The organism is Nocardia sp. NPDC003482, assembly GCF_053588115.1.
Window position 1 is genome coordinate 111,197 of record NZ_JBSFPI010000019.1, and the last position, 56,263, is coordinate 167,459.

The 56,263-nt window shown below is 70.7% G+C and carries 52 protein-coding genes, 1 tRNA gene and 1 riboswitch (2 of these 54 cut by a window edge); of the genes, 23 read left to right on the forward strand and 30 right to left on the reverse strand.

From position 1 onward, the window contains the following. A protein-coding gene (locus tag ACWDSJ_RS27390; RefSeq protein ID WP_450035223.1) for a serine/threonine-protein kinase crosses the window boundary here: on the reverse strand, window positions 1-2,255 show its 5' portion. It extends 181 nt beyond the left edge of the window; 2,255 of the gene's 2,436 nt are visible here — the first part of the coding sequence; it begins with the start codon at window positions 2,253-2,255; its stop codon lies off the left edge, out of view. Window positions 2,256-2,538: 283 nt separating this feature from the next. On the opposite strand from ACWDSJ_RS27390, the gene ACWDSJ_RS27395 reads away from it, so the two are divergent. Further along, the gene (locus tag ACWDSJ_RS27395) at window positions 2,539-3,888 is read left to right on the forward strand and encodes an amidase (RefSeq protein WP_450035225.1); all 1,350 of its coding nucleotides are present in this window, start codon (window positions 2,539-2,541) and stop codon (window positions 3,886-3,888) included. Window positions 3,889-3,944: 56 nt separating this feature from the next. Here the strand turns inward: ACWDSJ_RS27395 and ACWDSJ_RS27400 are convergent, their stop codons facing one another. The 5 genes from ACWDSJ_RS27400 to dacB all read right to left on the reverse strand — a co-directional run bounded on the left by ACWDSJ_RS27400 (window position 3,945) and on the right by dacB (window position 9,198). Continuing rightward, window positions 3,945-4,820, reverse strand: a complete 876-nt coding sequence (locus tag ACWDSJ_RS27400) for a LysR family transcriptional regulator (protein WP_387368138.1) — start codon at window positions 4,818-4,820, stop codon at window positions 3,945-3,947. Window positions 4,821-5,182: 362 nt separating this feature from the next. Then, window positions 5,183-5,740 (reverse strand): hypoxanthine phosphoribosyltransferase, encoded by a 558-nt coding sequence (gene hpt, locus ACWDSJ_RS27405; RefSeq protein WP_387368135.1) that lies wholly within the window; start codon window positions 5,738-5,740, stop codon window positions 5,183-5,185. Between the two features lie 16 nt (window positions 5,741-5,756). Further along, window positions 5,757-6,725 (reverse strand): tRNA lysidine(34) synthetase TilS, encoded by a 969-nt coding sequence (tilS, locus tag ACWDSJ_RS27410; RefSeq protein ID WP_450035227.1) that lies wholly within the window; start codon window positions 6,723-6,725, stop codon window positions 5,757-5,759. Next, complete coding sequence (locus ACWDSJ_RS27415; RefSeq protein ID WP_387368129.1) at window positions 6,726-7,799, reverse strand: zinc-dependent metalloprotease; 1,074 nt, start codon at window positions 7,797-7,799, stop codon at window positions 6,726-6,728. It abuts the gene before it with no gap. A 13-nt stretch (window positions 7,800-7,812) separates the two neighbouring features. Next, window positions 7,813-9,198, reverse strand: a complete 1,386-nt coding sequence (gene dacB, locus ACWDSJ_RS27420) for a D-alanyl-D-alanine carboxypeptidase/D-alanyl-D-alanine endopeptidase (protein ID WP_450035229.1) — start codon at window positions 9,196-9,198, stop codon at window positions 7,813-7,815. 141 nt (window positions 9,199-9,339) lie between these two features. On the opposite strand from dacB, the gene ppa reads away from it, so the two are divergent. Then, entirely contained in the window at window positions 9,340-9,831 is a 492-nt protein-coding gene (ppa, locus tag ACWDSJ_RS27425) for an inorganic diphosphatase (protein WP_450035231.1), read from the forward strand. 237 nt (window positions 9,832-10,068) lie between these two features. Here the strand turns inward: ppa and ACWDSJ_RS27430 are convergent, their stop codons facing one another. Both ACWDSJ_RS27430 and ACWDSJ_RS27435 read right to left on the reverse strand, forming a co-directional pair. Then, a complete protein-coding gene (locus ACWDSJ_RS27430; protein WP_450035232.1) occupies window positions 10,069-13,068 on the reverse strand; it encodes an AfsR/SARP family transcriptional regulator in 3,000 nt (999 codons plus the stop codon). A 20-nt stretch (window positions 13,069-13,088) separates the two neighbouring features. After that, the gene (locus ACWDSJ_RS27435; protein ID WP_450035234.1) at window positions 13,089-13,910 is read right to left on the reverse strand and encodes a crotonase/enoyl-CoA hydratase family protein; all 822 of its coding nucleotides are present in this window, start codon (window positions 13,908-13,910) and stop codon (window positions 13,089-13,091) included. 122 nt (window positions 13,911-14,032) lie between these two features. Here ACWDSJ_RS27435 and ACWDSJ_RS27440 point away from each other — a divergent pair, with 122 nt between their 5' ends. From ACWDSJ_RS27440 to ACWDSJ_RS27450, 3 genes are all read left to right on the forward strand, one after another. Then, window positions 14,033-14,374, forward strand: a complete 342-nt coding sequence (locus ACWDSJ_RS27440; protein ID WP_450035236.1) for a 2-oxo-4-hydroxy-4-carboxy-5-ureidoimidazoline decarboxylase — start codon at window positions 14,033-14,035, stop codon at window positions 14,372-14,374. Window positions 14,375-14,418: 44 nt separating this feature from the next. Next, a complete protein-coding gene (locus ACWDSJ_RS27445; RefSeq protein WP_387368112.1) occupies window positions 14,419-14,892 on the forward strand; it encodes a YbaK/EbsC family protein in 474 nt (157 codons plus the stop codon). A gap of 87 nt (window positions 14,893-14,979) precedes the next feature. Continuing rightward, a complete protein-coding gene (locus tag ACWDSJ_RS27450) occupies window positions 14,980-15,444 on the forward strand; it encodes a flavin reductase family protein (protein WP_450035297.1) in 465 nt (154 codons plus the stop codon). A 1-nt stretch (window position 15,445) separates the two neighbouring features. Here the strand turns inward: ACWDSJ_RS27450 and ACWDSJ_RS27455 are convergent, their stop codons facing one another. Further along, window positions 15,446-15,970: a LysE family translocator gene (locus tag ACWDSJ_RS27455; protein ID WP_450035237.1), complete on the reverse strand. Its 525-nt coding sequence runs from the start codon at window positions 15,968-15,970 to the stop codon at window positions 15,446-15,448. Window positions 15,971-16,020: 50 nt separating this feature from the next. Next, window positions 16,021-16,134: riboswitch (SAM riboswitch) on the forward strand. A gap of 48 nt (window positions 16,135-16,182) precedes the next feature. Here ACWDSJ_RS27455 and ACWDSJ_RS27460 point away from each other — a divergent pair. After that, window positions 16,183-17,496 (forward strand): aminotransferase class V-fold PLP-dependent enzyme, encoded by a 1,314-nt coding sequence (locus ACWDSJ_RS27460; RefSeq protein ID WP_450035238.1) that lies wholly within the window; start codon window positions 16,183-16,185, stop codon window positions 17,494-17,496. On the opposite strand, the gene ACWDSJ_RS27465 is transcribed toward ACWDSJ_RS27460, so the two are convergent. The 3 genes from ACWDSJ_RS27465 to ACWDSJ_RS27475 are packed head-to-tail and all read right to left on the reverse strand — an operon-like array spanning window position 17,493 to window position 18,810. Next, the gene (locus tag ACWDSJ_RS27465; RefSeq protein ID WP_387368104.1) at window positions 17,493-17,681 is read right to left on the reverse strand and encodes a hypothetical protein; all 189 of its coding nucleotides are present in this window, start codon (window positions 17,679-17,681) and stop codon (window positions 17,493-17,495) included. The genes ACWDSJ_RS27460 and ACWDSJ_RS27465 overlap by 4 nt on opposite strands. A 28-nt stretch (window positions 17,682-17,709) precedes the next feature. Continuing rightward, window positions 17,710-18,162 carry a DUF2752 domain-containing protein gene (locus ACWDSJ_RS27470; protein ID WP_450035239.1) on the reverse strand — a complete coding sequence of 151 codons (453 nt, stop codon included), beginning with the start codon at window positions 18,160-18,162 and terminating at the stop codon, window positions 17,710-17,712. 27 nt (window positions 18,163-18,189) lie between these two features. Beyond that, window positions 18,190-18,810 carry a TetR/AcrR family transcriptional regulator gene (locus ACWDSJ_RS27475; protein ID WP_387368098.1) on the reverse strand — a complete coding sequence of 207 codons (621 nt, stop codon included), beginning with the start codon at window positions 18,808-18,810 and terminating at the stop codon, window positions 18,190-18,192. Window positions 18,811-18,932: 122 nt separating this feature from the next. On the opposite strand from ACWDSJ_RS27475, the gene ACWDSJ_RS27480 reads away from it, so the two are divergent. The 10 genes from ACWDSJ_RS27480 to ACWDSJ_RS27525 all read left to right on the forward strand — a co-directional run bounded on the left by ACWDSJ_RS27480 (window position 18,933) and on the right by ACWDSJ_RS27525 (window position 28,791). Beyond that, a complete protein-coding gene (locus ACWDSJ_RS27480; RefSeq protein WP_450035240.1) occupies window positions 18,933-19,721 on the forward strand; it encodes an SDR family oxidoreductase in 789 nt (262 codons plus the stop codon). Between the two features lie 10 nt (window positions 19,722-19,731). After that, entirely contained in the window at window positions 19,732-20,796 is a 1,065-nt protein-coding gene (locus ACWDSJ_RS27485) for an NAD(P)H-dependent amine dehydrogenase family protein (protein ID WP_450035241.1), read from the forward strand. Between the two features lie 305 nt (window positions 20,797-21,101). Then, window positions 21,102-21,647 (forward strand): MSMEG_0572/Sll0783 family nitrogen starvation response protein, encoded by a 546-nt coding sequence (locus tag ACWDSJ_RS27490; protein ID WP_450035243.1) that lies wholly within the window; start codon window positions 21,102-21,104, stop codon window positions 21,645-21,647. Between the two features lie 9 nt (window positions 21,648-21,656). Continuing rightward, window positions 21,657-22,715: an MSMEG_0568 family radical SAM protein gene (locus ACWDSJ_RS27495; RefSeq protein WP_450035245.1), complete on the forward strand. Its 1,059-nt coding sequence runs from the start codon at window positions 21,657-21,659 to the stop codon at window positions 22,713-22,715. A 1-nt stretch (window position 22,716) separates the two neighbouring features. Continuing rightward, window positions 22,717-24,141 (forward strand): MSMEG_0567/sll0787 family protein, encoded by a 1,425-nt coding sequence (locus ACWDSJ_RS27500; protein WP_450035247.1) that lies wholly within the window; start codon window positions 22,717-22,719, stop codon window positions 24,139-24,141. Then, window positions 24,138-25,061 carry a carbon-nitrogen hydrolase family protein gene (locus tag ACWDSJ_RS27505; protein WP_450035249.1) on the forward strand — a complete coding sequence of 308 codons (924 nt, stop codon included), beginning with the start codon at window positions 24,138-24,140 and terminating at the stop codon, window positions 25,059-25,061. Before ACWDSJ_RS27500 ends, ACWDSJ_RS27505 begins: the two co-directional genes overlap by 4 nt. Next, a complete protein-coding gene (locus ACWDSJ_RS27510; protein ID WP_450035251.1) occupies window positions 25,054-26,304 on the forward strand; it encodes an MSMEG_0569 family flavin-dependent oxidoreductase in 1,251 nt (416 codons plus the stop codon). The genes ACWDSJ_RS27505 and ACWDSJ_RS27510 overlap by 8 nt, the downstream gene beginning before the upstream one ends. A 1-nt stretch (window position 26,305) precedes the next feature. Further along, window positions 26,306-27,145 (forward strand): carbon-nitrogen hydrolase family protein, encoded by an 840-nt coding sequence (locus ACWDSJ_RS27515; protein WP_387368075.1) that lies wholly within the window; start codon window positions 26,306-26,308, stop codon window positions 27,143-27,145. Next, a complete protein-coding gene (locus tag ACWDSJ_RS27520; RefSeq protein WP_450035253.1) occupies window positions 27,145-28,230 on the forward strand; it encodes an MSMEG_0565 family glycosyltransferase in 1,086 nt (361 codons plus the stop codon). Before ACWDSJ_RS27515 ends, ACWDSJ_RS27520 begins: the two co-directional genes overlap by 1 nt. An 81-nt stretch (window positions 28,231-28,311) precedes the next feature. Further along, complete coding sequence (locus tag ACWDSJ_RS27525) at window positions 28,312-28,791, forward strand: hypothetical protein (RefSeq protein WP_450035254.1); 480 nt, start codon at window positions 28,312-28,314, stop codon at window positions 28,789-28,791. A 390-nt stretch (window positions 28,792-29,181) separates the two neighbouring features. Here ACWDSJ_RS27525 and ACWDSJ_RS27530 read toward each other — a convergent pair. The 5 genes from ACWDSJ_RS27530 to ACWDSJ_RS27550 all read right to left on the reverse strand — a co-directional run bounded on the left by ACWDSJ_RS27530 (window position 29,182) and on the right by ACWDSJ_RS27550 (window position 34,477). Next, window positions 29,182-29,257, reverse strand: a tRNA-Thr gene (locus ACWDSJ_RS27530). A gap of 59 nt (window positions 29,258-29,316) precedes the next feature. Next, complete coding sequence (locus tag ACWDSJ_RS27535) at window positions 29,317-30,528, reverse strand: DNA polymerase III subunit delta' (protein ID WP_450035255.1); 1,212 nt, start codon at window positions 30,526-30,528, stop codon at window positions 29,317-29,319. Window positions 30,529-30,548: 20 nt separating this feature from the next. Next, a complete protein-coding gene (locus ACWDSJ_RS27540) occupies window positions 30,549-31,064 on the reverse strand; it encodes a mycothiol transferase (RefSeq protein WP_450035256.1) in 516 nt (171 codons plus the stop codon). Window positions 31,065-31,149: 85 nt separating this feature from the next. Further along, window positions 31,150-33,960, reverse strand: coding sequence for a type I DNA topoisomerase (gene topA / locus ACWDSJ_RS27545; protein ID WP_450035299.1), 2,811 nt, complete (start codon window positions 33,958-33,960; stop codon window positions 31,150-31,152). Between the two features lie 310 nt (window positions 33,961-34,270). Then, on the reverse strand, window positions 34,271-34,477 hold the full coding sequence (locus tag ACWDSJ_RS27550) for a cold-shock protein (protein ID WP_062506310.1): 207 nt from the start codon (window positions 34,475-34,477) through the stop codon (window positions 34,271-34,273). A gap of 435 nt (window positions 34,478-34,912) precedes the next feature. Here ACWDSJ_RS27550 and ACWDSJ_RS27555 point away from each other — a divergent pair, with 435 nt between their 5' ends. Further along, window positions 34,913-37,306: a DEAD/DEAH box helicase gene (locus ACWDSJ_RS27555; protein WP_450035258.1), complete on the forward strand. Its 2,394-nt coding sequence runs from the start codon at window positions 34,913-34,915 to the stop codon at window positions 37,304-37,306. Between the two features lie 337 nt (window positions 37,307-37,643). Here ACWDSJ_RS27555 and ACWDSJ_RS27560 read toward each other — a convergent pair whose 3' ends face one another. The 8 genes from ACWDSJ_RS27560 to ssd form a co-directional block, all read right to left on the reverse strand. Further along, window positions 37,644-38,024: an Rv3654c family TadE-like protein gene (locus tag ACWDSJ_RS27560; RefSeq protein WP_450035260.1), complete on the reverse strand. Its 381-nt coding sequence runs from the start codon at window positions 38,022-38,024 to the stop codon at window positions 37,644-37,646. Further along, a complete protein-coding gene (locus ACWDSJ_RS27565) occupies window positions 38,021-38,365 on the reverse strand; it encodes a TadE family type IV pilus minor pilin (protein WP_450035300.1) in 345 nt (114 codons plus the stop codon). The genes ACWDSJ_RS27560 and ACWDSJ_RS27565 overlap by 4 nt, the downstream gene beginning before the upstream one ends. Further along, a complete protein-coding gene (locus ACWDSJ_RS27570) occupies window positions 38,362-38,574 on the reverse strand; it encodes a DUF4244 domain-containing protein (RefSeq protein ID WP_387359137.1) in 213 nt (70 codons plus the stop codon). The genes ACWDSJ_RS27565 and ACWDSJ_RS27570 overlap by 4 nt, the downstream gene beginning before the upstream one ends. A 57-nt stretch (window positions 38,575-38,631) precedes the next feature. Beyond that, on the reverse strand, window positions 38,632-39,228 hold the full coding sequence (locus ACWDSJ_RS27575) for a type II secretion system F family protein (protein ID WP_450035262.1): 597 nt from the start codon (window positions 39,226-39,228) through the stop codon (window positions 38,632-38,634). 241 nt (window positions 39,229-39,469) lie between these two features. Further along, window positions 39,470-40,261 (reverse strand): type II secretion system F family protein, encoded by a 792-nt coding sequence (locus tag ACWDSJ_RS27580; protein ID WP_450035264.1) that lies wholly within the window; start codon window positions 40,259-40,261, stop codon window positions 39,470-39,472. Window positions 40,262-40,328: 67 nt separating this feature from the next. Continuing rightward, window positions 40,329-41,516 (reverse strand): TadA family conjugal transfer-associated ATPase, encoded by a 1,188-nt coding sequence (locus ACWDSJ_RS27585; protein WP_450035266.1) that lies wholly within the window; start codon window positions 41,514-41,516, stop codon window positions 40,329-40,331. A 157-nt stretch (window positions 41,517-41,673) separates the two neighbouring features. After that, on the reverse strand, window positions 41,674-42,228 hold the full coding sequence (locus ACWDSJ_RS27590; protein ID WP_450035267.1) for a hypothetical protein: 555 nt from the start codon (window positions 42,226-42,228) through the stop codon (window positions 41,674-41,676). Further along, window positions 42,225-43,310: a septum site-determining protein Ssd gene (gene ssd, locus ACWDSJ_RS27595; protein ID WP_450035269.1), complete on the reverse strand. Its 1,086-nt coding sequence runs from the start codon at window positions 43,308-43,310 to the stop codon at window positions 42,225-42,227. Before ssd ends, ACWDSJ_RS27590 begins: the two co-directional genes overlap by 4 nt. A 276-nt stretch (window positions 43,311-43,586) precedes the next feature. Here ssd and ACWDSJ_RS27600 point away from each other — a divergent pair, with 276 nt between their 5' ends. Further along, window positions 43,587-44,390: an HAD family hydrolase gene (locus ACWDSJ_RS27600; RefSeq protein ID WP_450035270.1), complete on the forward strand. Its 804-nt coding sequence runs from the start codon at window positions 43,587-43,589 to the stop codon at window positions 44,388-44,390. A 425-nt stretch (window positions 44,391-44,815) separates the two neighbouring features. On the opposite strand, the gene ACWDSJ_RS27605 is transcribed toward ACWDSJ_RS27600, so the two are convergent. The 5 genes from ACWDSJ_RS27605 to ACWDSJ_RS27625 all read right to left on the reverse strand — a co-directional run bounded on the left by ACWDSJ_RS27605 (window position 44,816) and on the right by ACWDSJ_RS27625 (window position 50,901). Continuing rightward, window positions 44,816-45,559: an oxidoreductase gene (locus ACWDSJ_RS27605; protein WP_450035271.1), complete on the reverse strand. Its 744-nt coding sequence runs from the start codon at window positions 45,557-45,559 to the stop codon at window positions 44,816-44,818. Window positions 45,560-45,713: 154 nt separating this feature from the next. Then, a complete protein-coding gene (locus ACWDSJ_RS27610) occupies window positions 45,714-47,405 on the reverse strand; it encodes a dipeptide ABC transporter ATP-binding protein (RefSeq protein ID WP_450035273.1) in 1,692 nt (563 codons plus the stop codon). 5 nt (window positions 47,406-47,410) lie between these two features. After that, window positions 47,411-48,364: an ABC transporter permease gene (locus ACWDSJ_RS27615; protein WP_450035275.1), complete on the reverse strand. Its 954-nt coding sequence runs from the start codon at window positions 48,362-48,364 to the stop codon at window positions 47,411-47,413. Further along, window positions 48,357-49,283 carry an ABC transporter permease gene (locus tag ACWDSJ_RS27620; RefSeq protein ID WP_387359117.1) on the reverse strand — a complete coding sequence of 309 codons (927 nt, stop codon included), beginning with the start codon at window positions 49,281-49,283 and terminating at the stop codon, window positions 48,357-48,359. The genes ACWDSJ_RS27615 and ACWDSJ_RS27620 overlap by 8 nt, the downstream gene beginning before the upstream one ends. A 25-nt stretch (window positions 49,284-49,308) precedes the next feature. Continuing rightward, window positions 49,309-50,901 (reverse strand): peptide ABC transporter substrate-binding protein, encoded by a 1,593-nt coding sequence (locus tag ACWDSJ_RS27625; protein ID WP_450035276.1) that lies wholly within the window; start codon window positions 50,899-50,901, stop codon window positions 49,309-49,311. Between the two features lie 331 nt (window positions 50,902-51,232). On the opposite strand from ACWDSJ_RS27625, the gene acs reads away from it, so the two are divergent. The 5 genes from acs to ACWDSJ_RS27650 form a co-directional block, all read left to right on the forward strand. Then, complete coding sequence (gene acs / locus ACWDSJ_RS27630; protein WP_450035278.1) at window positions 51,233-53,185, forward strand: acetate--CoA ligase; 1,953 nt, start codon at window positions 51,233-51,235, stop codon at window positions 53,183-53,185. Between the two features lie 75 nt (window positions 53,186-53,260). Then, entirely contained in the window at window positions 53,261-54,469 is a 1,209-nt protein-coding gene (nhaA, locus tag ACWDSJ_RS27635; RefSeq protein ID WP_450035280.1) for a Na+/H+ antiporter NhaA, read from the forward strand. Window positions 54,470-54,507: 38 nt separating this feature from the next. Beyond that, entirely contained in the window at window positions 54,508-54,978 is a 471-nt protein-coding gene (locus ACWDSJ_RS27640) for a phage holin family protein (RefSeq protein WP_387359230.1), read from the forward strand. A 22-nt stretch (window positions 54,979-55,000) separates the two neighbouring features. Then, window positions 55,001-55,951: an alpha/beta fold hydrolase gene (locus ACWDSJ_RS27645; RefSeq protein ID WP_450035282.1), complete on the forward strand. Its 951-nt coding sequence runs from the start codon at window positions 55,001-55,003 to the stop codon at window positions 55,949-55,951. Window positions 55,952-56,013: 62 nt separating this feature from the next. Next, window positions 56,014-56,263, forward strand: partial view of a carboxymuconolactone decarboxylase family protein gene (locus ACWDSJ_RS27650; protein WP_387359107.1) — the 5' portion only. Its footprint extends 161 nt past the window's final position; 250 of the gene's 411 nt are visible here — the first part of the coding sequence; its start codon is at window positions 56,014-56,016; its stop codon lies off the right edge, out of view.

Here is a 56,263-nt window from a genome sequence, read left to right on the forward strand (position 1 = left end):
GCGGGCAGCAGCGTCACCCCCGCGACCCCGAGCAGCGGCACCGAGGCGGCCACCGCCAGATACGTGGTGCACCGCCGGTCCAGCCGCCGCAGATGTTCGGCGTCGGCGGCCCCGATCTCGCCCTGCCGCAGGAAGATCGGATAGATGCTGCGCATCATGTAGAAGGTCACCAGGAAGAACGGATACGCCACCGCCATCGCCCCGCACACCAGCAGCGACCACAGGAAATGCACCAGGATCCGCGTCGTCACCTCCCCGTTCACCACCTGCAGGATGATCGGGAACAACACCGCCGCCACGCCCCACAGCGAGAACGCCACCAGCACAGCGCGATCCCCGAGCAGCAGCGCGTCCGAGCGTGCCCGCGCCAGCGTCCGCGAATCGTAGGTCCGCCCCTTGCGCAGCCCGCGGTGCACGACGAGCAGCGTGCGCGACAGATACACCAGCAGCGCCACCCCGGCCGGGAAGAACACCCCGTTGATGAGGGCGGTCACGATCAGGAACGTGTGCTGCGCCGGTTCGCTGAGCCGGTCGATGATCAGCGACCGGTTGTGCTGGATGTTGAACAGCGAGGCGACGATGTTCGGGAAGCCGATGGCCAGCACCACCACCGGAATCAGCCACCGCCGCAACCGAAGTCGCCAACTGCGCGGCGGCGGATCGACCAGATCGCGGGCCCGCTCGTCCAGGCACAGCTCCAGCTGCTGGGCCAGTTCCGCGCCGTCGGTCCAGCGCTTGGCGCGGTCGGGTTCGAGGCAGGTCAGCAGCACCCGCCGCAGCGCGGCCGGGCAGTCGTCGGGCACCCGGGCCAGCGCGGCCTCGTCCACCCCGGCCCGGCGCTGGGCCAGCATCTGCCGCAGCGTCGTGGTGTCGCCGTGTTCGGAAGCGGTGAGATCGTCGAAAGGCTTTGCGCCCGTGAGCAATTCCCACAGCACCACGCCGAGGGAGTAGATGTCGGAGCGGGTGTCGAGATCCCCCGGGGTGCGCCGGTAGCCGGGGTGGCAGGCCTCGAGCTGTTCGGGGGACATGTACGACAGCGACCCGCCGAAGTACGCGACGGGGCTGGTGCCCTCCAGATTGCGGCTGAAGCTGATGTTGAAGTCGGCCAGTTTCGGCACGGCCTCGGCGGTCAGCAGCACGTTGGCGGGTTTGACGTCGCGATGCAGCACGCCCTGGCCGTCGGCGTAGCACAGCGCCTCGGCCAGGCGGCGGCCCAGCCAGGCCACGGTCTCCGGCCAGCTCAGCGCGGCGAGTTCGGCGCGCACGCTGGAATCGGTCGGGCGGATCTCGCCCTTCTCCTCCATCGCCGCGTCGACCGCGTCGAGCAGCAGCTGCCCGCTGCGCTGCTCGGGCGGGGTGGCCCGCACCCAGCGCAGCACGCCGAGCAGGGTGCCGCCGGGCAGGAACTGCATGTACAGCAGCCGCAGGCGGCGCGAGCCGAGATCCACCCCGGAGTCGAGGATGGGATCGTCGAGCAGCCGCTGATCGAATACGCGCACGATGTAGTCGTGGTCGAGCTGGGCCAGCGTCTGCGGTTCGGTGCCGCGGTCGGCGGAGATCTTCACCGCCACCAGCCGTTGCAGCGCCCGCTGCCGGGCCAGGAACACCCGCGCGAACGCCCCGCTGCCGAGCCCGGTGAGCAGGTCGAAATCATCGATGCGCTGCCCGACCCGGATGCTGTCCAGGCCGTCGGACTCGGCCTGGGTCAGATCGGTCGTGGTGCGGGTGGCGTCGCCGAGGAAGGTCGCGGTCCCGGACGCGGCCGTCGCCGTGCCGGGCGCGGCGGCGGTCGCCGTGGCCGTGGCCTCGGGCAGGGCGCGGCGGGTGCTCTGATCCTCGTCGTCGGCGTTGAGCATCTCCCGCAACTGGGCCGCCTGCTCGGGGAACTCCCGCAGGCAGTCGCGCGGATCCACCCGCTCGCCGCTGTGCCGCCGGATGACGAACTCCTCGTAGACCAGCCCCGCCGGCACGCGGTCGACCGCGAGTTCGGGGAACTCGGCGCAGTACTCGCGCAGCCGCTTGCGCGCCGGCCCGGCGGTCGCGGCCGAGCGCCGCAGCCAGCGATGCCGCAGATCGATCCGGATCAGCTCGATCAACGCGTCGAGCCGCAGCGTCTGCGCGTCCGGCAGGAAGTCCGCGATCTCCGGGGGCCGCCCGTCGGACTCCCACGCGGCGGCGAAGGCGGCCACGGCGCCGAATTCCATACCGGCCGTGCGTCGCCCGTAGCCACTGGCGGAGTCGGAACTGTAGCTCATATCGCACCTAACGATTCCGGGCCGCGCCCGGCTCACCGGAGGCCCCGAACAAAGGATCCCGACGACCGATATCGGCACTGGTCGGCCGGAGGCCCGGCGAATAGAATCCGCCACACCCCGAGACCATCATTCCCGAGCACTGCCGGAAATGATAATTTGCGCGTCGATACCGAAACACCCGATTCGACCACGACGCGACGGGGGCACGAGTATGCAGCACGAGGGCACCGCGTTAGCGGCCGCGACATCGACCGCCGCCACCGGAGCCGCTCAGGAGGTACCGGTGGACACGCCGGAGCCCAGGACCGCCACGGCCATCGCCGCCGCCGTGCGCGACGGCACGCTCGACCCCGAGGACATCGTCGAAGCCACGCTGGAACGCATCCGCCTCGGCGATCCGCGCGTCAACGCCTTCAGCCGGGTGCGCGCCGACGCCGCCCGCGCCGAGAGCCGGGCCCTGGCCGAACGCCCCGATCTCGACGCGCTGCCGCTGGCGGGCGTGCCGATCGTGGTCAAGAGCAATATCGACGTGGCGGGCGAGGTGACCCGCGCGGGATCCGCGGCGGGGAGCGAGCAGCCCGCCGAATCGGACCATCCGGTGGTGAGCCGGTTGCGCGCGGCGGGCGCGATCGTGGTCGGGGTGACCGAGATGTGCGAGTTCGGCCTGTGGGGCGTGACCGACACCCCCGAGCGAATCACGCGCTCCCCCTGGGACATTCGGTACAGCGCGGGCGGATCGTCCGGCGGTTCGGGGGCGGCCGTCGGCGCGGGTCTGGTGCCCGTCGCGCACGGCAACGACGGCCTGGGCTCGGTGCGCATCCCGGCGGCCTGCTGCGGGGTGTTCGGGGTGAAGCCGGGGCGCGGGCTGGTGCCCGCGGAGGTCGGCGTCGATTCGTGGGGCGGGATGACCGAGAACGGCGTACTCGCCACGACCGTCGCCGACGCGGCGCTGGTGCTCTCGGTGCTCGCCGACCGCCCGGCGCTCGCCGAACTCGAACCGCCCGCCCAGCTGCGCGTCGCGCTGGCCGTGGCCGCGCCCTCACCCCTGCTGATGGTCGACAAGCAGTGGGCCGAGGCCGCCCGCACGGCCGCCGAACTGGCCGCGGCGGCCGGGCACGTGGTCGCCTCGGCGACGCTGCCCTACTCCGGCGGGGTCGGCGCGGTCGCGCTGCGCTGGCCCGCGAACGCCGCGCGCGAGGCCGCCGCACTACCCCATCCGGAACGACTACAGCGGCGCACCCGCACCCATGTGGCCCTCGGCCGCGCGGTGTTGCGCGCCGGACTGGTCCGGCCCGGACAGGTCGACCGCATCGAGGCCCGGCTGCTGGACTTCTTCGAGAACCACGACGTCGTGATCACCCCGACCCTGGCCGGTCCGCCGCCGCCCGCCAAGGCGTGGCACACCCGCCGCTGGCTGCCGAATGTGTTGGCCAACATGCGTTTCGCGCCGTTCACCCCGCTGTGGAACCTGGTCGGCTGGCCCGCGGTGAGCGTCCCGATGGGCCTGCACGGGCGCACCGGGACACCGGTGGCCGCGCAGTTGGCCGGGCCGCCGGGCAGCGAGTCCACGCTGCTGCGACTGGCGGCCCAACTGGAATCGGCCCGGCCCTGGCGGCGCGTCGCCCCGGAGTGATTCGCGGCGCGGCCGCCACCTCGAGCGGCCCGCGGCCGGAGGCGCCGGGTGGCGAATCAGTCCTGCGGCGTACCGAATCCGCCCGCCATGACCCGATTGGCGAAATCGAGGATGGTCGGCCGATCGTCGTCCGCGCGCCACGCCACCGCCAATTCGCAAGCGGCCAAACCGCTCACGGGCCGGGCGGTGAGGCCGGGCCAGCGGTACATCGGCACATTGCTCTCCGCGAGCAGGCACACCCCGAGGCCCAGGCTCACGGCCTCGAGCCGCTCCTCGGCCGTCGCGGCCTCGCCGCCGATCTTGGGCTGCCGTCCGTTGCGGCCGTCGTTGCCGAGCCAGAAGTCGCGCGCCGCACCGGCTTCCGAGGGCATGGCGACGAAGGGCTCGTCGATGAGGTCCGCGAACTCGATGGTCTCCCGGTCGGCGAGCGCGTGATTCTCCGGCAGCAGCACCCAGCGCGGCTCGGTGCGCAGCACCTGCCAGCGGTAGCGCCCGACGTCGGGCACGGGTAACCACATCAACGCGAGATCGGCCTGCCGCCCGGCCAATCCGCTGGACGGATCCGTCCACGAGGCCGAGTGCAGGGCCAGCCGGTGCCCGCTGGCGCTCTCCAGATCCGCGATCAGGCCGCGCCCGATCGAACTCTGGATGCCGACGCGCAGCACCTCCCCGGCCTCCTGCAGGGCCACATTCGTGACCTCCCACAGTTCGAGAATCTTGCGGGCGCCCTCGAGCAGTTCCTTACCGGCCACGGTGAGCGCGACACTGCGCTGATTGCGGTCGAACAGCACCACATCGAGCTGCCGCTCGAGCTGCCGGATCTGGCGGGACAGCGTGGGCTGGGCGATGTGCAGCCGCTGAGCGGCGTTGGTGAAATGAAGTTCCTCAGCGACGGCGACGAAATACCGCAGGTCGCGCAAGTGCGGATCCATAGCCCCTTGCTATCAGAATTGGTTTTGGAAATCCAGCTGTATCAGACCTCGAAGTTGGGATAGAGGCCCAGAAACAGCCATCAGGTTTGTTACTCACAGCATAGAGCCTCTGCATAACCCCCGCACATCGGGCTCCGCGAATCTCCGGACAACTCCGCCCGGACCGCACGAAAACGGCACACCGACGGAGCTGAGCAGCGGCGATGCCCGCGATGCACGCCCGCGACGGACGCCACCGCCGCGCGAACGCGAAATGGCCGCGCGCCCAGCAACATTCACCCGAAGGGGACATGCAGGACCGTCGGCGAAGAAGTGAAATTCCTCACACCATCGGCGTGCCGCGAAGAGACACGCCGAACGAGTTACGGCGTGCTGTAGACCTTCGGATTCAACGTCCCGATGTAGGGCAGATCGCGGTAGCGCTCGGCGTAGTCCAGCCCGTACCCGACGACGAATTCGTTGGGGATGTCGAAGCCCACGTGCGCGACGTCCACGTGCGTGCGCAGCGCGTCGGGCTTGCGCAGCAGCGTCACCACCTCGAGCGAGGCGGGATTGCGGCTGGACAGGTTGCGCTTGAGCCACGACAGCGTCAGACCCGAGTCGATGATGTCCTCGACGATCAGCACATTGCGCCCGGCGATGTCCTTGTCGAGGTCCTTGAGGATGCGCACCACACCCGACGAGGAGGTCGACGAGCCGTACGAGGAGACGGCCATGAACTCCATCTGGGTCGGAATGCCCAGGGCCTGAGCCAGATCCGTCATGAAGAAGATCGCGCCCTTGAGCACGCCCACCAGCAGCAGATCACCCTCGGGGGCGTCGGCCGGGTACCGCTTGGCGATCAGTGTGGCGAGTTCGTCGACCTTCGCCTGGATCTGCTCCTCGGTGATCAGCACCGACGCGATGTCGTCCCCGTACACGTCCGCTGGTTTCCCTTCACTGGTTTCGTGTTACCAGCGTCAGCCTGCCATGTTCGCGCTCGGCAACCAACCTCGTCCCGGGCAGACCGCCGCCCACGGCCACGCCGCCCTGACCCCGCCAGTCGACGACGAGCGCGTCGACCGCGCGTAAGTGCTTGTCCGTCAAGCCTTTTGCGCCGCCCGCGGTGAGCCATGCCCGCAGCGCCCGGCGGCGCAGCGCGGCCGGGGCAGTGGCGAGCGTCTCGGCCGACAGCGCCGGACCCTCGGTCGCCGCGACCAGCAACTCCTCGGCAAGTCCGTCGAGGACGGCGTTGTCGGTGCGCAGCTGTTCGGCGGTGCGGGCCAGCGCCGCCGCCACGCCGCCGCCGAGCACCTCCTCCAGCAGCGGCAGCACCTCGGCGCGCAGCCGCACCCGGGTGAACTCGGGCGCGCTGTTGTGCGGATCCTCGTGTGGCCGCAGCCCCAGCTCGGCGCACAACCGCCGGGTCTCGGCCCGCCGCACGCCCAACAGCGGCCGCCCCCAGGGCGCGGCGACGGGGGCCATGCCCTGGATCGAGCGCGCGCCGGAGCCGCGGCCCAGGCCCAGCAGCACGGTCTCGGCCTGATCGTCGAGGGTGTGGCCGAGCAGCACGGGCAGGCCGTCGCGCGCGGAGTCCAGCGCCGCGTAGCGGGCCCGGCGGGCGGCGGCCTCGAGCCCGCCCGCGCCCGCGACCCGCACCGGCAACACCCGCGCGGACCGGCAGCCCAGCGCGAGCGCGGCCTCCGCGGCCGCGGCGGCGACCCGATCGGAGCCCGCTTGCAGGCCGTGATCGACGATCAACGCGTCGACCACCTCGGCCTCGGTCACGGCGGCGGCGGTCAGCGCCAGCGAGTCCGCGCCGCCGGACAGCGCGACCGCGACCACCCCGGTCGGCGCGTACCGCGCGAGCCAATCCCGAACGGCGCGACGGACTTCCAGCGCCGCGGGCGTCTCGGGCAGCGGCATCTAGCCCAGCACCCGGGCGATCCAGCGTCGCGGTTCGCCGATCTCGTCGGTGCGCGGCAGCGTGTCCGGCTCCGACCAGACGGTGTTGAACCGCGTCGTGCCGACCGTGCCGACCACCTCGTCGACGAACGCCTTGCCGCGCACGTACTGCGCGACCTTGGCGTCGACGCCCAGCAGCGCGCGCAGCAGCCGCTGCACCGGATTCACCGGGCGGTGGCGGCGGCGGTCGAAGGCCGCGCGGATCTCGGTGACCGACGGCACGACCGCGGGGCCCACGGCGTCCATCACGTGATCGGCGTGCCCCTCGAGCAGGGTGCCGAGCATGAGCAGCCGGTCCAGCGCCGCGCGCTGCGGTTCGGGCTGGGTGGCGCGCAGCAGTCCGAGCACCCCGTTGCTCGCCGGATCGTCGGTCTCGGCGCGGCCGCGGCGGCGCTCGCGCACCTCGTCCAGCAGCCGTTGCAGCATCTCGGCCAGCGGCTCCTCGCCGACCTCGCCGAGGGTGGTCACGTTCTCGCGCATGTAGTCCGACAGCCAGGGCGCCGAGGAGAACTGCACGCGATGGGTCACCTCGTGCAGGCACACCCAGAGCCGGAAGTCGCCGGGCGAGACGCCCAGCGCGCGCTCGACCGCCACGATGTTGGGGGCGACCAGCAGCAGCGTGCCGTCGCGGCCGCTGAACGGGTCGTACTGGCCCAGGATGGCGGTGGCCAGGAAGGCCAGCATGGCCCCGGCCTGCACCCCGGCGGGCTTACCCGCGAACCGGCCGCGGTCGCCCTCGGGCGCGCCGGTCAGCTGGGCCATGGAGTCGGCCGCGGCCCGAATCCAGCCGGGGCGGTCCACGATTCGCGCGTCCGGGATCACGCCGTCGTCGACGAGCCCGCTGACCTCCCGCACCGGGCCCTCGGCGCGCGTCGAGGCCGCGGCCAGTTCCGCCACCACCTGCTCGGCCGAATAGCGCGAGGTGCGCGGGCCCGCGGGCACCAGGGCGGTCGCGGTGCGCGCCGCGGTGTTCCAGTCCACCGCCCCCGACAGGGCGGACCGCTTCAGGGTCTTCTCGTCACCGGGTCCGCTCATGGTCAACCACCCGTCATCGACAGCCACAATTGCGTAGCGTGGCAGCGACGGCGTCCAGGGCCGGCCGACTCGCCTCCGGCGGGCGATCGTTCGACATCAGCGCGAAGGTCAGCACTCGGCCGTCGTTGTCCAGCACATACCCTGCCAACGCGCTGGATACCGACAGAGTTCCGGTTTTCGCCCGGACCCAGCCCGCCCCGGCGTGATCGCGCGGGGTGACGAACCGATCGGCCAGCGAGCCCGAGGCCGCCGCGACCGGCAGATAGTCCAGCAGCGGGGCGAGCGGCGAACCCGTGCCGTTCGGCGGGGCGGCGGCCGCGGCCAGCACGCGATCGAGCAGCCGGGCCGGGACGCGGTCGTCGGTGGACAAACCGCTGTTGTCCAACAGGTTCAGCCCCGCGGTGTCGAAACCCGCCGCGGCGAGCGCGGTTTTCGTGGCGGTCGCCGCGCCCGCGAAGGACTGCTCGCCACCGGTGGCCGCCGCGATCTCCCGGCCGATGGTCTCGGCCAGTACGTCGTCGGAGTGGATCATCATGTCGCGCAAGCGATTCCGTAGCGGCGCGGACTCCACCCGGGCCACCTCCGCCGCACCGGTCGGGGCCCGGCCCGCGCGCACCTTCGCCGGATCCAGGCCCAGCGCGCTCGCCAGCCGCCGCCCCGCGTCCAGCGCCGGGGTCGCGCTGCGCGGTGAGTACTCGACCAGCGGATCGAGCCGCCCGCCGTCGATCATGACCGATTCGATCGGCGCCCACGAACCGCCCGCGATATCGGCCGGATCCCAGCCCGCGGGCGCGGTCGGCCCGGAATAGACGGAGGTGTCGACCAGGATCGTGTCCACCCCGTGCGCCGCCGCGCGCACCTGCGCGGCGAGGTCGGCCAGCCGGGGGCCGTCGGGGTAATAGCCCTTGCCGTCGGCCTGCGCGGTCAGCGTCGGATCGCCGCCGCCGACCAGCACCAGTTCGTTCGGATTCGCCCCTGCCACAACGCGAGTCGCGACCCGGCGATCGGCGGGCAGCACCAACAGCGCGGCGGCCGCGGTGAGCACCTTGGCCGTGGAGGCGGGGATGACGGGCTTGTCGGGGTCGGCGCTCCACAGCACGGCTCCGGTCTCGGCGTCGGTCACCGACGCGGAGAACGCGCCCAGATCCGGATTGGCCGCCACCGGGCCCAGGGCCGCCGCCAACCCGGACGGACTGGGCTGCGGCGCGCTCGGCGGGGCCGGGGCCACCCGGGGCGAGGGATCCCGCGGCGCGGGCGGCGCGGCGATCGTCAGGCCGCCGTGCCGGAACTCCGGGGTCCACGGTTTCACCGCGACCAGGACCACCGCGGCGGCGGCGACCACCACGACCAGTCCGGCGCTCACGCCGATCCACACGTTCCTGCTCTTGCGACTGACCACCTGACCGCTGTCTCCCTGCTCACCGAGTGACGTCCCTGCCGCACCCACGAGTTCGCCGCCCACACTATCCTCACCTCGCCGGCGTTCCCCCGAACGAGATGGCGAGTCGGCAGCCGCAACCGCACCAACGAAGGAGATGACGTGGAGTTCGACGTCACCATCGAAATCCCCAAGGGACAGCGCAACAAGTACGAGGTCGACCACGAGACCGGCCGGGTGCGGCTGGATCGCTACCTCTACACCCCGATGGTCTACCCGGCCGACTACGGCTACATCGAGAACACCCTGGGTTCCGACGGCGACCCGCTGGACTGCCTGGTGCTGCTGCCGGAGTCGGTGTACCCCGGCGTCATCGTCGAGGCGCGTCCGGTGGGCGTGCTGCTGATGAGCGACGAGGCGGGCGGCGACGAGAAGATCGTCGCGGTCCCGGCGGGCGACAAGCGCTGGAACCACATTCAGGACGTCTCCGACATCGGCGAATTCGACCGCAAGGCCATCGAGCACTTCTTCGAGCACTACAAGGACCTCGAGCCCGGCAAGTGGGTCAAGGTGGACGGCTGGGCCGACAAGGCCAAGGCCGAGACGCTGGTCGAGGAGGCCTTCGCCCGCCTGAAGGAGCAGGGCGGCCACTGATCGGAAGTCGAACGCTCGGTGGAGGATCCGGATCGCGGAACTTCCACCGAGCGTTCGCCTCTCGCGACCGGCATGCGTGCCACCACCGCCGACCCCCCGAACGACGATGGCCGCACGCTCGGCCGCGCTTCTCACGCTAGTGCGGCGCGCCCGCCCGGCGCATCCCGACGGGCACCCCGTTCGCGCAGGTCGGCGCGCTCGATGAGGCGGAGATGACGCGAAAATGACGCGCCCGCCTCAGCTTCGGGCCTTCTCGGCCAGCACCTCGTCCAGATGGACCCGCAGGATCTCCACCACCGGCGCCTCCATCGCCTCGTCGAGGCGTTCGTGCACCAGATGCGCGTCCTCGAGTCCGGCGAAGATCTCCGCGGCGGAATGAAAGGCCGCGCGCGCCTGATCCTTTCGGTTCCGGGCCAGCAGCACCAGCCCGTAGAGCACCTGGAGCCGGGCGCGGTCCAGCGGACCCGCCGCCCCGGACACCGCCTCCACCGCCGCGGCCGCCACCGATTCCGCGCCCGCCAGCCGTCCCGCGAGCATGCCCAGCTGGGCCAGCCGGCCCAGGGCACAGCCCAATCGCAGCCGCGATCCGCTGGCGCGCGCGAATTCGACCGCGCGCGTGCACAATTCGAGGCCGCGATCGAGTTCGCCGCGGAAGGCCAGGGCCGCGCCGAGTTCGTGGGTGGCCATGGCGGTCAGCCCGTGGTTGCCGATCCGCCGGGCCAGGGCGAGCCCCTGCTCGGCGTGCGTGACCGCCTCGTCGAAACGGCCCGCGTCCGACAGGGTCTTGGCGGCGTGCACGAGACATCCGGCCTCGATGGCCGCGTCCCCGATGCGCCGCGCCAAGCGGATCGCGCGGTCGGCGTGCGCGAGCGAGGCCGCGGCCTCCACCCCCTCGCGGGTCGAGGCGGACAGCAACTGCGCGGCGAAGGCGGTCAGCCGCAACGCGTCCGCGGAGTCGGCGCCCAGCGACAGCGCGATCCGCTGATGATCGCGCCCGACGCGCATCCGGGCCAGGGCGAAGGTGGACAGCGTGCCCAGCGCGACCCGCACCCGGCACTCCAGCCCGCGATCCCCGGCGCGCAGCGCGGCCCGCAGCAGCTCCTCGAGCGCCCGGCCGTGTTCCTGCGCGTTGGGTCCGCATTCGATCAATTCGGCCATGGCCCAGGCCAGATCGGCGGCCAGGGTCAGCGCCGCGCCGCCGATTCGGGCCGCCTGCCGCAGCAGGGCGATCAGATTGAACCGCTCGGTGTCGATCCAGGCCCGCGCCCGCGCGCCGTCGCGGAACGAATTGCCCTGCGCGACCGTGGGTTTCAGATAGTCCGGCAGCCGGGTGCCCGGATTGCACACCAGCACCACGTGTTTCATGGTCGCCAGATAGAAATCCAGCAGCCGCACCACCGCGCCCGGGCCGTCGGCGGGTTCCACCTCGCGGGCGAACAGCCGCAGCAGATCGTGATAGCGGTAGCGGCCCATGGCCGTCGTGTCGAGCAGGCTCAGGTCCACCAGCGTCTCGCACAGCGATTCCGCCTCGGCCACGGTCGATTCCAGGACGGCGGCCGCGCCCGCCAGCGGCAGATCCTCCACCTCCGGGACGGCCAGCAGCCGGAACGCCTGCGCCTGCGCGGGTTCGAGATGGTCGTAGCCGAGCCGGAACACCGCCGCCACGGTCAGGTCGCCGGTGCGCAGCAACGCCAGGCGCTGGCGTTCGTCGGCGAGTCCCGCGGCGATCGAGGCGATCTCCCAGCGCGGGCGCGAGGCGAGCCGCGAGCCGACGATCCGCACCGCCAGGGGCAGCCGCCCGCACGCCTGCACCACCGCGTCGGCCGCCCCGGCGTCGGCCGCCACCCGCTGCGCGCCGACGATGCGGGTCAGCAGGGTCAGCGCCTCGTCGGCGGCCATCTCGTCGAGCCGCACCGCGAGCACCCCGGGCAGCCCCGGCAGCGCGGCCCGGCCGGTGATCAGCACCGCCGAACCGGGCGTGGCCGGGATCAGCGGCAGCACCTGATCGGCGTCGCGGGCGTTGTCCAGCACGATCAGCACCCGGCGGCCGTCGAGCCGGGTGCGGAACTGCGCGGCCCGCTGCCCCGGCGCGGGCGCGATCTCGCCCTCGGGCATGCCCAGCGCGCGCAGGAAATCGCCGAGGATGTCGCCCGCCGTGACCCCGCCCGGCCGTTCGACGCCGTGCAGGTCCACATGCAGCTGCCCGTCCGGAAACCGGTGCCGCACCAGATGTGCCACGTGCACGGCCAGCGTGCTCTTGCCCACGCCGCCCATACCGGTGATCGCGCACACCGGCACCGCGGCCCCCGCGTGTTCGAGACGTTCCACCAGCCGCTCCACGATGGCGCGGCGACCGGTGAAATCGGCGATGTCCGGGGGCAATTGGGCGGGCGGCGGCAGCGCGCCCACGGCCGCGCGGGCCGAGGCGATCGGGGCGAGCACGGCCGCCCAGCCGAGCCACATCGGCTCGGTCGGCGGCTCCTCGCCGCCGGGCGGCTCGCCGCGCAGGATGCGCTGCTGCAATTCCGCGAGCCGCGGGCCGGGCTCGATTCCCGAGCGCTCCACCAGGATTCGGCGGGTCTGCGCGAAGACCTCCAGCGCCTCGGCCTGCCGTCCCGCCCGGTAGAGGGCGGTCATGAGCAGTTCGCGCGTCTTCTCCCGCAACGGATGTTCGGCGACCAGCGGTTGCAGCGCGGCCACCACCTCACCGGGGCGGCCCAGCCGCAGATCGGCCTCGAGCCGCCGTTCGAGCAGGCTCAGCCGGAGTTCGACGAGCCGGGCGCGGGCCCGCTCGGCGTGCGGACCGGGCAGCCCGGCCAGCGGGGTGCCCGCCCACAGCGCGAGCGCCGCGGCGAGCCGTTCGCGGGCCGCGGCGGCGTCGCCCGCGGTCTCGGCCTCGGCCGAGAACCGTTCGGCCAGTTCGACATCCACCGCGCCGGGCGGCAACCGCAGCGCGTAACCCCCGGCGAAACCGACCAGCACCTGCGGCGGCGCGCCCGCCGGACGGTCGGGTTCCAGCACCCGGCGCAGGTGCAGCACGTGGTTGCGCACCGCGCCGACCGCGCTCGGGGTGGCCCGCTCACCCCACACGTCGGCGATGAGATCCCCCACGGTGGCCGAGCGCCCGCGGCGCAGCAGCAACGCGGCCAGCACGGCCCGGCGCTGCCGCGGACCGAGTTCGAGCGACCGCTCACCGTGCCACGCACGAACCTCACCGAGCACGGCGAACTTCAACATCTGACCGTTCCGAAAGCCCGTCAGCGGCCCTTGAACTCGGGCTGCCGCTTCTCGAACACCGCCTGCAACGCCTCGGTCAGATCCTCCGACGGGAGGAAGGCCGCGTTCCACGCCGACACGTAGCGCAGCGAATCGGCGATCCGCCCCGCGCGCGGCTGCTCGAGCACGTCCTTGATGCCCCGCACCACCAGTGGCGGATTGAGCGCGATCTCCCGGGCCAGCGCGTCGGCCGCCGCGAGCACCGCCTCCTGATCCGGGAAGACGTCGTTGACCAGGCCGATCTTCTCCGCCCGCGCGGCGTCGATGTCCTTGCCGGTGAAGGCGAGTTCGCGCAGGTGACCCTCGCCGATGATGCCGGGCAGCCGCTGCAGCGAACCCACGTCGGCCACGATCGCGACCTTCGCCTCGCGCAGGCTGAACGTGGCCTCGGCGCTGGCGAGCCGGATATCGGCGGCCGCGATCAGATCCAGGCCGCCGCCCACACACCAGCCGGAGACCGCCGCGACGACCGGCTTGCGGCAGTCGGCCACCGCGGTGACCGCCGCCTGCATCCGCCGGATGTCGTCGAGGAACGCCGTGCGCGGCGCGGCCAGCGCCCGATCCCCCAGCAGCGGCGCGAACGACGGGCTCATCGCCGGGAGGTCCAGGCCGTAGGAGAAATGCCTGCCCGATCCGGTCAGCACGATCGCGCGCACCTCGGCGTCGGCGTCGAGTTCGCCGAAGATCAGCGGCAGCTCGCGCCAGAAATCCGGGCCCATGGCATTGCCCTTGCCCGGGCCGGTCAGGGTCACCCGGGCGACGTGGCCGTCGCGTGCGACGGTGAAGGCCTTCCATTCGGTCATCCGCCCAGCGTAGCGACCTCGCCCGACGCTTCGGCAGGGCGTGTAAAACCTGCGTCAAATAACCGGTGTCGCGGTGTTTTCCGGCCGATCGCGGACGGACCATATGAGTCCTATCTCTTCGCGTGACGGCTCCGGAGGCCCTCATGTCGCTCTACCAAGGTCTCGGCCTGGACGCGTTCAACGAACTCCCCCGCGCCCGCGCGGTGCACACGCTCTACTCGTGTTGCTGCGCGGTCACCTGGGCGGAGAAGGTCGCCGACGGACGCCCCTACCCCACCCGGGAGACGCTGTACACCGCCGTCGAGGTGGAACTGCGGGCGCTGTCCCCGGCGGACCGCGATCGGATGTTCGATTCGCTTGCGCGCGAGCCCGTTTCGAACCGGTCGGTGGCGGAACTGGCGCGCATCACGCGAATTCGGCTCGATCGGGTGCTCGGCCCCGTCGAAGGCTATCCCGAATACTGATTTTCGGCGGGCAGGGCCCTCGCCCGGCCTCTAGGCTGGGTGCCATGCGCAGGTCGTTGCCCCCGGTCGCGTCCCGGGTCTCGGACACGCTCATCGCGCGCGGACACCACGGCGTGATCGTCACCCAGTCCGAACCCACCCACACCGCCGAGCAGGCCGCGCAGGCGCTCGGGGTGGACGTGGGCGCGATCACCAAATCGCTGGTGTTCCTGCTCGACGACGAGCCGGTGCTGCTGCTGGTCTCCGGCGCCCATCAGGTCGATGTGGCGCGCACCGGCGAGCGGCTCGACGGCACCCTCACCCGGGCGCCCGCGGCGCTGGTCCGGGAGGTGACCGGGCAGCCGATCGGCGGCGTCGCACCGGTCGGGCATCCGGCGAATCTCCCCACCTACGTCGACAACGCGCTGGCGCGCCATCGTGAGCTGTGGGCCGCGGCCGGGCATCCGAACACCGTGTTCCGCACCTCGTTTCCCGAGCTCGTCCGCATCACCGCGGGCTTGGCGATCGATGTGGACTGATCGAAGAAGTAGGTTGGAGACGTGAGCGATCGACTACGCGTGCCGGAGGATCTGAGCGGCATCACGTCGGCGCAGTACCGGGCCGCGATGCGGCACTATCCGGCCGGGGTGACGATCGTCACCATCGGGGCGGCCACCGGCCCGGTCGGCTTCACCTCCAGCTCCTTCGCGTCGCTGTCGCTGCAACCGCCGCTCATCTCGTTCAATATCGCGCACACCTCCTCCAGCCTCGCCGCCATGCTCGCGGCCGATTCGGTGGTCGTGCACTTCCTCGGCGAACATCAGCACGCGCTGGCGCGGCGGTTCTCGCGCGCGGCGGAGGAACGCTTCGCCGACACCTCGCTGTGGTCGACCCTCGAGACCGGCGAGCCGGTGCTGCACGACACCCCGATCTGGGTGCGGGCCACCGTGCAGCAAACCATCCCGATCGGCGATCACACGCTCGTCGTCGGGTTGGTGACCCGGGTGTACGACAACACCGACGACAATCCGGTCGGCGCGCCGCTGGTGTACTACCAGGGCGCCTACCACCGGCCCGCCGAGCTGGAGTGACTCAGGCCGCCGAGGCCACCGTCCCGATGCCCAGGGCGGCCAGCACCCCGGCGCTGAGCCGTTCGAGCCGATCGCGCACCCGCTCCCGGCGCAGCAGGCCCGCGAGCCGGGCGGCGGCCAGCGCCAGCAACACCATTTCGATTGCGGCGACGGCGGATTCGATCGTCGACAGCAAGCCCGCGGCGAACGCCGACCGCGCCGTCACCGACCGCGGCGCCTCGGCCGCGGTCGCGGTGTTCGCCCGCCGCCGCGCGAGCAGCGTGCGAATCCCCAAGTACACCAGGTAGATTCCGCCGATCACCTTCACCACCCGATAGGTCGTCGCCGACTGCTCGAGCAGCGCCGCCACGCCCGCCGCGACCACGATCGCCCAGCCGATGCCGCCCAGCGCGGAACCGATGCCGGACGCGATCGCCGGTCGTCGTCCCGCCAGCGCGTACCGCAGCACCAGGAACGTATCCGGTCCCGGCGTCACCGACAGCAGCACACACAGCCCGACGAATCCGAGCAGCACCGACACACTCATCGGTCCATTCTTGACAGCCCGGCCCTCGATCTGCCAGCCTTTTCCACCAAGGTCATGAGTGCCAGCGCGAAGCCCCGGCTTGCTGGCCGGCAACCCTCCTCCGCGGTGGGGTGCTCCGGGTGACGACCGGGCCGTAGCCCGACCGGGCGCGGCAAGCGCGGACTCCGATCACCGATCCCCCCGGAGTCCCTGAGCCGAAGGGATTTTCTTCGATGACCGCCGTACTCGAACAGACCCGCACCGCCCTCGCCCGCGTCTCCGGATGTGATCTGCGAGTTCCGTTGGTGCAGGGCGGAACTCGCGCATACGCCAATTTCGACTACGCCGCCAGCGCCCCCGCCCTCGAACGGGTCACCGACCGGATCGCCGAACTGCTGCCCTACTACGCCAGCGTGCACCGCGGCGCGGGGTACGCCTCCCGGATCTCCACCGACTGCTACGAGGCCGCCCGCGGTTCGGTGTCGCGCTTCCTGAACAGCGCCGACGATCAGGTCGTGGTGTTCACCCGCAACACCACCGACGCGCTGAACCTGCTGGCCGCGTGCGTGCCCGGCGACACCGTGGTGCTCGACATCGAGCACCACGCCAACCTCCTGCCCTGGACCCGCCGCGGCCGCCGCGTGGTGCCCGCCGCCGACACCGTGGAGGAGACCATCCGCCGCGTCGTGGCCGAGCTGTGCGCCAAACCCGCGGCGCTGCTGGCGGTCACGGGCGCGTCGAACGTCACCGGCGAGGTGCTGCCGCTGGATCGGCTGGCCGCCGTCGCGCATCAGTGCGGCGCGCGGCTGCTCGTCGACGCCGCGCAGCTGGCCCCGCATCGGCGAATCGACCTGTGCGCCACCGGCATCGACTACCTGGCGTTCTCGGGCCACAAGCTGTACGCGCCGTTCGGCGCGGGCGTGCTGGTGGGCCGCCGCGACTGGCTCGACGCCGCCCCGCCGTATCTGGCCGGGGGCGGCGCGGTCACCGAGGTGGGCGTCGACGAGGTCGCCTGGGCGCCCGCACCGCAACGGCACGAGGCGGGTTCGCCGAACGTGCTCGGCGTCGCCGCCCTCGCCGCCGCCTGCGACGCGCTCGCCGCGCTCGACGAGCGAGCGGTGCTCGAGCACGAACGCGAACTCACCGAGCGCCTGCGCGCGGGCCTGAAAGCCGTTGCGGGCGTTCGGTTCCTGCGCATCTGGCCGGACAGCCCCGACAGCGTGGGCATCGTCGCGTTCACCGTCGACGGCTTCGAACCGGGCCGGGTCGCGGCATACCTGTCGGCCGAACACGCGATCGGCGTGCGCGACGGGCGCTTCTGCGCACATCCGCTGCTGGCCCGCCTCGGGGTGGACGGGGCGCTGCGCGCGAGCATCGGCCTGGGCACCGGCGCCGCCGAGGTGGACCGGCTCGTCGAGGCGATCGCCGCCCTGGTCGAGCGGGGTCCGGCCTGGAACTACGCGCGCACCGCGGGGCAGTGGAATCCGGTGCCGGAGACCCGGCCCGGACTGGACGGCGTCGCGGGCGCGGCGCCCTGCTCGTTCTAGGGGACCAGATAGCGTTCGGCGAGGCGCTCGACCAGGGGATCGTCGTCGGCCACCGCGTCCAGCGCCTCGAGATCGCTCTCCACCGACACCTGTCGCGTATCGTCCTGCTCCGGGTCGGGGCGGCCGTCCTCGTTCAACTGCCGCAGGATCTTCTCGCGCACGCGCGCCTTCAACGAATCACTCATATCGAAAGCATGCCCGCCCGGGCGGCACTCACACCGGGGCCAGCCAGCCGCCCCACGGCGTATTGCGCACCACCGAAAACACCGTGAGCGCGGTCAGCACCACGATCAGGCCGGTGCGATTCAGCGTGAACGACACCGCGCTGCCGGGTTGCCCGCGCCAGCGACGCAGCACCCACCCGCCCCACCACACCGCGAACGCGACGAGCAGCGGCAGCACCACGATATTGCTGTGCACCGCGTCGAGCACCCGGCCCTCGGTGAGATTGTGCATCGCCCGCAGGCCGCCGCAGCCGGGACACCACCAGCCGGTCAACGCGTAGAACGGGCAGATGCCGTAGGAACCGGATACGTGCGGATCGCGGAAGTGCAGCACCGCCGCCGCCCCGGCCGCCACCCCGGCGACGAGCAGCGGCTGCCCGAGGGCTCGCCACCCCGGCCGGATCTCGCCCCGTCCGCCGGGCAACACGTGCGCGGTGTCCACAATCGTCCACGGTAGCGCGTCGAAACCTCAACGGCTCGCGCTGTGTTGGGAGACCGGGGCGGTGAGCGCGCCCGCGAGCATGTCCACCACCTCGGCCCACGCCGCGGTGTCCCCCGGATCGACGCGGCCCGCCTCGATCGCCCGCTCGTGATCGGCCAGCAGCGCGAACAACACGGTCGGCAGCGTCCGCAATCGCCGAATCCGAAGGCGCGCGGGCAGATTCGGCAGGGCGCGCTCGAGACCGCGCATGATGATCCGCACCGAGGCGCGGTTCTCGTCGTCGAGATTGGCCGCGTCGGTCACCGACGGATGCGCGCGGATGCGCTCGAGGAAGCGCGCGTAGTGGTCGATGCCGTGCCGCGCGCTCAGCTCGAACATCGGCACGACCAGCGCCCACAGCAGGTCGTGGACGTCGTCAGCGGTGCGTTCGGCCAGCAGCTCGAGCCGCCGCACCTCCAGCGTCGCCATCCGGTGCTCGACCACGGCCGCGACGAGGTCGTCGCGCGAACCGAAGTGGTACTGGATGGCCGAGTTGTTCCGCTGCCCCGCGGCCGTGGCGATATCGCGCAGCGGGACCGCCGCGCCGCGCTCGGCGATCAGCCGTTCCGCCGCGAGAATGAGCCGCTCCCGGGCCGTAGTCGGTTCCACATCCGGAAGAATAGCCCGCCACCTGGGTGTTGAACTCGACTCCTTGACAGTTAAGCGCTCGTTCTTAACACTGCTTGTGACTCTCATCACGCGCTCAGCAGTTCCAAGGAGGACCCGTCGCGATGATTCTCGACACCTTCCGGCTCGACGGCCGCGTCGCCGTCGTCACCGGCGCGGGCCGCGGCATCGGCGCCGCGACCGCCCTCGCCCTGGCCGAGGCCGGGGCCGACGTCGCCATCGCCGCCCGCACCGCCGCCCAGCTCGACGAGGTGGCCGACAAGATCCGGGCGCTCGGCCGCCGCGCCCTCACCATGCCCTGCGATCTGTCGGATCTGGCGGCGGTGACCGCCTTCGCCGACACCGCCGCGGCCGAATTCGGCCGTCTCGACATCGTCGTCAACAATGTCGGCGGCACGATGCCGAACACCTTCCTCACCACCACGCCGGAATTCCTGGAGGAGGCGTTCCGCTTCAATGTCTCCACCGCGCACGCCCTCACCCGGGCCGCGGTCCCGCACATGCTGCGCGGCGACGGCGGCAGCGTGGTCAACATCTCCTCGATGATGGGCCGCTCCCCCGGCCGCGGCTTCCTCGCCTACGGCACCGCCAAGGCCGCCCTCGCGCACTGGACCCGTTTGGCCGCAACGGATCTCGCGCCCCGCGTCCGGGTCAACGCCATCGCGGTGGGTTCGGTGCTGACCTCCGCCCTGGAGGTGGTCGCCCAGAACCCGGAGGTGAAGTCGACGATGGAGGCGGCCACCCCCCTGCACCGCCTCGGCGAACCGTGGGAGATCGCCGCGGGCATCGTCTATTTGTGTTCGGCCGCGGGCGGTTACGTCACCGGCAAGGTGCTCGAGATCGACGGCGGCATCGAGAGCCCGAATCTCGAACTGGGCATTCCGGATCTGTGAGGAGCCGACGATGACGTATCGCGTAGTGCAGTGGAGCACGGGCAATGTGGGCCGGTGGGCGTTGCGGTCCATTCTGGCCCGGCCGGAACTGGAATTGGCAGGCGTCTGGGTCTCGAGCGACGCCAAGGCCGGTAAAGACGCCGCCGAACTGGCCGGACTGGACCGGCCGACCGGGGTGCTGGCCACGACGGACGCCCGATCCCTGATCGACCTGCGCCCCGACTGCATCCTGCACACGGCCATGGCCGACGACCGGTTGATGGAGGCCGTGGAGGATCTGAAGACCTTCCTCCGGGCGGGCATCAATGTCGTGTCCAGCAGCCCGGTGTTCCTCCAATACCCTTACGGCACACTGCCTTCCGAGGCCATCGAGCCGATTGCCGCAGCCGCTCGGGAGGGCGGCGCGTCGTTGTGGGTCAACGGCATCGACCCCGGTTGGGCCAACGACTGGCTCCCCTTGCTGCTGACCAGCGGCTGCGAACGCATCGACCGGGTCGTCTGCTCGGAGATCATGGACTACTCGACCTACGACAATCCCAAGGTCCTGTTCGACATCATGGGCTTCGGCAGCGCGCTGGACGAATTGCCGATGCTCCTGCAGCCCGGCGTGCTGACATTGGCCTGGGGCAGCGTCATCCGCCAACTCGCCGCCGCGCTGGACGTCGAATTGGACGACGTCACACAGCGATTCGAACGCCTCCCCGCCACGGAGGCCCTCCGCGTCGCCGATCGCGAGGTCGCGGCGGGCACCGCGGCCGCCCTCCGCTTCCGGCTCAGCGGCCTGCGCGCCGGACGCGAGGTGCTGGCCCTGGAACACGTCACCCGATTGCACCCCGCCCTGGCCCCCGACTGGCCGCAACCCGCCGGAAAGGGTTGCTACCGAGTCGAAATCGAGGGCGAGCCGGACTATCAGCTGGATCTCCAGCTGTACAGCGGGGGTGATCACGCCAAGGCCGGGGTGGTGGGGACGGCCGCTCGGTTGGTGAGCGCCATCCCCGCGGTGGTCGAGGCCGCGCCGGGACTGCTCACCGCGCTGGACCTGCCGTTGACCACGGGACGGGGGCTGGTGTCCTGATCGCCCCGTCGCCGGATGACGGCGGTGTTACGGATCGGTGCGGGGCGCGCGCGTGCGATGTTAACGGCGTGCGGAAAAGCCCAGCACGGTGATTACGCGGCAGCGGCTCGTTTCTCTGAAATTCCCCGAATTCACACCGTCGCGAGCGCGAAAACGCTTGCGAGACAGCGAATTCGGGGAATTTCGGCGTTATTCGGCCCGGTGAGGTCCGGGAAACGTCCTCTTACTCCGGATGTGACCAATCCGAAATACCCCGGGCGTCAACTTGATTCATCGAATCTCGTCGACAATCCCAGGAGCCGAGCATGTCCGCACCCACCGAGACCCCCGACGACCTCGACAAGGCGATCGAGGAGAACATCGCGCGGTCGCTGGCCGAGATCCCGCACCCGGCATTGCCCAAGGGCACCAACATCTACGGCGGCACCAAGATCTTCCCCGACTATCGCGCCGAGGCCGGGGAAACGTATTTCACGCTCGTCCACGGCATCGCGCACGAATCCTCGGTCAGTTTCGTCGCCGTTCTGCAGGCGACCCGGGCGCTGCGCAAGGGTTTCGAATCGGCGATCTATTTCTACGGTCCCGGCGCGATCAACTGTGTCGCCAATCGCGGTTTCCCCACCACCGGCGACAGCGGCTTTCCCGGCGAGCAGAACATCAACGACGCCCTGACCACGTTCATCCAGGAGGGCGGCCGGGTGTTCGCCTGCCGGTTCGGCCTGGCGCTGCACGGCGCGCGCGAGGAGGACCTCATCGCGGGCGTCATCCCGGCGCATCCGCTGGACGTGCAGGACGCGCTGATCCACTACGCCCGCAAGGGCGCGATCATCAACTCCACCTATCAGGTGTAGGCGGCCGCCATGACCGAGGTGTCCACCCGAGTCGAGCTGGCGCTGCTCGGCATTCGCGTCGACGTGCCGGTGCGGCGGCGCGCCGGAGCCGGTCCCAGCGACGACGGGCATGTGCTGTTCGAGGGCGCGGGCGCCGCCGTTCCGCTCCGCTCCGACAGCCCCTACAGCCTGCGCGGCGATCGCCTGCTGCGCGAGGGCACGGACCTCGGCGTCACGGTGGAACCGGTCCGCCGCCCCCGCTTCTACGACCTGCGCACCGCCGACGGCATCGCCTACGAGCGGATCGCCCGGCTGCACGGCGCGGACGTGCTCGCGACCACCGTCGTGCAGACCTGCGTCCGCTACGACGAGGACCAGCGCTGCCGCTTCTGCGCCATCGAGGCGTCGCTGACCGCGGGCGCGACGGTCGCGGTGAAACGGCCCGACCAGATCGCCGAGGTCGCGACGGCGGCCGTCCGGCTCGACGGGGTGCGGCAGCTGGTGCTCACCACCGGCACCAGCGCCGGAAAGGACCGCGGCGCACGACATTTGGCGCGCTGCGTCCGCGCGGTACGGCAGGCGGTGCCGGAACTGCCCATCCAGGTGCAGTGCGAACCGCCCGCGGACCTGGCGGCACTGGCGGAGCTGCGCGCGGCGGGCGCCGACGCGATCGGCATCCACGTCGAATCCCTCGACGATCGGGTGCGGGCCCGCTGGATGCCGGGCAAGTCCACGGTCCCGCTCACCGAGTACCGGGCCGCCTGGGCCGAGGCCGTGCGGATCTTCGGCCGCAATCAGGTCTCCACGTATCTCCTGGTCGGCCTCGGTGAGGATCCCGACGAACTGGTCAGTGGCGCAACGGAATTGATCGCCATGGGCGTGTACCCGTTCGTGGTGCCGTTCCGGCCGCTGGCGGGCACCCTCGCCACCGACGTCGACGGCGCCACGGCTCCGTCCCCGGCGCTGCTCGAGGACGTGACCCGCCGGGTCGCCGCGCAGCTGCGCCGCGCGGGGATGACCGGCGATCAACAGAAGGCGGGTTGTGCGGCCTGCGGGGCGTGCAGCGTGCTGCGGACCGCGGGCGGTTGACATGCCGGACGTCGAGACATTCTCCGCCACACCGCGTTTGGACCAATGCGTGCTGTCCGGGCGGCCGCGCCTCGCCGCCGGGGACGGCTTCCTCATCCGCCCCGCCGACACCCGCCACCTCGCCGCCTACCGGGCGCTGCGCCGCGCGAACTTCGTCCTGGACCAGGGCCTGTTCCAGGGCAGCGACCTCGACGACACCGACGACGATCCGCGCACGATCGTGCTGGTCGCGCTCGCCCCGGACGCGGCCGTGCTCGGCGGCGTGCGCCTGGCCCCCGCCCTCGACCCCGATCTGGGCTGGTGGACCGGCAGCCGACTCGTCGTCGATCCCGGCCGCCGCACCCGCGGGGTCGGGCAGGCGCTGGTGCGCGCGGCCTGCGCGTACGCGGAGAACAACAATGTGCTGCGGTTCGAGGCCACGGTCCAGCGCCGCCACGCCGCCCTGTTCCTGCGACTGGGCTGGATTCCTTTGGGCGACACCGTGATCGGAGGCGTTGCGCACGTCCGCGTGCGCTGGCCGATCGACCGCGTCGAGCGCCTGACGCGCGCCACCAAGGCCATGCTCGGCCCGCTGCTCGACGACCTCGGCCGCCAGCCGATGGGCTTGGGCGGCAAGGGTTTCCGCGGCGACGACGGCGCACCCGTACCGGGCAGCGATCTGGTCGCGGCCTGCGACGCCATCCTCGCCTCGATGGTCGAACGCGATCCGGAATGGGCGGGCTGGTGCGCGGCGCTGGTCAACCTCAACGATCTCGCCGCGATGGGCGCCGAACCGGTCGGCCTGCTCGACGCGGTCGCGGCACCGACCCGATCCCTGCTCACCCGCGTCCTGCGGGGCCTGGCCCGCGCGAGCGACACCTGGGGCGTGCCGGTCCTGGGCGGGCACACCCAGATCGGACCGGCCGCGCTGGCGGTGACCGCGCTCGGCCGCACCGCCCGACCCGTACCGGGCGGCGGCGGCAAGGTGGGCGACGAACTGCGCCTCACCGCCGATCTGGGCGGCCGCTGGCGCGCCGGATACGCGGGGCGGCAATGGGATTCGTCGTCCCACCGCACCGGCGGCGAGCTGCGCGCGCTCGGCCGGTTCGTGGCCGAGACCGCCCCGGCGGCCGCCAAGGACGTCAGCATGGCGGGTCTCGCCGGGACCGCCGGGATGCTCGCCGAGGCGTCGGGGGTCGGCGCGGAACTCGACGTGGCGCGCATCCCGCGCCCGGCGAATACCGCGGTGGCGGACTGGATCACCTGTTTCCCCGGCTTCGCCATGCTCACCGCCGACCGGCCCGGCGCGGCCGTCGCCGCCCCCGCACCGGCCACCTCCGCCGTCTGCGGTGTCCTCACCGCCACGCCCGGCGTGCGCCTGCGCTGGCCGGACGGCATCACCACCACCGCGGTGCCCGGCACCGTCACCGGATTGGGACTCTCATGACCGAACTGACCATCTCCGTCGCCGCCGCCGAATTCGGCCGCGACCTGGACGCCTGCTACCGCACCATCGCCGCGCTGATCGAGACCGCCCGGGAGCGCGGCAGCCGCCTGCTGGTCCTGCCCGAGGCGTGCCTGGGCGGCTATCTGCCCAGCCTCGGCGGCGACGCCGAGAGCGAGGAGGACCGGCTGCGGCGGCTGCGCAGCCTCCCGCCCGCCCTCACGCTCGACGGACCCGAACTCCGCCGGATCGCCGCGCTGGCCGGGGATCTCGTGGTCACCCTCGGTTTCTGCGAGGCCGACGGGGATCGCCGCTACAACGCCGCGGTCACGCTGACCGGCGACGGCATCCTCGGCTCCTACCGCAAGGTGCATCAACCGCTCGGCGAAAACCTGTGCTACGCGGCCGGTTCGGAGTACCGCGCGTTCGACACCCCGGTCGGCCGGATGGGTATTCAGATCTGCTACGACAAGGCGTTCCCCGAGGCCGCGCGGGCGCTGGCCCTGGACGGGGCGGAACTCGTGGCGTCGCTGTCGGCGTGGCCGACCGCCCGCACCGCGACCGCCGAACGGCTCGAGGACGACCGCTGGACCCAGCGCTTCGACATCTTCGACCGCGCCCGCGCGGTGGAGAACCAGGTGGTGTGGATCGCCTCCAATCAGGCGGGGACGTTCGGTTCGCTGCGCTTCGTGTGCAGCGCGAAGATCGTCGGCCCCGGCGGCGAGGTGCTCGCCACCACGGGCACCGCACCGGGGCTGGCCACCGCGACCGTCGACGTCGAGCGCGCGCTCGGCCTGGCCCGCGGCGGCGGCATGTACAACCTGCGCGATCGTCGCCCCGAGGTCTACGCCAGCGTCGTCGCGCGGCACGGCGTGGTGGGGCGGCCGGCGCTGCCCGAGGAACTGGCGGCGATCCATGGCTGAGCACGGCGAACATCACGAGGTCGTCGTCATCGGCGGCGGGCAGGCCGGATTGTCGATCAGCTGGCATCTGACCGCGCGCGGCATCGACCACGTCGTCCTCGAACGCGACACCATCGCCCACGAATGGCACGACACCCGGTGGGACAACTTCACGCTCGTCACCCCGAACTGGCAGTGCGTGCTGCCCGGCTACGCCTACGACGGCCCCGACCCGGACGGCTTCATGAGCCGCGACGAGGTCTACGCCTGGGTGCGCGGCTACGCCGACACCTTCGATCCCCCCGTCCGCGAACACGTCGCCGTCACCGCCGTGACCGTGGCCGCGCACGGGTTCGATATCGAAACCACCTCGGGGCCACTGCGTTCCGATCAGGTGGTGGTCGCCGTCGGCGGCTATCACCGCCCGACCATCCCCCGCTTCGCCGAGCGGCTGCCGCGCTCGATCCGGCAACTGCACTCGGCCGAATACCGCAGTGCCGCAAGTCTTCCCGAGGGCGAGGTGCTGGTGGTCGGCACGGGACAATCGGGCGCGCAGATCGCGGAGGATCTGCATCTGGCCGGGCGCCGGGTGCATCTCGCGGTCGGCAGCGCCCCGCGCGTGGCCCGCCGGTACCGGGGGCGGGACTGCGTGGCGTGGCTGCACGAGATGGGCCACTACGACGTCCCCATCGAGGATCAGCCCGGTGGCCTGGGCAAACGCGAGAACACCAACCACTACGTCACCGGCCGCGGCGGCGGGCGCGATATCGACCTGCGCCGGTTCGCGCTCGAGGGTATGGCGCTCTACGGCCGCCTGGTCGAGATCACCGGCAGCACAGCGCGTTTCGAGCCGTCGCTGGCGAAACACCTGGACGCCGCCGACGCCGTGGCCGAGAGCATCAAGGACGGCATCGACGCCTACATCGCCCGCGCGGGCATCGACGCGCCCACCGAACCGCGCTACCGGCCGGTGTGGCGGCCCGAACGGGAGATCACCGAAATCGACTTGGCCGCAGGCGGTATCACGGCGGTGGTGTGGTCGGTGGGCTTCCGCACCGACTACCGCTGGCTGCGGGTAGGCGTCTTCGACGGCGAGGGTCACCCGTGCCACAACCGCGGCGTCACCGCCACGCCCGGCCTGTACTTCCTGGGGCTGCCGTGGCTGCACACCTGGGGTTCGGGCCGGTTCGCCGCGATCGCCCGCGACGCGGAACACCTCGCCGACCGGATCGCCCGCACCGCGGCCACGACGGTCGCGGCCTGAGATGCCCGTCACCCGGATCGCCGCCGTCGCCGCCCATTTCGGCAGCGATATCGCCCGCGCGCTGGACAAGATCACCGGCATCGTCGACCGGCTCGCCGCCGACGGCGTCGATCTGCTGGTCCTGCCCGACGCCACCGTGGGCGGCTACATCGGCGACCTGCGCGATCCCGATCCGGCCGCCGGACCCGAGCCGATCGATCCCGACGGACCCGAGATCCGGTTGCTGTGCCGGTTGGCGGGCGCGATGACGATCTGCGTCGGCTACGCCGAGCGTCGCGGCGACACCCGCTACAACGCCGCGGTCTGCCTCACCGGCGACGGCGTGCTGGGCCGCCATCGCAAGGTGCACCAGCCCGCCGGGGAGCATCTCGCCTACGCGGCCGGAAACAGCTTCGCCGCCTTCGACACTCCGGTGGGCCGCCTCGGCATGCTCATCGACTACGACAAGACCTTCCCCGAATCCGCCCGCGCCCTCGCCCTCGACGGCGCCCGCACCATCGCGGCCCTGTCCGCCTGGCCCGCCAGCGTCACCGACCGCGCGTCCCGCCTGCCCAACGACCGCCAGTCGCGCCTGTTCGACCTCTACGACCAGGCCCGCGCGGCCGAGAACCAGGTGGTGCTGGCCTCCTCCAACCAAACCGGCATCACCGGTTCGCTGCGCTTCCTCGGGCAGGCGAAGGTGGTCGGTCCCGGCGGCGACATCCTGGCCAAGACCTGGTCCAAGGGCGGCCTGGCGGTCGCCGACATCGATATCGACGCGGAGGTCACGCGCGCCCGGCGGGTGCTGCGGCATCTGGAGGAGCGGCGGGTCGACGCCTACCACAATCTGCTGAGGTCCTGATGCGGGTCGCGCTGCTCACGTACTCGACCAAACCCCGTGGCGGCGTGGTGCATACGCTGAACCTGGCCGAGGCGCTGGCCGAACTCGGGGTCCGGGTCACGGTGTGGACCCTCGGCCGCGGCGGCGACGCGGCTTTCTTCCGGCCCGTCGACCCCGCGGTGGAGGTCCGCGTGGTGCCCTTCGAGAGCATCGACGGCGAACCGGTCGGACCGCGAATCATGCGCTCCATCACCGTATTACGCGCGGCCTTCACCCCCCGGTCCTACGACATCGTGCACGCCCAGGACTGCATCACCGCGAACGCCGTGGACCACTGCATCCGCACCATCCACCACCTGGACTCCTTCACCACCCCCGAACTGATCCGCTGCCACGACCGCGCGATCACCCGCCCCTACGCCCACATCTGCGTCTCGGCCGCCGTCGCCGCCGAGGTCCGCTCCGGCTGGAACCTACACCCCACGGTCATCCCCAACGGCGTCGAATACACCCGCTTCGCCTCCGCCCCAACCGATTCCGCCCCCACCGTAGCCGCCTGGCAACACCGCCTCGGCCCCTACATCCTCGCCCTGGGCGGCATCGAACCCCGCAAAGGCAGCCTGGACCTCCTGGAGGCGTTCTCCCTCCTCCACGACACCCACCCCCACCTCCGCCTAGTCTTCGCAGGCGGCGAAACCCTCTTCGACTACCGCACCTACCGCACCACCTTCGAATCCCGCGCCACAACCCTCGACATCCACCCCACCATCCTCGGCACAGTCCCCCACGAAACCCTCCCCGCCCTAGTCTCCGGCGCCACCCTCGTCCCCTTCTTCTCCACCAAGGAGGGCTTCGGCCTAGCCGCCATGGAAGCCCTCGCAGCCGGAGTCCCGGTCGTAGCCCGCGACCTCCCGGTGCTCCGAGAGGTCTTCGGCGACACGATCATCTACGCCACCGACCCGGTCGAAATGGCCGCGGCGATGGCTCGCGCCCTGATTCCCGACCCGTCCCGGGCAGCCCAAGGAAAAACCCTTGCGGCACAATATGATTGGCGAACGGCAGCCGAAGCCCACCTGTCGTTCTACCGAAAAGTCGAACAACCCTGAAACGTGGAGCTGCCTGGGGGATGGAAGGTCCCGTGTCCGAGTCGGCAATCTACTTCGTCAGGGCGAGTAGCGTTCTGACTCATGACCGTTGCGGCCTTTGTGGTGTCGCTCGTTGCGTTGCTGGTGGCCATTGCAAGCGCATGGTTCACCCGGAGAAACTTGCGAATCAACCTGGATCGTCGCCGAGACGAGCTGAAGCCCCAGTGGAGCCGGAAAGAGATCGCGACCCGAGATCCCACCTTCCGGATCTACGAGCTTGTACTAGTGCTCGAGGCTGGCGACTTGACCTCGGTGTCTGTTGAGTTCCTCCAGGATTGGCCGTCGTTCACCCCTGGTGCCCCAGGGGTGATCTCTCCGAAGAAGGCTGAGTTCGGCCCGATGACCGACGGCGACGAAGCCTGGTGGCAGGTTGAGCTAGGGCCAATTGGTGAGCACCCTGCGGCGAGTTATCAGATCCAGGTGACCAGCCGTTCAAGGAAACACGCGCCCTGGAAACAGACGTTCAGACTGTCCGAGCCATATCGGCTAATTCCGCTGCCGCCAGCAGAGGACGGCGATTGAGCCTCTCCGTAGTGGCAGTGTGATTGTCAGCGCGGTTGCCGACGCGCAGCGCCCCTCCTGATCCTGTGTAGGTGCTCGGGTTGCGTTGGGTCGGTGTGGATTTGGCAGCGGGCACGGTCGATATCACGCAGGCGCTGTACCGGGTCGGCGGCACGCGACGTTGCACGATGTGAAGACCGAGGAGTCCGAGGCGGCGGTTCCGCTGCCCGCCGAAGCTGCTGGAGATTCTTCGGCAACATCGGCGCGCACAGCTCCAGGACGCCGAAGTACCTCGAAGTCATCGAGAAGGTGCAGCGCGAGGCGGTGGCGGGCATGGATGGGCTGTTCGGTGGCGAAGCGTGATTGTCGTCAATCGCTGTCGTCAACGGTGCCCGGCGGTGAGTCGAAACGTGGAGCCGCCTGGGGGAATCGAACCCCCGACCTTTTCATTACGAGTGAAGCGCTCTACCGACTGAGCTAAGGCGGCGTGCCTTGCGGCGTGGTGAGTCTATCGGAGCGGGGGGGTTGGGGGGAAATCGGCGGGGGTCAGGGGGTGCGGGCGGTGATGAGGGTGGCGACCATGGCGGCTACGGCGAAGCGGGGTTTGACGTTGAGGTCTAGGGCCTCTCGGCAGGAGAGGACGGCCTCGATGGCGCGGAGGAGGTTTTCGGGGGGGACCTCGGCGGCCAGGTCGCGGATCTGGTCGGGGAGGTCGGGGTGGGTGAGGGGGATGGGGGTGGTGGGGTCGGGGCGGGCGGCGCCGAATTTGACGGCCAGGGCGTCTCGGTAGAGGCCGGCTACGTCGATGAGGGCGCGGTCGAGGGAGTCGCGGCCGGTGCGGGTGGCGCGGGATTTCTGGCGGCGTTCGAGGTCTTTGAGGGCGCCCGCGGAGCCTCGGGTGGCCGATGCGGTGCCTTTGCCGGTGCCGCCCGCGCCGAGGGCGGTGGCGAGTTCCTCGCGTTCGCGTTCGTCGCGGGCGGCGCTGACCTGTTTGGCCTCCTCCTCGGCGGCCTTCACCAATTCGTCGGCGGCGGCGTAGGCCGCGGCGGGACGGGCGGTGGCGGCGACCAGGGCGAGGGCGCGTTTGCGGCGGGTGCGGGCCTCCTCGTCGGTGGCCAGGCGGCGGGCGCGGCCGACGTGGCCGCCGCTGATCGAGGCGGCCCACGCGGCGGTGTCGGCGTCGAGGCCGTCGCGTTCGCGCAGCACCTGGGCGATCGCGGGGACCGACGGGGTGACCAGGTGGACATGACGGCAGCGCGAACGCAGGGTGATCGAGATGTCCTCGGGGTCGACCGAGGGCGCGCAGAGCAGGAAGACCGTGCGTTCCGGCGGCTCCTCGACCACCTTCAGCAGCACGTTCCCCGCCGCCTCGGTCAACCGGTCCGCGTCCTCCACCACGACGACCTGCCAGCGGCCGGTGCTGGGGCGCCGGGCCGCGACCTGAACGATCTCGCGCATCTCCTTGGTGCCGATGCTCAGCCCCTCGGGCACGACGCGGCGGACATCGCCGTGCGTGCCGGCCATCGTGGTCGTGCAGGCGTGACAGTGACCACAACCGGGCGTGCCCAGATCGGTGCACTGCAACGCCGCCGCGAAACACAGTGCCGCGACGGACCGTCCCGAACCGGGCGGCCCGGTGAACAACCACGAATGCGTCATCGCCGAGGACGGCTCCCCGCTGCGCGCCGCCACCGCCGCGGCCGTCAGCTCGGACTCGACCGCATCCTGACCCACCAGCCGATCGAAGACTCCAGCCACGCGCTACACCCTAGCCAAGGTCAGGAACCCCGCTGATAGGTGCTGTTCGCGCCGTCGAGCGCCTCGCGGATGATGTCGGCGTGGCCGCTGTGGTGCGCGATCTCCCGCAGAATGTGCAACAGCGTGAAACGCACTGTCTGCCAAGTCCTTTCGGGCGCCCACGGGGCCGTCGGCTTGGGGATGGAGGTGTCGAGGCTGTCGACGGATCGAATGAGTTCGGCGGTGTCGGCCGCGACGGTCTCCCACTCCTTCAGCAGGCCCTCGATGGTCTCCTCGGGGCCCAGCCGGTACTCCGAATCGAACTGCGACACATCGACTTTCGCGTTCTCGTCGCGCTCGACCAGCACCGTGTACCAGTGCCGCTCACAGCTGACCAGATGATGCAGCAGGCCGCCGAGCGTCAGTTCGCTCACGGTCGTGCGTTGCCGGGCCTGCTGGTCGTCGATGCCGCGCAAGGTGATCCGGAACAGCTCGCGCTGATCGTCGAGCATCGCGATCAGATCGTCGCGCTCCTGGGCGATCGAGGGGACGGTCATCGAATGTCCTTCCGCTGGACGTGCTCGGATGGCTCGTCACGCTACGGCAGGGCACCGACAGAAAACGGACAACGGCCGATTTCCGCTATCTCGCTTTCGCCGCGGTCGTCTTCTTGGCCGCCGCCTTCTTCGCGGGGGCCTTCTCCGCCGACTTGGTGGTCTTCTTGGCCGTCGTCGCCTTCTTGGCGGTGGTCTTCTTCGCCGCCTTCTTGGCCGTCTTCTTCACCGGCGCCTTCGCGCGGCGATCGGCGAGCAGTTCGGCCGCCCGCTCGTCGGTGATCGACTCGACCTCGTCGCCCTTGCGCAGGCTGGCATTGGTCTCGCCGTCGGTGACATACGGGCCGAAGCGACCGTCCTTGATCACCATCGGCTTCCCGGTGGCCGGATCGGCGCCCAGTTCGCGCAGCGGCGCGGCGCTGGCGGCCTGGCGACCGCGGCGCTTGGGTTCGGCGTAGATCTTGAGCGCCTCGTCCAGCGTGACGGTGAAGATCTGGTCCTCACCGGTCAGCGAGCGGGAATCGGTGCCCTTCTTCAGATACGGCCCGTAGCGGCCGTTCTGCGCGGTGATCTCCTCGCCGCTGGCCGGATCGACGCCGACCACCCGCGGCAGCGACAGCAACTTCAGCGCGTCGTCGAGGGTGATCGTGGCCAGATCCATCGACTTGAACAGCGAACCGGTCCGCGGTTTCGGCGCGGCGGCCTTCTTCGTGCCCTTCTTGGCCTCGGCGTCGGCCTCCGGCTCGGGCAGGACCTCGGTGACGTAGGGCCCGAATCGGCCCTCCTTGGCCACGATTCGATGCCCGGTCTCCGGATCGACACCGAGTTCGCGGCCCTCCTGCGGGGTCGAGAACAGCTTCTCGGCGACCTCGGGGGTCAGCTCGTCGGGCGGCAGATCGTCGGGCAGATTGGCGCGCTGCGAGATCGGGTCGCCGTCGGGATCGTCGGGGTTGACGACCATCCGCTCGAGATAGGGACCGAACCGTCCGACGCGGACCACCACATCGCGGCCCTCGTCGTCGGTGAACATCTTGATCGAGTTGATCTCGCGGGCATCGATGTCGTCGAGCCGCTCGCCGACCATCCGCTTCAGCCCGCCCGAGCGCGCGACCGAACCCTCGGCGCCGTGGTCGCCGCCGAAATAGAAGCTGGACAACCAGTTTCCGCGTCGTTCGCGACCGCCGGCGATGGCGTCGAGATCGTCCTCCATGGCCGCGGTGAAGTCGAAGTCCACCAGCCGCCCGAAGTACACCTCGAGCAGCCCGACCACCGCGAACGCGACCCACGAGGGCACCAGCGCGTTGCCGCGTTTGTAGACGTAGCCGCGATCGAGGATGGTCTTGATGATCGAGGCGTAGGTGGACGGGCGACCGATGCCCAGTTCCTCGAGCGCCTTGATCAGCGACGCCTCGTTGTAGCGCGGCGGCGGATTGGTCGTATGCCCGTCCGGGGTGAGCTCGGTCGCGGTGACGCCCTGGCCCTCGTCGAGCGCGGGCAGTCGCGATTCGGCGTCGTCGGACTGGCTGCCGCTGTCCTCGTCGACGCTCTCGACGTACGCCTTGAGGAAGCCGGGGAAGGTGATCGTGCGGCCGGACGCGGAGAACACGCACTCCTCGCCGGTGCCCGCCACACCCGTGATGCGCACGGTGAGCGTGGTGCCGCGCGCGTCGGCCATCTGCGAGGCGACCGTGCGCTGCCAGATCAGCTCGTAGAGCCGGAATTCGTCCTGATCCAGGCGCGACGCCAGTTCACCCGGCGTGGCGAAGGTGTCGCCCGCGGGGCGGATGGCCTCGTGCGCCTCCTGCGCGTTCTTGACCTTGCGGGTGTACTGCCGCGGGGTCGGGTGCACGAACTGCGGACCGTAGAGCTGGGTCGCCTGGGCGCGGGCGGCCGCGATCGCCGACTCCGACAGGGTCGTGGAGTCGGTACGCATATAGGTGATGTAGCCGTTCTCGTACAGCCGCTGCGCGACCCGCATCGTGCGCTCGGAGCCGAACCGCAGTTTGCGGGCGGCCTCCTGCTGCAACGTGGAGGTCATGAACGGCGCGTACGGGCGCCGGGTGTAGGGCTTGGACTCGACCGAGCTGACCCGGAAGTCGCTGTCGCCCAAGGCTTCCGCGAGCCGCCGGGCGTGGCCCTCGTCGAGCACGGTGACGCCGCTGGTCTTCAGCTGGCCGTCGGAGCCGAAATCCCGTCCGCCCGCGACGCGATTGCCGTCCACCGTGACCAGGCGGGCGCCGAAGGTGCGCGGGTTGGCCGCGTCGCTCGCGCCGCCCCCGGCGTCGAATTTGGCTGCGATATCCCAGTATTCGGCCGAGCGGAACGCCATGCGCTCGCGCTCGCGCTGCACGACGATGCGGGTCGCCACCGACTGCACGCGGCCCGCCGACAGGCGCGGCATGACCTTCTTCCACAGCACGGGGCTGACCTCGTAGCCGTAGAGCCGGTCCAGGATGCGGCGGGTCTCCTGCGCGTCGACCAGGTCGTTGTCCAGATCCCGGGTGTCGGCCGCGGCCGCGCGGATGGCGGGCTCGGTGATCTCGTGGAACACCATGCGGCGCACGGGGATCTTGGGCTTGAGGGTCTCCAGCAGGTGCCAAGCGATGGCCTCGCCCTCGCGGTCGGGGTCGGTGGCCAGGTAGAGCTCGTCGGCGTCCTTGAGCAGGTTCTTCAGCTCGGAGACTTTGCCCTTCTTATCGGGGCTCACGACATAGATCGGCTCGAAGTCGTTGTCGACGTCGACGCCGAGGCGGGCCCACGACTGCCCCTTGTATTTGGCGGGCACGTCGGCGGCGCCGCGCGGCAGGTCGCGGATGTGGCCGACCGATGCCTCGACGACATAGCCGCGGCCCAGGTAGGGGGCGATCTTCTTGGCCTTCGTCGGGGACTCCACGATCACGAGACGACGCAGGGCGCGGCCCTGGTCGGGCGCTGCCTGGGATTTCGGCGCCGCACCGCGGTCTCGTGTTGCCACCGGCGAACACACCTTTCCTGTCGACCCGCGCGGGCGCGTGGCGCGCAGCGCGCGGCTGGGGCATGTGGCGGAGACAGATGTCTCCCACCAGAGACGTTTATACCTGGTTGTACGACCGCAGCTGGTCTACGGCGTGTTGGAATGCCCCGTTTCCGGTCGAGTGTACTGCCCCCGGATACAGCTCGTCCCCCACCGCAGGTGGGCGGTGAGGGACGAGCGGATCGAACTTACGCGCTCAGCTGATGGCGCGAACTCCGGTGGCCTGCGGGCCCTTGGTGCCCTGGCCGACCTCGAACTCGACCTTCTGGTTCTCCTCGAGGGTGCGGAAGCCCGACCCCTGGATCTCGGAGTAGTGGACGAAGACGTCAGCGGAGCCGTCCTCGGGCGCGATGAAGCCGAACCCCTTCTCCGCGTTGAACCACTTCACAGTTCCCTGTGCCATTCTGTTCCTTCTCTTTCCATACCGGAACGGCGGACAACTTTGGTTCGTCCACCGGGTCCGTTCCGACCGCTGTACTCTGTTCCCCCTGCAGGAAGCATCAAGCACACCGTTCGCAACACCGATCCTGCTGATGGTTTGGACTTTGGATCCGTTCCCTCGAACACAGAAGCTTGCGACCAGGAACCACTTAACCATGTCTCCGGGCAATTCAACAGTCGAGTTACCGACAATTTGCAAAAAAGATGATCTTGCGAATGCGCAGGTGAGGCGCACAATGCTGTTATCCGTACTTGGAGTAGGTTTGCTTCCGGATAACCCATCGACCGTCAGGGAAACACGCTGTGACACAGGTCGCTACTCGGTAGTGAAATGGCAGGTAGACCTCTTGCAACACACACCGTTCACACAATCCCTGGCCGCCCCGGGTCCGGTCGGATGAATCCGGGCGAGCAGACGCTGCGGACGAGACCGCGCGCGGAGTCGAGCTATGGCCGATCGTTGCTCAATCGTGTCCTCACCGAGCATCCGGATGGCGACCTCCGCCTGACCCACGTCAGCGACCTTCCGGCCCGCGCGGCCCGGGTCACCTCCTGGCCTTCCTGGGTATCGCCGGATGTGGTCGCCGCGTTTCAGGGGTGCGGTATCGACGCCCCGTGGTCACATCAGTCCCGCACGGCCGATCTGGCCGCGAGCGGGCGGCACGTGGTGCTGTGCACGGGGACAGCGTCGGGAAAGTCGCTGGGCTATCAGCTGCCGGTGCTGACCGCGCTGCGCGCGGATCCGCGCGCGACGGCGCTGTACATATCGCCGACCAAGGCGCTGGGCGCGGATCAGCTGCGCGCGACGGCCGCCCTCACGCACGAGGGGCCGTTGCGCGACGTCCATCCCGCGACCTACGACGGCGACACCCCCGCCGAGATCCGGCAGTGGGTGCGCGCGAACGCGCGGTGGATCTTCACCAATCCGGACATGCTGCATCTCGGCCTGCTGCGCTCGCATCAGCGCTGGGCCCGGGTGCTGCGGCGGCTGCGCTACGTCGTGGTCGACGAATGCCACGCCTACCGTGGGGTTTTCGGCTCGCATGTGGCGCTGGTGCTGCGCCGGCTGCGCCGGCTGGCCTGGCACTACGGGGCCGATCCGGTGTTCGTGCTGTGTTCGGCCACCACCGCGGACCCGGCCGAGGCGGCGTCCCGGCTGATCGGCGCGCCCTGCGTGGCGGTGACCGAGGACGGGTCCCCGCAGGGCGCGCGGACCGTCGCCCTGTGGGAACCCGCACTGCTGGCCGCGACCGGGGAGAACGGCGCGCCGGTACGCCGCCCGGCCACCGCGGAGGCCGCCCGGATCATGAGCGAGCTGATCGCCGAGGGCGCCCGCACGCTGACGTTCGTGCGGTCGCGACGCGGCGCGGAGACCGTGGCGATGGAGGCCCGGCGACTGCTGGCCGAGGTGGATCCGCTGCTGGCCGAGCGGGTCGCCGCGTATCGGTCGGGGTATCTGGCCGAGGACCGGCGCGAGCTGGAGGCGGGCCTGGCCGACGGTTCGCTGGTCGGCGCGGCGACGACGACGGCCCTCGAACTGGGCGTGGACATCGCGGGCCTGGACGCCGTGGTGATCGCGGGCTTCCCGGGGACGGTCGCCTCGTTCTGGCAGCAGGCCGGGCGGGCCGGACGCCGCACCCAGGGGTCGCTCGTCACGCTGGTCGCCCGCGACGATCCGCTGGACAACTACCTGGTCCACCACCCGCACGCCCTGCTGGGCCGGCCGGTCGAGGCGACGATCACCGATCCGCACAACCCCTATGTCCTGGGACCGCATCTGCTCTGCGCGGCCCTGGAACATCCGCTGACCGACGCCGAGGCGGCCGAGTTCGAGGCCGGTGAACTGCTCGCCGAACTGGCCGAGGAGGGCCTGATCCGCAGGCGACGCCACGGATCCGGGCCGGGCCGCTGGTATGTCACCGCGGCCACCCAACCCCACGACGCCGTCGACGTGCGCGGCGGCATCGGCACGCCCGTGGCCATCGTCGACGAGGAGAGCGGACGCCTGCTGGGCACGGCCGACGCGGGCCGCGCCCCGGCGACGCTGCACGAGGGCGCTGTCCACCTGCATCAGGGCGAGACGTTCGTGGTGGACGAGCTGGACCTCGACGGCGGTGTGGCCTTCGTGCACGCCGAGCAGCCCGGGTGGACGACCAGCGCCCGCACGGTCACCTCGATCGCGCTGGACGAGATGACCACCGAACACGCGCACGGGGACGTCACCGTCGGCCTCGCGCGGGTGCGTGTGTCGCGGCAGGTCGTCGGCTATCTGCGCACGCTGCCCACGGGCGAGGTACTGGATCTGATCGAGCTGGATCTGCCGGAGCAGACGCTGCCCACCCGGGCGGTCCTCTACACCGTGACGCCCCGGCTGCTGGCCCGCGCCGGGCTGGACCCCAAGCGGGTGCCCGGCGCGCTGCACGCCGCCGAGCACGCCGCGATCGGCATGTTGCCGCTGGTGGCGAGCTGCGATCGCTGGGACATCGGCGGGGTGTCGACCGCCGAACATCCCGACACCGGCCTGCCCACGGTCTTCGTCTACGACGGGCATCCCGGCGGGGCGGGCTTCGCCGAGCGCGGATTCGCCCGGCTGGGCACCTGGCTCACGGCCACGTTGTCGGTCATCGAGTCCTGCGAGTGCCCGGCGGGCTGCCCATCCTGCGTGCAGTCGCCGAAGTGCGGAAACGGCAATACCCCGCTGGACAAGGCCGGGGCGGCCGCCCTGCTGCGGGTGCTGCTGGCCGAGTTGCCCGAGGAGCCGGGTGATGACGAGGGCGAATCCGAACCGTGACGAAGCGGACATCTCAGTGAGATCGATTCGCTATTCGGTGCGAGCGGGCGCGGTCCAGGTCGAAGCGGAACTCGGCCGCGCCCGCCGCGACCGGCGAGGGTCATGGGTCGCTGCCAGGCGGAACGATTAAAGAGGAACAAATTCATAATAACTGGTCCATTGCCCCCCCCGATTAACCATGCGCGGCGCTCGCAATTCGAATGACGCTTCATCAATCAATTCGGGAATTGGGGGCAGGGCAATTCCCGGTAGCGAGTTTCGGACTTCCGCCGAACAACAAGACCGTCCAGCATGTGTCGGCAGTCACCAAATGCCGCCTGCCGCCGACCGATCGTATTCACGATTCATTCGTATCGACCGGACCCGCGCGGGCGGCGGCACGGACGGGCCGTGCGGCGAGCGGCCCTGCCATCACGCTCGCCTCTACGCGTACCGTGACGTCCCAACCTGCGACGTCACATTCGAGCACCCTGGCGCGCATGCGCCGCGCGATCTCCTCCGCCCGCTCACACCCCGCCCCCGAATCCAGCGCACCCGCCGCGGCCAGCGCCCCGAGGTCAGCGACCGATTGGGCGCGGTGCCGGGCGGCGATGACCGCGCCGACCTGGCCGGTCAGCAGGGTGAGCGCGAGCAGGGCGGCGACGGCCACACAGGCGAGGACGGTGGCGCCGCCCTCGTCCCGGGGCCGCCCGGGTGCGGTCCGCGCGCGGGCGCTCATTCGCGCACCCCCGGCTCTCGCACGGCCACGGCCTCGGCCCGGAGGACCAGGAGTGGGAGCAGGGGCACGCGGGTGGTGACGGATGCGACGACGTTGTCCTTGTCGTCGTGGAGCGCGATGGCCGCGCCGGGTGGGGCGACCCGCCGGGCGGCGGGCAGGGCGTCGGTGTCGGCCCCTCGGGCGCTCAGGCGGGCGGCCTCGCGGGCGGCGTCGACGCAGCGGACCTGCGCCGACGCCGCCAGGAGGGCCGCCAGGCACAGCACGACGACGGCGATGATCGTGCCGAGGGCGATGGCGGCCTCGACGGTTACCGCGCCGCTGTCACGGTGCGGTTCGGTCAGACCTTCGTGTTCAGGGCCTTGTCGATGATCTTGGTGAGGGCGTTCACGATCGAGTCGCCGGTGACCACGGTGTACAGGACCGCCCCGAAGGCGGCGGCCGCGACCGTCCCGATGGCGTATTCGACCGTGCTCATGCCCTCGTCGTCGACCAGTGCGCGGATGAGCCGGAAGCGCAGCTTCCACAGTGTCGATCGCACTGTCGCTCGCATGGATCTCTCCCTTCTGTCGATCCGGTGCGGCCGCTCCGCACCGGAGTCCGGATGTGGTCACAGCAGCCCTCCGCCCAGCAGGCGGCCGGCGAGGCCGATCACCACGGGCACGATGCCCAGGCACAGGAACGCGGGCAGGAAGCACAGTCCGAGGGGTCCGCCGATCAGCACTCCGGCGCGTTCGGCGCGGGCCGCGGCGGCGTCCTCGACCTGGGCGCGGCAGTGGTCGGCCAGTTCGGCTACCGCACCCGCCAGGGCGCTGCCGGAGCGAGCGGAGCGGCGGACCAGGCGGGCGAGGGCGGCCAGGTCGCCGGAACCGGTGTCGGCGGCGGCCCGCTGCCACGCGGTGGCCGGGTCGGCGCCGAGGGCGAGCAGTTCGGCGGCGTGACGCAACGCGGTGCGGAGCGGTTCGGCGGCGGCGGTGGAGACCGCGCGGGCGGCGATCGCCACGGGCAGGCCCGCGCGGAGACAGGCGGCGAGGAGGTCGAAGGCGGAGGCGTTGGCGAGGGGGTCGAGGGTCGGGGTGGCGGGCTCTCCGGCGGACCGGTGGGGTGCGCCGGACATGGCGCGCATCCGGGCGAGCGAGGAGCGCGGGCCGGGCACCACGAGCAGCGCCACCCCGAGGAGAACCAGGGCGATCGGGGAGGTGGTCATGGTCGTTCCCCGCGGGGTCGGGTCGGACACTGCCCGGCTGGGACGCGTACTCGCCCGGCTCGCGGCGACCTTCGAACCGAGTGCCTCCGGCATCGACGCTCGGAGTCGGTTCGGGGCCATCGGGCCTGAGGCAAGTTTTGCTCGCGCGATGCGGGATCGTCGCCGTGCCCGCGAGTAAGGGATTCGGCTCCGAACAGATTGCGGCTGAGCCCCTTCCGAGTCGAGGCGAACGAGTTCGGGCTCATATCAACGCCTTCCGGGTGAGTGAGTCGGTCCAGAGGATGCCGAGGCAACCGAGGGTCGCGCCGAGCGGCAACAGCACGGTTCCGGCCCCCGGGCGGAGCAGGACGGACAGCGGGCTCGCGCCCATGAGCTGGCCGAGGGTTATGCCGATGAGCGGTAGTGCGGCCAGCACCGCGGCGGTGGCGCGGGGGCCCGCCAGCGCGGCGGTGGTGCGGTCGCGGAAACGGATGCGGGACAGCAGGTCTTGGCGAGTGGCGGTGAGGAGTTCGGCCAGAGCCAGGCCGTATCGCTCGGCGAGTTGCCAGGCGTCGGCGACCCGGCTCAGGTCCGCGGCTATGGGCGCCCGCGGATCTCGGAGGCCGTCGGCGGCATTGCCGCCGAGGCGGCTGCGCGCCGCGCACGCCGCGAAGGCTCGGGCCGCCGTGCCCGCGCTCTCCTCGGCGGCCGCGGCGGCCGCCGCGCCCGGATGGGCGCCGACGCGGAGCTCGCCGATCACGACCTCCAGACCGTCGGCCAGGGCGCGGCATTGCGCGACTCGATCGCGGTCGGCTCTGCCGCGGCGCAGACGCACGGCGACGGTGGCTGTGATCAGGGCGGCGGCTATGAGCGGACCGGCACCGACGGCGGCCATCGCGACCAGGGCACAGCCCAGCAATGCGCGAAAGACCCAGACAGAGGGCATCTTTCGGGCAGTTCTCGGCGAAGCGAACAAGGCCGAGAAGCGTCGCCTGCCCGCTCCCGACGGCAGGGCCACGAGCGCGAGCGCGAGGACGAGCAGCGGGGCGATCATGAGACCTCCGCGGCCGGGTGCCGGTTGTCGGCCCGCACGCATCGGAAGGCATTGCGCGAGTGGCGGTTCATCGGCGGAGCCTTTCGTCGAGGAGGCGCTCGAGCGCGGGAGCCGCGGGGGTGGGCACGGTGTCGGCATGCCATGCGGGGGCGACGTGGATGTGGTTCTCGGGGGTGCGGGTCACCAGGCCGATCTCCTGGAGGCCGCGGTCGCCGGTCGCGCGCCGGTGCATGTGCAGGACGATCTGAACGGCGGCGGCGAGCTGGCTGTGCAAGGCGGGACGCGACATTCCGCCGAGGGCGGCGAGGGCCTCCAAACGGGCGGGCACCTCCCGGGGAGAGTTGGCGTGCACGGTGCCCGCGCCGCCGTCGTGACCGGTGTTGAGCGCGGTGAGGAGGTCCACGACCTCCGCCCCACGCACCTCACCGATGACAATGCGGTCGGGCCGCATGCGCAGCGCCTGACGGACCAGGTCCCGGACGGTGACCGCCCCGACGCCCTCGACATTCGCGGTCCGCGCGACCAGCCGGACCACATGCGGGTGCGGTGGCGCGAGTTCGGCGGCGTCCTCGACGCATACGATGCGTTCGCTCGGGTCGACCTTGGCGAGCAGGCCCGACAACAGCGTCGTCTTCCCCGCGCCCGTACCGCCGACGACGAGGAAGGCCAGCCGGGCCCGGACGATCCGGTCCAAGAGCTGTTTCGCCTCGGCGGTGACCGCACCGCCCGCGGCCAGCGCGTCGAGGTCCTGGGTGGCGGGGCGAAGGACGCGCAGGGACAGGCAGGTCCCGCCGTGGGCGATGGGCGCGAGGACGGCGTGCAGGCGGACGCCGAACGAATCACCCACCACGCCTTCGATTTCCGGGAGACGGCCGTCGACCCACGGTTGCGCGTCGTCGAGGCGGCGGCCGGCGGCCAGGGCGAGTCGTTGCGCCAGGCGCCGGACGGCGGCCTCGTCGGCGAAGGTGACCCGCGTCCGCCGCAGTCCCTGCCCGCGATCGACCCAGACCGCGTCGGGCGCGGTCACCAGGACATCGGAGACGCGCGGATCGTGCAGCAGCGGTTCGAGCACACCGACGCCGGTCATCTCGGTCTGCAACAGCCGCAGCGCCCGGAGCAGATCCGTATCCCCGAGCACGCCGCCCGCCTCGGCGCGGATCGCGGCGGCCACCCGCGCGGGATCCGGATCCGCTGCCTCGGCGACCAACCGCTCCCGCACCCGATCCAGCAGCTCCCCCGTCACCAGGCCGCTCATTCCTCGACTCCCGCGGTCGAATCCGGACGCCGCCATCGATCCGCCCCACGCCAGGTGGGAGCGGACGCACAACGCGGGCACTCCTCCCGCCGGGCGACCACATCCCACTGCTGATACCGAATCGTGCTGCGCCCGTGGGCCGGACGACCCCAGCCGCTCATCGCCCCGCCTCCGAGTCCTGGTCATCTTCGGATTCGGGCGGGGCATCGGCCCCTTCCTCGGAAGCACGGTCCGACCCGTTCGCCGAAGCGGTCGTGTCGGGAACCTCACCGTCCGGTCCCGGCGTCGATACGTCGCCGGAAGCATCGCCCACGAAAACGTCTGCGGGAGAGACCGACTCGGTGGTGCTCGCCGATGTGCACGACTCACTGCTTGGCGCGTCGTCGTGGAGATGCACAGCGGCTGAGGTGGATTCGTCGAAGTCGTCCGAAGCGTCGGCGAGGTCGGGTGCCGAACTCGGCGAAGGCTCGAGTTTCGGACGTGCGGCTCGCACGATTCGGGACAGCGCCGAATCGAGGATCTCGGAAACCGCTGCCGGACACCGGGTTCGGGCGGACATGAGCCAGCCATTGACCGCGGTGGTGGCGGGAAGCGCTCGGAGGAGATAGCGGAGGCGGGCGGTGGGGCCGGGACTGTCGGAGGTGCGCCACGCGTCGAGTTCTTCGCCGAGGCGGCGGAAGCGATCGGTGCGGGAGGGGGTGGGGTCGGTCATCGGGAAACCTCCGGGAGGGCGTCGAGGATGGATTCGGCGGCGGTGCGGAGCGGGCCGCGCGGGTGGGTCAGGCCGGTGCGTTCCAGGCGGTACGGGAGGCCCGGCTGGGGGCGGAAGGCGGACAGGAGGGGTAGTGAGAGGGCCTGGGCCACATCGGCGCCGCGGAGGCCGCCGGGGGCGGGACCGCGAACCACCAAGGCATGATTGGGATTTCGGGGGCGGAGGTAGGAGACGACGGCTCGGGCGGCGGCTACCGCGCGGAGGCGGGCGGGGACGACCAGGACCACCAGGTCGGCGGCGTCGAGCATCTGGTCGGTGTGCGGACCGCGGGCGGTGGACACGTCGCAGACGACCAGGTTCCCGGCCGCGCGGCCCGCCGCGACGACCGCGCGGACCGCGCCGGGACCGATCTGGTCGGGCGGGCCGTCGTCGACGCGACCGCAGGACAGCAGGCTCAGCCGGGGCGCGACCGCGGGCAGGGCGTCGTGCAGGGCGTGGGCGGCGACGCGGCCATCCTCGACCACCAGGTCGGGCCAGCGCAGGCCGGCGGTCGTTTCGAGGCCGAGCAGCAGGTCCAGGCCGCCGCCGAGGGGGTCGCCGTCGACGAGCAGGGTGTCGTCGCGGAAGCGGTCGGCCGCGGCCGTGAGGGCGACGGCGGCGGCGAGGACCGAGGCCCCGGCCCCGCCGCCCGCCCCGACGACGGCGACCGCCACGCCGTCGCCCGAACCGCGCTGGACGTGGTCGGCGAGGGATGCGATGAGGCCGTCGGCCGCGGCGGGCAGGGCGAGCACGCGATCGCTGCCGACGGCGGCCGCGGCCTGCCAGTCGGCGAGGCCGGGTTCGCCCGCGGTGACGACGATGGTGCCCGCGCGTCGGGGACAGCCGGATTCGGCGCAGGCGCGGGCGTTGGCCGCGTCGAGGATCACCGAACCCGCGGCGAGCCAGGCGTGCCGGGCGATGGGTGGCAGCCGTTCGTCGAGGCGGCGATCGGCCGCGGCGGCGATGCGCCGGACCTCGTCGCGCAGGCGGTGATCGGTGATGAGGACCAGGGCCGAAGTGGGAAGCGCTGCAAGGGGATTCATGCAGGCCAGCGTGGCTCGAGCCGGGAGCGGGCGACAGGGGGTGAACCACGAATGTGGATAACTACGGGGGTGTGGACAACTTCGAAAAGTGCTGGAAATAGAGGACGACCCCAGCCGGGGGGGAGGAGGCTGGGGCCGTCGGGGTTCAGCCCCGGGGGGTCGGGCTGAACGCGCCTGGACCATGTCCAGGTGCCAGCAATACTACACCCACGCCCCGCCCGAAACGCAAGTCCACCGGCCGGGCGTCTTTGCGCCACCGATACCTATCCTGGACGCGTGACGAGTACGCGCCCCGAACGCATCGCCGCCTTCTTCGATCTGGACAAGACGGTCATCGCCAAGTCGAGCGTGTTCGTGTTCAGCAGGCCGTTCCTCGCCCAGGGCCTGATCGATCGGCGAACCGTGCTGGAGAGCAGCTACGCGCACTTCCTGTTCCTGCTCTCGGGCGCCGACCACGATCAGATGGAGCGCATGCGTGAGCATCTGACCAAGATGTGCGCGGGCTGGGACGTGAGCCAGGTGCAGGCCATCGTCGCCGAGACCCTGCACGAGCTGGTCGACCCGCTGATCTACGCCGAGGCGGCGGATCTGATCGCCGACCACAAGATTCGCGGCCACGACGTGGTGATCGTCTCGGCCTCCGGGGAGGAGATCGTGGGTCCGATCGCGGCGGGTCTCGGCGCGACGCACACCGCCGCGACCCGCATGGTGGTCGAAAACGGTAAGTACACAGGCGAAGTCGAGTTCTACTGCTACGGCCCGAACAAGGTCGAGGCGATGAACCGGCTGGCCGCGAGCGAGGGCTACGACCTGTCGCGGTGCTACGCCTATTCGGACTCGATCACCGATCTGCCGATGCTGTCCGCGGTGGGACATCCGACGGCCGTCAATCCCGATCGAAATCTGCGGCGGGAGGCCGTTTCTCGCGGCTGGCCGGTGCTCGAGTTCTCCAATCCGGTCTCGCTGTGGGCCCGCTTCCCGGCGCCGTCGTCGACGACCGTGGCGGCCACGGCGGTGGTCGGCGCCAGCGCCCTGCTGGCGGGGGCGCTCAGCTACCGGCTGCTGCGTCGACGCCGCTGAGAATTATTGCGAACAGCTATCAAAAATAACGCGACTCGCCGGATAACACGCCGAAAAATCGAATCCTTCTCACCCCTTGCTGTGAGGCCGCTCACAGAGTAACAATGGACGCACGGAAGGACGGAAGGCCAAGGTCGCAGCCGGAAGAGAAGGTTCGATCTCCCGACCGGTCCTTCCCAGCACGGACGCCAGGTACCCACGCGGAGCGCGCCGCGACAAGGGCAACAGCGTTGTGGGCCTGCGAGTACCGGGCCGCGACGGCGAACGCCTCGCACGAGTTGCGGGGATCAACCGTCCGGATCGGCGCACCGCCGAGGCCGCAGAACACAACCCGACCAGCACGCATGGTAACCGGGTGGTCCGTGCTAGGCGGGCGGCGATGTCGGTGACGACCACGCCGCCCGCTTCGATGTGTCCGGGTCGTTTCAGCCGCGGGCGTCGGCGATCGAACGGGCTTCGCGCGCACCGTCTTCCAGCGCGCCGCAGCACAGGATCACCCAGCCGCCCACCCCGTCGGTGGTGCCCGCGCCGAAACCCTCGGCCGCGTCCAGATACGCCTGACGGCGGCGCATCCAGAAGACCTCCGGCACGCCGAGGCTGTGCGGGTCGAGCCCCGTGGACACCGACACCAAACGGGAGGCCGCGCGGGCGACGAGACCGTCGGCGCTGCCGAAGGGCCGCAGCGCCAACAACTCTCCGTGGACGACGGCCGCGAGGACGGGCGCCGGGGCGCTCGAGGTGAGTACGGTCTGCGCGAGCAGGTCCAGTCGTTCGGCGACGCCGGAGGCGGTGCGCGGGCGGCCGAGCCGCTCCGGATCGGTCACCAGATCGGCGGCGGCGAGCAGGTGCAGCCGGGCCAGGGCCTGGAGCGGCGCGCGTTGCCAGACGGCGACCAGATTGCGCAGCGCCTCCCCGTCGAGGGCCTGTCCGACCCGCAGCGCCCCCGCGAGGATCGGATCCGCCGGCGCCCCTTCGGGCGGCAGTTCGGTGCCGCCGCCGTCGATGGCCGACGACGACCGCGCCGCCCGCACCGCCGCCTCGGCCGCCGTCCCGGGCCAGCCGCGCCGATTGACCTTGTGCCGGTGCACCTCGGCCAGCGCGTCCCGGGCCCGGTCGGCGGCCTCGCGCACACCGGGCAGCTCCACGAGGGGTTGCAGCACGTCAGTCACGACGCCCACGCTAGTCCAGCCCCCATGACCCGCCCCCGAGCCCCGGACCGCCCTCGCTTCACCTACCCCCGAACGCCGCGCCGCCCTCGCTCACACGTCCCCGAGCCCCGGGCCGCCCTCACTCACCCGCCCTCGGACATGACCACCGCGCGGGTCAGGCCGAGCGCAGCAGGTCGCGGCCGGGGATGGCGTCGAGGAGGCGGCGGGTGTAGTCGGAGCGTGGGTTGTCGAAAACGGCTGTGGTCGAGGCGGATTCGACGATTCGGCCGTTCTGCATGACGACGACGTCGTCGGCGATCTGGCGGACCACGGCCAGGTCGTGGGTGATGAACAGGTAGGACAGGCCCAGCTCGGCCTGCAGGGTGTTGAGCAGGGTCAGGATCTGGGCTTGGACGAGGACGTCGAGGGCGGAGACCGCCTCGTCGCAGACCACCACCTCGGGCGACAGGGCCAGGGCGCGGGCGATGGCGACGCGCTGGCGCTGGCCGCCGGAGAGTTCGTTGGGGTAGCGGCGCATGACCGACGCGGGAAGGGAGACCTTGTCCAGCAGGTCGCGCACGGTGGCCTCGCGTTCCTTCGGGGTGCCGATGCCGTGGGTGCGCAGCGGCTCCTCGATGGTGCGGTAGATGGAGTACATCGGATCCAGGGAACCGTAGGGGTCCTGGAACACCGGCTGCACCCGGCGGCGAAATGCCAAGGCCGCCGTGCGGTTCAGCGTGGCGACCTCGCGGCCGTCGAAGGTGACCCGCCCCTTCGTGGGCGGCAGCAGGCCCAGAACCATCTGCGCCACAGTCGATTTCCCGGATCCCGATTCGCCGACGATGGCGGTCGTGGTGCCGCGCCGCACGCGGAACGACACATCGTCCACGGCGACCAGCTCGCTCGATTTCCACGGCACGCCGCCGCGGATCTTGAAGACCTTGGTCAGATTCTCCGCGACCACGACATCGTCGGGGGCGGCGGCGAATTCGCCGTCGGTCGCGGCGAGCTGCTCGGCGGCCTCGATGGCCTGTTCGCGCACCTCGGCCCGCTGGCGCACCGACGACAGCCGCTGCGAGGCCAGCGACGGCGCCGATTCGACCAGCTTCTTGGTGTACAGATGCCGCGGCTCGCGCAGAATGTCCAGTGCCGGACCGGATTCCACCACCCGGCCCCGGTACATGACCACCAGATGTTCGGCGCGCTCCGCGGCCAGCCCCAGATCGTGGGTGATCAGCAGGACCGCGGCGCCCAGTTCGCTGGTGAGACCGTCGAGATGGTCGAGGATCTGGCGTTGCACGGTGACGTCGAGCGCGGAGGTCGGCTCGTCGGCGATGAGCAGTTTCGGGCGGCACGACAGGCCCATGGCGATCAGGGCGCGCTGGCGCATTCCGCCGGAGAACTCGTGCGGATACTGGTTGACCCGCCGCTCGGCGTCCGACATACCGGCCTCGGCGAGCAGCTCCGGCACCCGGCGTTTCGCCGCCGCGCCCGTGGCGATGTCGTTGGCCACCAACGTCTCCCGGATCTGGAAGCCGACCTTCCACACCGGGTTCAGATTCGACATCGGGTCCTGCGGTACGAAGCCGATGCCGCGGCCGCGCACGGCGACGACCTCGCGCGCGGACGCCGCGGTCAGATCCTTGCCGTCGAACATGATCGACCCGCCGGTGATCCGGCCGGTGCCGGGCAGCAGATCGATGATCGCGTGCGCGGTCGTGGACTTGCCGGACCCGGACTCGCCGACGATCGCGACGGTCTGGCCCGGATACACCGACAGGTTCACCCCGCGCACGGCCGGGATGGTGCGGCCCTCGGCGGTGAAGCCGACCTCGAGATCGCGCACCTCGAGCAGCGGACGGTCCATCGTGCTCACCTCTTGCGTGCCTTGGGATCCAGCGCGTCGCGCACCGCGTCGCCCAGCAGGATGAAGCTGAGCACGGTGAGCGCCAACGCCGTCGCGGGATAGAACAGGATGCCGGAGGTGCGGATCTCCTTCTGATCCGCGGCGATATCGGCCCCCCACGACACGATCGTGCGGGACAGGCCGACACCCAGATACGACAGCGTCGCCTCGGTCACGATGAACACGCCCAGCGAGATCGTGCTGACCACGATCAGCGGGCCGGCCGAGTTGGGCAGTACGTGCCGGATCAGCGTCCGGAACCGGGATACGCCCAATGCCTTTGCCGCCGTGACGTATTCGCTGTTCTTGGCCTGGATGACCGCCGCGCGGGCGATGCGGGCGGCCTGCGGCCAGCTGAACGAGGCCAGCGTCAGCATGACCGTGAAGATCGTGCGCGACTCCAGCAGCTGCATGACCACGATGGCGGCGAGCATGAGCGGCAGCGCGTAGAAGATCTCCGCGACCCGCGACACGATCGAATCCAGCAGTCCGCCATAGTATCCGGCGAACGCGCCGAGCGTGCCGCCGATCAGCACGAACAGCAGCGTCGCGCCGACGCCGGTCGCCACCGACGCCCGCGCGCCGTAGATCGTGCGCGCGTAGATGTCGCAGCCCTGTTTGTCGAAGCCGAACGGATGGCCGCCGCCGGGCGCGCGCATGCTGAAATCACCGCTGCAATACCGGGGATCGAGGTCGGTGAACAGGCCCGGCCACGCGACCACCAGCAGGACGAAGGCGATCAGGACAGCGGCGACGAGGAAGATCGGATTGCGCCGCAACTGCCGCCAGGCGTCGCGCCACACACTCGTCGGCGCGGCCGTCTCGTCGAGCCGGTCGGTCGCGAGCACCTCCACCTCGTCCGGCGGGGCCACGAAATGTTCCTGGCCGGGCCGGGTTTCGCGGGTCGACGGCTCAGGCATAGCGAATCCTCGGGTCGAGCGCGGCGTAGAGCAGGTCGACGATCAGATTCGAGATCAGGAACACCATGATCAGCACCGTCACGAACGCGACCACCGTCGGCGGTTCGCCGCGGGTGATGGCCTGATAGAGCGTGCCGCCGACGCCGGGAATGTTGAAGATGCCCTCGGTCACGATCGCCCCGCCCATCAGGCTGCCGAGATCGGCGCCGAGGAAGGTGATCACCGGGATCATCGAGTTGCGCAGGATGTGCACCACGATGACGCGCCGACGGCTCAGCCCCTTGGCGGTGGCGGTGCGGACGTAGTCGGCACTCATGTTCTCCGCCACCGAGTTTCGCGTCAGGCGCAGCACGTAGGCGAACGAGAGCGAGCCGAGCACGATCGCGGGCACGATCAGATCGCCCCACTCGGCCTTGCCGCCGACGGTCACCGGCGCGATCCCCCATTTGATCCCCAGCAGGAACTGCGCCAGGAACCCGACCACGAAGATCGGCACCGCGATGATGACGAGGCTGAGCACCAGCATCGTGGAATCGAACAGCCGCCCCTTGCGCAGCCCGGCGATCAGGCCGAACAGCACCCCGAACACGCCCTCGAAGGCCACCGCCAGGATCGCCAGCCGGAACGTGATCGGGAACGCCCGGGCGAGTTCCTCGCGCACCGGGCGACCCGAGAACGAGGTGCCGAAGTCCAGCGTGAGAATGCCCTTCAGGTACTCCAGGTACTGCACGATGAACGGCTGATCCAGGTGATAGCGCGCCCGCAGCCCGGCCTCCACCGCGGGCGACATGGGCCGATCACCCGCCAGCGCCCGGATCGGATCGCCGGGCAGCAGGAACACCATCGCGTAGATGAGCAGCGTCGCACCCAGGAAGACCGGGATCATCTGGAGCAGCCGCCGCACGACATACCAAGTCATGGTTCAACTCCCGGGAGAACGGCGGCTACTTCTCGATGTTCTCGAAATCGAACAGACCCGACCAGGTGACCTCGGCCTTGGTCACCCGATCCGAGCGGCCCGCGGCCACGTTGTAGTCGAAGACCGGGATGTCGGCCATGTCCTGGAACAGGATCTGCTGGGCCTGGGCCAGGATGTCGTACGCCTGTTCCGGGGTGGGCGCGGCCTGCGCGGCGTCGAGCAACCGGACGAACTCCGGATTGGCGTAGCCGACATTGTTGGTGGCCGAACCGGTCAGGTACTGCGAGGTCAGGAATTCGAACATCGACGGGTAGTCGCCCTGCCAGCCGTAGCGGAACGCCTTGCCGATGGACTTGTCGTTGATGGCGTCGCGAATGTTCTTGAACGTCGGATACGGCACGCCGACCGCCTCGATGCCGAGGGTGTTCTTGACGCTGTTGGCGACCGCCTCGATCCACGCCTGATGACCGCCGTCGGAGTTGTAGGCGATCTCGTAGCGACCCGACCACGGCGCGATGGCGTCGGCCTGGGCCCACAACTTCTTGGCCTCGTCGGGGTTGTACTTCAACACCTCCGACCCGGGCAGATCCTTGCGGAAGCCGGGCAGGGTGAACGCGGTGAAGTCCTGGGCGGGCACCCGGGTGCCGTGAAAGATGTTCTGCGCGATCTGTTCTCGATTGATCGCCATCGAGATGGCCTTGCGGCGCAGCACGCCCTCGGGCCCGCCGAAGTGCGGGACGCTCGGCTGCACGCCGATGTGCTGGGCGTACGCGATCGGCTTGGTCATGGCGCGATCGCCGAGATCCTTCTGGTACGACGAGAGCGCGCTGTCGGGGATGACGTCGAGTGCGTCGAGGTTGCCCGCGAGCAGATCGGCGTAGGCGGTGTCGTAGGACTGGTACATCACGAAGCGCAGGCCCTTGTTCTTGGCGGGGCGGCCACCGTGATAGTCCGGATTCGGCGTCATCTCGATCTTGACGTTGTGGTCCCAGGAGTCGAACTTGTAGGGGCCGTTGCCGATCGGCTTCTCGCCGAACGCCTTCATATCCTTGTACGCCGATTCGGGCAGCGGATAGAACGGCGCGAAGCCCATCTCCAGCTCGAAGTCGATCGAGGGCTGCTTCAGATCTACGGTGAAGGTCTTGTCGTCGACCACCTTCAGGCCCGACATGGTCTGCGCCTTGGGCGGATTCGCGGACACGTCGTCGTACCCGGCGATCTGCTCGAACACCCAGTTCTGCAACTGGGCGTTGGTGCCGAGCGCGCCGTAGTTCCAGGCGTCGACGAAGGATTTCGCCGTCACCGGGGTGCCGTCGGTGAACTTCCAGTCCTTGATGGTGATCTTGTAGTGCTGTCGATCGGTGCTCTCGATCGATTGGGCGACCTCGTTGTGCGCCTTGCCCTCCGCGTCGTAGAACTTCAGGCCCGCGAACAGGCGGTCGACGACGCGGCCGCCCATGTTCTCGTTGGTATTGGTGGGCACCAACGGGTTCTGCGGTTCGCCCCCGTTCACCGTGACGACATCGGTGCCGCCGCCGGAGGAGGAACATCCGGTCAGGGCCAGGCTCGTGGCCAACAGGGTTGCCGCGCCCAGCGCGGTGATCACCTTGAGTCTCAACGCATTCTCCCGGTTCCAGGAAAGCAACAGGAGCGCCGGAGCGCGCAGGGATCCGCCCGCGGGCACCGACGATCCAGGTGGTGAGTCGGACAGTAGCCACCGCCACCCGGGTTGTCAGCGGATCGGCCCGTCTTTGTTCCGGTTGTTAGCAATACAGCAACATTGCCGACTCATTGCCCGCGGTTCCGGGGACGGGTTGGGCAATCCGGATAGCAGCGACGCTCGACCCATCGAGCGTCCGGACTCCGGCGCGACGCAGGTCATGGGTGGGTTAGGGTCGAACGTGGCCGCGGTCACCCGCGGTCGAAGCGCCTCCGAAAGAAGAGACGAGATGACCGAAACCTCCGCTGATCACCAGGATGCCTACCCGCCGACCGCGGAGTTCGCGGCCGCGGCCCACGCCGGTGCGTCTCTCTACGATCGTGCCGCCGCCGACCGCGAGACCTTCTGGGCCGAACAGGCCAGCCGATTGCACTGGCATCGGCCGTGGACGCGGGTATTGGATTGGGACGACGCCCCGTTCGCGCGCTGGTTCGTCGACGGCACCCTGAACGTGGCCTACAACTGCGTGGACCGTCATGTCGCCGACGGGTACGGCGACACCGTGGCCATCCACTGGGAGGGCGAGCCGGGCGATTCCCGCGACCTCACCTACGCCCAGTTGCTGGCGGAGGTCAGCCGGGCCGCCAACTACTTCACCGAACTCGGCCTGGTGGCCGGGGATCGGGTTGCCATCTATATGCCGATGGTCCCGGAGGCCATCGTCGCCATGCTGGCGTGCGCGCGGCTGGGACTGACCCATTCGGTGGTGTTCGCCGGGTTCTCCCCCACGGCGTTGCGGCAGCGGGTCGACGACGCCGAGGCGCGTCTGGTGGTGACCACCGACGGGCAGTGGCGCCGCGGGAAGGCCGCGCCGCTGAAGGAGGCCGTGGACGAGGCGCTGTACGGCAGCGAGCACAGCGTGGAACACGTACTCGTGGTGCGGCGCACCGGAATCGAGGTGCCGTGGACCGAGGGCCGGGATCTGTGGTGGCACGAGACGGTCGAGCGGGCCTCGGCCGAGCACGAGGCGCAGCCGTTCGACGCCGAGCATCCGCTGTTCATCCTCTACACCTCGGGCACGACCGGGAAGCCGAAGGGCATCCTGCACACCTCCGGCGGATATCTCACCCAGGCGTCCTACACGCACCACTACGTGTTCGACCACAAGCCGGGCGAGGACGTGTACTGGTGCACCGCCGACATCGGCTGGGTGACCGGGCACAGCTACATCGTGTACGGTCCGCTGTCGAACCGGGCCACCCAGGTGGTCTACGAGGGGACGCCGAATTCGCCCGATGAGCACCGGCACTTCCAGATCATCGAAAAGTACGGCGTCACAATCTATTACACCGCGCCGACGCTGATCCGCACCTTCATGAAGTGGGGCCGCGAGATCCCCGGGGCGCACGATCTGTCCAGCCTGCGGGTGCTGGGGTCGGTCGGCGAGCCGATCAATCCGGAGGCGTGGCGCTGGTATCGGGAGGTCATCGGCGCGGGCCGGACCCCGATCGTGGACACCTGGTGGCAGACCGAGACCGGCGCGATCATGATCTCCCCGCTGCCCGGGGTGACCGCGGCCAAGCCGGGCGCGGCCATGACGCCACTGCCGGGCATCTCCGCGCAGGTGGTCGACGAGGAGGGCAATCCCGTTCCGCTCGGCGAGACCGAGGCCAACGGGTATCTGGTGCTCGATCAGCCGTGGCCGTCCATGCTGCGCGGCATCTGGGGCGATCCCGAGCGGTACAAGGCGACCTACTGGGAGCGCTACGCCGCGCAGGGCTGGTACTTCGCCGGGGACGGGGCCAAGCTCGACAAGGACGGCGACCTGTGGGTGCTGGGCCGCGTCGACGACGTCATGAACGTGTCGGGCCACCGAATCTCCACGGCCGAGGTCGAATCCGCGCTCGTCGGGCACTACGGCGTCGCCGAGGCCGCGGTGGTCGGGGCCAGCGACGCCACGACCGGGCAGGGCATCGTCGCGTTCGTCATCCTCACCGGCGAGGCCAAGAACTCGGGCCAGGATCTGGTCGACGAGCTGAAGGCCGAGGTGTCGCGCGAGATCAGTCCCATCGCGCGGCCCCGCGAGATCCACATCGTGCCGGAACTGCCCAAGACCCGATCGGGCAAGATCATGCGGCGGCTGCTGCGGGATGTGGCCGAGGGGCGGGAGCTGGGCGACACGTCGACGCTGGTGGACCCGAACGTGTTCGAGGCGATCCGGGAGAAGAAGACCAATTGGTAGGCGTTAAGATCGCGTAAGGAGAGCCGGGAAGTCTGGTCGGCGTGAACCGAACGACCGCTCGACCGAAAGGCTCCCGTGATCGTCGCGCTGCGCTCCGAGATCGCCCGAATCCTCCGTACCGAGACCGTCGGCGGCACCCTGCTGCTGCTCGCGGCGGCGATCGCGTTGATCTGGGCGAATTCGCCTTGGGGCGCGGCGTATTCGACGATCGCGGATGCTCGGCTCGGTGTCCCCGGGCTGGAGCTGACCGTCGCCGAGTGGACACAGGACGGGCTGCTGGCGATCTTCTTCTTCGTCGCGGGGCTCGAGCTGAAGCGCGAGTTGGTGGTGGGGGAACTCGCGGATCGGCGGCGGGCGATCCTGCCGGTGGTGGCGGCCGTGGGCGGGGTGGTCGTGCCCGCGCTGCTCGCGTGGGGAATCGGGCACGGGTTCCCCGGAATGGATCGGGGCTGGGCGGTTCCGGTCGCGACCGATATCGCCTTCGCGCTGGCCGTGCTCGCGGTGTCGGGAGCGCGGATACCCGCCACCGCGCGGGTCTTCCTGCTGAGCCTGGCGGTGGTCGACGATCTGATCGCGATCGTGCTGATCGCCGTGCTGTTCACCGGGACGGTACTGGTCGGCTGGCTGCTGCTCGCGGCGGCCTGCCTCGCGGGATGGGCGGTGGCGCAACGGTTTCGGATCCGGACGCCGCTGCTGTACGTGCCGTTGGCGCTGGGCGCGTGGTTCGCGTTGCACCAGGCGGGAATTCACCCCACGCTGGCGGGGGTGGCGTGCGGGCTGCTGACCCGGGTGCGGCCCGATCCCGGCGAGGACCTCGCCCCCGCCGCCCGGCTCGAACACCTCTTCCAGCCCGTCTCGGCGGGTGTGTGCGTGCCGCTGTTCGCGCTGTTCGCGGCGGGAATTCCGGTGTCGCGCACGGTCTTCGGCGAACTCGTCACCGACCGGCTGGCGCTGGCGATCGGCGTCGGACTGCTCGCCGGGAAGACCCTTGGTATCTTCGGCTCGGGCTGGCTCGCCGTGCGGACCGGCCTCGCGCGACGTCCCGCCGGACTGGGCGCACGCGACATGTTCGCCCTGTCGGTACTGGGTGCGATCGGGTTCACCGTTAGCCTCTTGGTGGCGGAACTGGCGTTCGCGGACGACGTCGCGGCCGAGGAACTGGCGAAGGCGGCCGTGTTGGCGACATCAATGACGGCGTCGGTGCTGGGTTCGGGGCTACTGTTGCGACGAGGCCGCGCGCACCGGGCACGGCAGAACGCGTGCGCCGCCGCCGGAGACGAGTGAAGGCCGGGCAGTACCGGGAATGGAGAAGGGTCGAGCAATTGAGCTTCACACAGGGCGGTAACGGGCAGGACACGGGCCGGGGCCGGACCATATCCTCGATTCCGCTGTCCGAAGTGGACACCTTGGCCGGGGCGAGCATCGGCGATCTCGTGCGCGACGCGGCCGAGCAGGTGTCGACCCTGGTGCGCGCCGAGGTGGAGCTGGCCAAGACCGAGGTCACCGGCGAGATCAAGAAGGGCCTGCAGGGCAGCGTCTATTTCATTCTCGCGCTGACCGTGCTGCTGTTCTCCAGCTTCTTCTTTTTCTTCTTCCTCGCCGAACTGCTGGATGTGTGGCTGGCCCGCTGGGCGGCGTTCCTGATCGTGTTCGCGCTGATGATCGTCGCGGTCGCGGTGCTCGGATTCCTGGGCTACCGCAAGGTCCGCAAATTGCGGGCGCCGCAGAAGACGATCGAATCGCTCAAGGAAACCCGCACCGTGCTCCCGCACGTCGGCAAGCCGGACGCCTGAGCCTGCCATTACGCTTCCGGTCGTGTCGTCGAATCCGATTCCCGACCCGTCCAGCGTCCGCTACGACGGTCCGTGGACCCACCGGGACGTGCACGCCAACGGCATTCGCTTCCATGTGGTGGAGGCGGCCCCGGCCGGTGTGCCCGCCGCCGAGGCCCCGCTCGTGGTGCTGTTGCACGGCTTCGGCGACTTCTGGTGGTCGTGGCGGCATCAACTGCGCGACCTGGCCGACCTCGGCTACCGCACGATCTCGGTCGACCTGCGCGGCTACGGCGACACCGACAAACCACCGCGCGGCTACGACGGCTGGACCCTCGCCGGTGACGTCGCCGGACTGATCCGCGCGCTCGGGCACACCGAGGCGGCCCTGGTCGGACACGCGGAGGGCGGGCTGGTCTGCTGGACCACCGCGGTGCTGCACCCGCGGCTGGTCCGCTCGATCGCGCTGGTGTCCTCGCCGCATCCGGTGGCGCTGAAGGCGGCCGTGCTGCGCGACGGCCGCCAGCGCGCGGCCTGGCTGCCGAATTTCCTGCGCTACCAGCCGCCGCGCTACGGCGAACACATGCTGACCACGCTCGACGGCTTCGAGATCGAACGGCTCCTGCGCGGGCGCGCGGGCGTCCGGTGGGCCCGGACCGCCGAATTCGTCGACACCGCAACGCGACTGCGCTCGGCCATCCGCATCCCCGGCGTGGCGCACTGCGCGCTGGAGTACCAGCGCTGGGCGTTCCGCAGCCAGTGGCGGCCGGACGGACACCGCTTCATGACGGCCATGCGCGATCCCGTGCGCATCCCGGTGCTGATCCTGCGCGGCGAGGACGACGCCTACATCCTCGACTCGACCGTGCGGCGCAACCACGAACTCAGCCCGAACCGCCGGATGGTCGCGATCGCCGACGCCGGGCACTACGCGCATCAGGAGAATCCCGAGGCCGTCACCGCCGAACTCGCGAAGTCGCTCACCTGCGGTTGACGTGGAGTGCGCTCCAGCTTCTACGGTTCTGTGCGTAGCGATGACCCACGGAAGGACCGACCATGAGCGACAACGACATTCGGCAGGCGAACTTCGACCGCGGGCTCGAGGTCCTGCGCGGGATCAACGGCGATGTCGGGCAGCGGGTGATCGATTCGCTCGCCGACATCTCCCCGGAACTCGGTCATCAGATCGTGGCCTGGGGCTTCGGCGAGATCTACGCGCGCGAGCAGCTGCCGCCGCGGGATCGGCAACTGATCACCCTCGGCGTGCTCACCGCGCTCGGCGGCGCCGAACCGCAGCTCGAGGTGC

Bases quoted from the DNA above. Each gene is read 5' to 3' on its own strand.
- ACWDSJ_RS27585 (WP_450035266.1), bottom strand. From the start codon at position 41,516: ATGAGCGGCCTGGTGACGGGGGAGCTGCTGGATCGGGTGCGGGAGCGG.
- ACWDSJ_RS27520 (WP_450035253.1), top strand. From the start codon at position 27,145: ATGCGGGTCGCGCTGCTCACGTACTCGACCAAACCCCGTGGCGGCGTG.
- ACWDSJ_RS27460 (WP_450035238.1), top strand. From the start codon at position 16,183: ATGACCGCCGTACTCGAACAGACCCGCACCGCCCTCGCCCGCGTCTCC.
- ACWDSJ_RS27515 (WP_387368075.1), top strand. From the start codon at position 26,306: ATGCCCGTCACCCGGATCGCCGCCGTCGCCGCCCATTTCGGCAGCGAT.
- ACWDSJ_RS27555 (WP_450035258.1), top strand. From the start codon at position 34,913: ATGAATCCGGGCGAGCAGACGCTGCGGACGAGACCGCGCGCGGAGTCG.
- ACWDSJ_RS27550 (WP_062506310.1), bottom strand. From the start codon at position 34,477: ATGGCACAGGGAACTGTGAAGTGGTTCAACGCGGAGAAGGGGTTCGGC.
- ACWDSJ_RS27620 (WP_387359117.1), bottom strand. From the start codon at position 49,283: ATGACTTGGTATGTCGTGCGGCGGCTGCTCCAGATGATCCCGGTCTTC.
- ACWDSJ_RS27580 (WP_450035264.1), bottom strand. From the start codon at position 40,261: ATGATCGCCCCGCTGCTCGTCCTCGCGCTCGCGCTCGTGGCCCTGCCG.
- ACWDSJ_RS27575 (WP_450035262.1), bottom strand. From the start codon at position 39,228: ATGACCACCTCCCCGATCGCCCTGGTTCTCCTCGGGGTGGCGCTGCTC.
- ACWDSJ_RS27430 (WP_450035232.1), bottom strand. From the start codon at position 13,068: ATGTTGAAGTTCGCCGTGCTCGGTGAGGTTCGTGCGTGGCACGGTGAG.
- ACWDSJ_RS27560 (WP_450035260.1), bottom strand. From the start codon at position 38,024: ATGAGCGCCCGCGCGCGGACCGCACCCGGGCGGCCCCGGGACGAGGGC.
- ACWDSJ_RS27485 (WP_450035241.1), top strand. From the start codon at position 19,732: ATGACGTATCGCGTAGTGCAGTGGAGCACGGGCAATGTGGGCCGGTGG.
- ACWDSJ_RS27610 (WP_450035273.1), bottom strand. From the start codon at position 47,405: ATGGACCGTCCGCTGCTCGAGGTGCGCGATCTCGAGGTCGGCTTCACC.
- ACWDSJ_RS27495 (WP_450035245.1), top strand. From the start codon at position 21,657: ATGACCGAGGTGTCCACCCGAGTCGAGCTGGCGCTGCTCGGCATTCGC.
- ACWDSJ_RS27415 (WP_387368129.1), bottom strand. From the start codon at position 7,799: ATGAGCGGACCCGGTGACGAGAAGACCCTGAAGCGGTCCGCCCTGTCG.
- ACWDSJ_RS27505 (WP_450035249.1), top strand. From the start codon at position 24,138: ATGACCGAACTGACCATCTCCGTCGCCGCCGCCGAATTCGGCCGCGAC.
- acs (WP_450035278.1), top strand. From the start codon at position 51,233: ATGACCGAAACCTCCGCTGATCACCAGGATGCCTACCCGCCGACCGCG.
- ACWDSJ_RS27590 (WP_450035267.1), bottom strand. From the start codon at position 42,228: ATGACCGACCCCACCCCCTCCCGCACCGATCGCTTCCGCCGCCTCGGC.
- ACWDSJ_RS27525 (WP_450035254.1), top strand. From the start codon at position 28,312: ATGACCGTTGCGGCCTTTGTGGTGTCGCTCGTTGCGTTGCTGGTGGCC.
- ACWDSJ_RS27455 (WP_450035237.1), bottom strand. From the start codon at position 15,970: ATGAGTGTGTCGGTGCTGCTCGGATTCGTCGGGCTGTGTGTGCTGCTG.
- ACWDSJ_RS27500 (WP_450035247.1), top strand. From the start codon at position 22,717: ATGCCGGACGTCGAGACATTCTCCGCCACACCGCGTTTGGACCAATGC.
- ACWDSJ_RS27570 (WP_387359137.1), bottom strand. From the start codon at position 38,574: ATGCGAGCGACAGTGCGATCGACACTGTGGAAGCTGCGCTTCCGGCTC.
- ACWDSJ_RS27490 (WP_450035243.1), top strand. From the start codon at position 21,102: ATGTCCGCACCCACCGAGACCCCCGACGACCTCGACAAGGCGATCGAG.
- ACWDSJ_RS27480 (WP_450035240.1), top strand. From the start codon at position 18,933: ATGATTCTCGACACCTTCCGGCTCGACGGCCGCGTCGCCGTCGTCACC.
- ACWDSJ_RS27540 (WP_450035256.1), bottom strand. From the start codon at position 31,064: ATGACCGTCCCCTCGATCGCCCAGGAGCGCGACGATCTGATCGCGATG.
- ACWDSJ_RS27510 (WP_450035251.1), top strand. From the start codon at position 25,054: ATGGCTGAGCACGGCGAACATCACGAGGTCGTCGTCATCGGCGGCGGG.
- ACWDSJ_RS27445 (WP_387368112.1), top strand. From the start codon at position 14,419: ATGCGCAGGTCGTTGCCCCCGGTCGCGTCCCGGGTCTCGGACACGCTC.
- ssd (WP_450035269.1), bottom strand. From the start codon at position 43,310: ATGAATCCCCTTGCAGCGCTTCCCACTTCGGCCCTGGTCCTCATCACC.
- ACWDSJ_RS27435 (WP_450035234.1), bottom strand. From the start codon at position 13,910: ATGACCGAATGGAAGGCCTTCACCGTCGCACGCGACGGCCACGTCGCC.
- ACWDSJ_RS27400 (WP_387368138.1), bottom strand. From the start codon at position 4,820: ATGGATCCGCACTTGCGCGACCTGCGGTATTTCGTCGCCGTCGCTGAG.
- ACWDSJ_RS27465 (WP_387368104.1), bottom strand. From the start codon at position 17,681: ATGAGTGATTCGTTGAAGGCGCGCGTGCGCGAGAAGATCCTGCGGCAG.
- ACWDSJ_RS27450 (WP_450035297.1), top strand. From the start codon at position 14,980: ATGCGGCACTATCCGGCCGGGGTGACGATCGTCACCATCGGGGCGGCC.
- tilS (WP_450035227.1), bottom strand. From the start codon at position 6,725: ATGCCGCTGCCCGAGACGCCCGCGGCGCTGGAAGTCCGTCGCGCCGTT.
- ACWDSJ_RS27615 (WP_450035275.1), bottom strand. From the start codon at position 48,364: ATGCCTGAGCCGTCGACCCGCGAAACCCGGCCCGGCCAGGAACATTTC.